42 protein-coding genes (1 of these 42 running past the window's edge) are annotated in these 57671 nt (G+C 58.6%); 19 read left to right on the forward strand and 23 right to left on the reverse strand.

Annotated features, from left to right (window positions below; genetic code table 11):
• A partial coding sequence (locus HMPREF9452_RS07555; protein ID WP_009141546.1) for a YgiQ family radical SAM protein occupies positions 1–2079 on the reverse strand: 2079 nt, incomplete at its 3' end.
• A 203-nt stretch (positions 2080–2282) separates the two neighbouring features.
• Positions 2283–2936: an HAD family hydrolase gene (locus tag HMPREF9452_RS07560; RefSeq protein ID WP_009141547.1), complete on the reverse strand. Its 654-nt coding sequence runs from the start codon at positions 2934–2936 to the stop codon at positions 2283–2285.
• A gap of 539 nt (positions 2937–3475) precedes the next feature.
• Between HMPREF9452_RS07560 and HMPREF9452_RS07565 the strand changes: the two genes are divergently transcribed.
• Positions 3476–4534: a hypothetical protein gene (locus HMPREF9452_RS07565; RefSeq protein ID WP_040362637.1), complete on the forward strand. Its 1059-nt coding sequence runs from the start codon at positions 3476–3478 to the stop codon at positions 4532–4534.
• 377 nt (positions 4535–4911) lie between these two features.
• On the opposite strand, the gene mgtA is transcribed toward HMPREF9452_RS07565, so the two are convergent.
• On the reverse strand, positions 4912–7665 hold the full coding sequence (gene mgtA / locus HMPREF9452_RS07570; RefSeq protein ID WP_009141549.1) for a magnesium-translocating P-type ATPase: 2754 nt from the start codon (positions 7663–7665) through the stop codon (positions 4912–4914).
• 988 nt (positions 7666–8653) lie between these two features.
• Here mgtA and HMPREF9452_RS07575 point away from each other — a divergent pair.
• Both HMPREF9452_RS07575 and fucO read left to right on the forward strand, forming a co-directional pair.
• A complete protein-coding gene (locus HMPREF9452_RS07575; RefSeq protein WP_009141550.1) occupies positions 8654–9361 on the forward strand; it encodes a YoaK family protein in 708 nt (235 codons plus the stop codon).
• Positions 9362–9599: 238 nt separating this feature from the next.
• Positions 9600–10760, forward strand: a complete 1161-nt coding sequence (fucO, locus tag HMPREF9452_RS07580; protein ID WP_009141551.1) for a lactaldehyde reductase — start codon at positions 9600–9602, stop codon at positions 10758–10760.
• A 146-nt stretch (positions 10761–10906) separates the two neighbouring features.
• On the opposite strand, the gene mnmA is transcribed toward fucO, so the two are convergent.
• Positions 10907–12160, reverse strand: coding sequence for a tRNA 2-thiouridine(34) synthase MnmA (mnmA, locus tag HMPREF9452_RS07585; RefSeq protein WP_009141552.1), 1254 nt, complete (start codon positions 12158–12160; stop codon positions 10907–10909).
• A gap of 53 nt (positions 12161–12213) precedes the next feature.
• A complete protein-coding gene (gene cysK / locus HMPREF9452_RS07590; RefSeq protein ID WP_009141553.1) occupies positions 12214–13152 on the reverse strand; it encodes a cysteine synthase A in 939 nt (312 codons plus the stop codon).
• Between the two features lie 369 nt (positions 13153–13521).
• Here cysK and HMPREF9452_RS07595 point away from each other — a divergent pair, with 369 nt between their 5' ends.
• Positions 13522–13950 (forward strand): RrF2 family transcriptional regulator, encoded by a 429-nt coding sequence (locus HMPREF9452_RS07595; protein ID WP_009141554.1) that lies wholly within the window; start codon positions 13522–13524, stop codon positions 13948–13950.
• A gap of 512 nt (positions 13951–14462) precedes the next feature.
• On the forward strand, positions 14463–16148 hold the full coding sequence (locus HMPREF9452_RS07600; protein WP_009141555.1) for an aminotransferase class I/II-fold pyridoxal phosphate-dependent enzyme: 1686 nt from the start codon (positions 14463–14465) through the stop codon (positions 16146–16148).
• Positions 16149–16470: 322 nt separating this feature from the next.
• Here the strand turns inward: HMPREF9452_RS07600 and HMPREF9452_RS07610 are convergent, their stop codons facing one another.
• The 6 genes from HMPREF9452_RS07610 to HMPREF9452_RS07635 all read right to left on the reverse strand — a co-directional run bounded on the left by HMPREF9452_RS07610 (position 16471) and on the right by HMPREF9452_RS07635 (position 21666).
• The gene (locus HMPREF9452_RS07610) at positions 16471–17301 is read right to left on the reverse strand and encodes a MurR/RpiR family transcriptional regulator (protein WP_009141556.1); all 831 of its coding nucleotides are present in this window, start codon (positions 17299–17301) and stop codon (positions 16471–16473) included.
• Between the two features lie 69 nt (positions 17302–17370).
• Positions 17371–18585, reverse strand: a complete 1215-nt coding sequence (locus tag HMPREF9452_RS07615; RefSeq protein ID WP_009141557.1) for a mannitol dehydrogenase family protein — start codon at positions 18583–18585, stop codon at positions 17371–17373.
• Entirely contained in the window at positions 18582–19529 is a 948-nt protein-coding gene (locus HMPREF9452_RS07620; RefSeq protein ID WP_009141558.1) for a class I mannose-6-phosphate isomerase, read from the reverse strand. Before HMPREF9452_RS07620 ends, HMPREF9452_RS07615 begins: the two co-directional genes overlap by 4 nt.
• A gap of 12 nt (positions 19530–19541) precedes the next feature.
• Entirely contained in the window at positions 19542–20375 is an 834-nt protein-coding gene (locus HMPREF9452_RS07625) for a PTS system mannose/fructose/sorbose family transporter subunit IID (protein ID WP_009141559.1), read from the reverse strand.
• 3 nt (positions 20376–20378) lie between these two features.
• Positions 20379–21176: a PTS sugar transporter subunit IIC gene (locus tag HMPREF9452_RS07630; protein ID WP_009141560.1), complete on the reverse strand. Its 798-nt coding sequence runs from the start codon at positions 21174–21176 to the stop codon at positions 20379–20381.
• Position 21177: 1 nt separating this feature from the next.
• Positions 21178–21666 carry a PTS sugar transporter subunit IIB gene (locus HMPREF9452_RS07635; protein ID WP_009141561.1) on the reverse strand — a complete coding sequence of 163 codons (489 nt, stop codon included), beginning with the start codon at positions 21664–21666 and terminating at the stop codon, positions 21178–21180.
• Positions 21667–22194: 528 nt separating this feature from the next.
• Between HMPREF9452_RS07635 and HMPREF9452_RS11840 the strand changes: the two genes are divergently transcribed.
• The gene (locus tag HMPREF9452_RS11840; RefSeq protein WP_156786183.1) at positions 22195–22341 is read left to right on the forward strand and encodes a hypothetical protein; all 147 of its coding nucleotides are present in this window, start codon (positions 22195–22197) and stop codon (positions 22339–22341) included.
• 375 nt (positions 22342–22716) lie between these two features.
• On the opposite strand, the gene HMPREF9452_RS07640 is transcribed toward HMPREF9452_RS11840, so the two are convergent.
• The gene (locus tag HMPREF9452_RS07640; RefSeq protein ID WP_040362641.1) at positions 22717–22899 is read right to left on the reverse strand and encodes a hypothetical protein; all 183 of its coding nucleotides are present in this window, start codon (positions 22897–22899) and stop codon (positions 22717–22719) included.
• A 664-nt stretch (positions 22900–23563) separates the two neighbouring features.
• Here HMPREF9452_RS07640 and HMPREF9452_RS07645 point away from each other — a divergent pair.
• The gene (locus tag HMPREF9452_RS07645; RefSeq protein ID WP_040362710.1) at positions 23564–24565 is read left to right on the forward strand and encodes a hypothetical protein; all 1002 of its coding nucleotides are present in this window, start codon (positions 23564–23566) and stop codon (positions 24563–24565) included.
• Between the two features lie 175 nt (positions 24566–24740).
• Here the strand turns inward: HMPREF9452_RS07645 and HMPREF9452_RS07650 are convergent, their stop codons facing one another.
• The gene (locus tag HMPREF9452_RS07650; protein WP_009141563.1) at positions 24741–25328 is read right to left on the reverse strand and encodes a hypothetical protein; all 588 of its coding nucleotides are present in this window, start codon (positions 25326–25328) and stop codon (positions 24741–24743) included.
• A complete protein-coding gene (locus HMPREF9452_RS07655; RefSeq protein WP_187116508.1) occupies positions 25321–26484 on the reverse strand; it encodes an AAA family ATPase in 1164 nt (387 codons plus the stop codon). The genes HMPREF9452_RS07650 and HMPREF9452_RS07655 overlap by 8 nt, the downstream gene beginning before the upstream one ends.
• Positions 26485–26813: 329 nt before the next feature.
• Between HMPREF9452_RS07655 and HMPREF9452_RS11995 the strand changes: the two genes are divergently transcribed.
• A complete protein-coding gene (locus HMPREF9452_RS11995) occupies positions 26814–29492 on the forward strand; it encodes a Sau3AI family type II restriction endonuclease (protein ID WP_009141565.1) in 2679 nt (892 codons plus the stop codon).
• A complete protein-coding gene (locus HMPREF9452_RS12000; protein ID WP_232205038.1) occupies positions 29444–29584 on the forward strand; it encodes a hypothetical protein in 141 nt (46 codons plus the stop codon). The genes HMPREF9452_RS11995 and HMPREF9452_RS12000 overlap by 49 nt, the downstream gene beginning before the upstream one ends.
• A gap of 52 nt (positions 29585–29636) precedes the next feature.
• Here HMPREF9452_RS12000 and HMPREF9452_RS07665 read toward each other — a convergent pair whose 3' ends face one another.
• The 4 genes from HMPREF9452_RS07665 to HMPREF9452_RS07680 all read right to left on the reverse strand — a co-directional run bounded on the left by HMPREF9452_RS07665 (position 29637) and on the right by HMPREF9452_RS07680 (position 35660).
• A complete protein-coding gene (locus HMPREF9452_RS07665) occupies positions 29637–30515 on the reverse strand; it encodes a hypothetical protein (protein ID WP_040362643.1) in 879 nt (292 codons plus the stop codon).
• A 168-nt stretch (positions 30516–30683) separates the two neighbouring features.
• Positions 30684–32543 carry a DUF262 domain-containing protein gene (locus HMPREF9452_RS07670; protein ID WP_009141567.1) on the reverse strand — a complete coding sequence of 620 codons (1860 nt, stop codon included), beginning with the start codon at positions 32541–32543 and terminating at the stop codon, positions 30684–30686.
• Positions 32544–32661: 118 nt separating this feature from the next.
• Positions 32662–33438 carry an HNH endonuclease gene (locus tag HMPREF9452_RS07675; protein ID WP_009141568.1) on the reverse strand — a complete coding sequence of 259 codons (777 nt, stop codon included), beginning with the start codon at positions 33436–33438 and terminating at the stop codon, positions 32662–32664.
• Between the two features lie 287 nt (positions 33439–33725).
• A complete protein-coding gene (locus tag HMPREF9452_RS07680; RefSeq protein WP_009141569.1) occupies positions 33726–35660 on the reverse strand; it encodes a BglG family transcription antiterminator in 1935 nt (644 codons plus the stop codon).
• 176 nt (positions 35661–35836) lie between these two features.
• Here HMPREF9452_RS07680 and HMPREF9452_RS07685 point away from each other — a divergent pair, with 176 nt between their 5' ends.
• From HMPREF9452_RS07685 to HMPREF9452_RS07710, 6 genes are all read left to right on the forward strand, one after another.
• Positions 35837–36160, forward strand: a complete 324-nt coding sequence (locus tag HMPREF9452_RS07685) for a PTS lactose/cellobiose transporter subunit IIA (protein ID WP_009141570.1) — start codon at positions 35837–35839, stop codon at positions 36158–36160.
• Positions 36150–37544, forward strand: coding sequence for a glycoside hydrolase family 1 protein (locus HMPREF9452_RS07690; protein WP_009141571.1), 1395 nt, complete (start codon positions 36150–36152; stop codon positions 37542–37544). The genes HMPREF9452_RS07685 and HMPREF9452_RS07690 overlap by 11 nt, the downstream gene beginning before the upstream one ends.
• 3 nt (positions 37545–37547) lie before the next feature.
• Complete coding sequence (locus tag HMPREF9452_RS07695) at positions 37548–38867, forward strand: PTS sugar transporter subunit IIC (protein WP_009141572.1); 1320 nt, start codon at positions 37548–37550, stop codon at positions 38865–38867.
• A 20-nt stretch (positions 38868–38887) separates the two neighbouring features.
• Positions 38888–39184 (forward strand): PTS sugar transporter subunit IIB, encoded by a 297-nt coding sequence (locus HMPREF9452_RS07700; protein WP_009141573.1) that lies wholly within the window; start codon positions 38888–38890, stop codon positions 39182–39184.
• 173 nt (positions 39185–39357) lie between these two features.
• Positions 39358–39963 (forward strand): metallophosphoesterase, encoded by a 606-nt coding sequence (locus tag HMPREF9452_RS07705; RefSeq protein WP_009141574.1) that lies wholly within the window; start codon positions 39358–39360, stop codon positions 39961–39963.
• 361 nt (positions 39964–40324) lie between these two features.
• The gene (locus HMPREF9452_RS07710; protein ID WP_009141575.1) at positions 40325–42136 is read left to right on the forward strand and encodes a DUF2130 domain-containing protein; all 1812 of its coding nucleotides are present in this window, start codon (positions 40325–40327) and stop codon (positions 42134–42136) included.
• Positions 42137–42413: 277 nt separating this feature from the next.
• On the opposite strand, the gene HMPREF9452_RS07715 is transcribed toward HMPREF9452_RS07710, so the two are convergent.
• A complete protein-coding gene (locus tag HMPREF9452_RS07715; protein WP_009141576.1) occupies positions 42414–42974 on the reverse strand; it encodes a ferritin family protein in 561 nt (186 codons plus the stop codon).
• Positions 42975–43319: 345 nt separating this feature from the next.
• On the opposite strand from HMPREF9452_RS07715, the gene thpR reads away from it, so the two are divergent.
• Complete coding sequence (thpR, locus tag HMPREF9452_RS07720; RefSeq protein WP_009141577.1) at positions 43320–43847, forward strand: RNA 2',3'-cyclic phosphodiesterase; 528 nt, start codon at positions 43320–43322, stop codon at positions 43845–43847.
• 159 nt (positions 43848–44006) lie between these two features.
• Positions 44007–44990: a glutamine-hydrolyzing GMP synthase gene (guaA, locus tag HMPREF9452_RS07725; RefSeq protein ID WP_009141578.1), complete on the forward strand. Its 984-nt coding sequence runs from the start codon at positions 44007–44009 to the stop codon at positions 44988–44990.
• A gap of 446 nt (positions 44991–45436) precedes the next feature.
• Here the strand turns inward: guaA and HMPREF9452_RS07730 are convergent, their stop codons facing one another.
• The 3 genes from HMPREF9452_RS07730 to HMPREF9452_RS07745 form a co-directional block, all read right to left on the reverse strand.
• Complete coding sequence (locus HMPREF9452_RS07730) at positions 45437–46825, reverse strand: helix-turn-helix domain-containing protein (RefSeq protein WP_009141579.1); 1389 nt, start codon at positions 46823–46825, stop codon at positions 45437–45439.
• A gap of 143 nt (positions 46826–46968) precedes the next feature.
• Complete coding sequence (locus HMPREF9452_RS07735) at positions 46969–47829, reverse strand: hypothetical protein (RefSeq protein WP_009141580.1); 861 nt, start codon at positions 47827–47829, stop codon at positions 46969–46971.
• A 250-nt stretch (positions 47830–48079) separates the two neighbouring features.
• Complete coding sequence (locus HMPREF9452_RS07745) at positions 48080–53365, reverse strand: discoidin domain-containing protein (RefSeq protein WP_009141581.1); 5286 nt, start codon at positions 53363–53365, stop codon at positions 48080–48082.
• 459 nt (positions 53366–53824) lie between these two features.
• On the opposite strand from HMPREF9452_RS07745, the gene HMPREF9452_RS11590 reads away from it, so the two are divergent.
• Positions 53825–54400 carry a Na+/H+ antiporter NhaC family protein gene (locus tag HMPREF9452_RS11590; RefSeq protein ID WP_187116509.1) on the forward strand — a complete coding sequence of 192 codons (576 nt, stop codon included), beginning with the start codon at positions 53825–53827 and terminating at the stop codon, positions 54398–54400.
• 45 nt (positions 54401–54445) lie between these two features.
• Positions 54446–55132, forward strand: a complete 687-nt coding sequence (locus HMPREF9452_RS11595) for a Na+/H+ antiporter NhaC family protein (protein WP_009141583.1) — start codon at positions 54446–54448, stop codon at positions 55130–55132.
• Between the two features lie 490 nt (positions 55133–55622).
• On the opposite strand, the gene HMPREF9452_RS07755 is transcribed toward HMPREF9452_RS11595, so the two are convergent.
• Positions 55623–57671, reverse strand: the 3' portion of a protein-coding gene (locus tag HMPREF9452_RS07755; RefSeq protein WP_009141584.1) for a DEAD/DEAH box helicase. It continues 789 nt past the right edge of the window; 2049 of the gene's 2838 nt are visible here — the last part of the coding sequence; its start codon lies beyond the right edge, outside the window; it ends in the stop codon at positions 55623–55625.

The following is a 57671-nucleotide window of genomic DNA, read 5'->3' on the forward strand; positions in this document are numbered from 1 at the left end:
GCCCCTGCCGCGCGAAGTGCCGCCGTTGTCGCTGCGGCCGCCGGCGCCGCGCGAGGCGCCCTTGTCTCCTGTAAGCTCGCTCGCCTTGGGCGGATACGGCTTGATTAGGCACTTCTTGTCAAAGCCAATGAGGTCCTGGCGGCCGGCCTTTTCAAGCGCCTCGCGGACCAGCTTGTAGTTCTCGGGCTTGCGGTATTGGATCAGCGCGCGCTGCATGGCTTTCTCGTGCGGGTCGTGCGCCACGTAGATGGGCTTCATGGTGCGTGGGTCGACGCCGGTGTAGTACATGCAGGTGGACATGGTCGACGGGGTGGGGTAGAAGTCCTGCACCTGCTCGGGCATGTATCCCATGTCTCGCACCGCGCAGGCAAGCTCCACGGCTTCCTTCATGGTCGAGCCGGGATGGCTGCTGATCAGGTACGGCACCACGTATTGCTCCAGCCCGTACTCGCGGTTGAGTGCGTCAAAGCGTCGACAAAACGCGTCGTAAACCGACCTCGACGGCTTGCCCATGACCGAGAGCACCGCATCGCTCACGTGCTCGGGTGCCAGGCGCAGCTGGCCGCTCACGTGGTGCTGCAGCAGCTCGCGCAAAAACTCGTCGCTGGCGTCGGCCATGGTGTAGTCAAAGCGGATGCCGCTCCGCACAAAGACCTTCTTCACGCCGGGCAGATGGCGAAGATCGCGAAGCAGCGCCGTATAGCCGCTTTCGTCCACCACCATGTTGCGGCACACCGTGGGCCAAAGGCAGCGACGGTTTTGGCATACGCCGTGCCTGAGCTGCTTGTCGCAAGCGGTGCGGAAGAAGTTCGCCGTGGGGCCGCCCACGTCGTTGATGTAGCCCTTGAACTCGGGGTCGCGCGTCAGCTCGCGCGCCTCGCGAACGATGCTGTCGTGGCTGCGGGTCTGCAGCACGCGCCCCTGGTGAAACGTGAGCGCGCAGAACGAGCACTCGCCAAAGCACCCGCGATTGGACGATATGGAGAACTTTACCTCGGAAAACGCGGGCACGCCGCCCGCCGCGTCGTAGTCCGGATGCCAGTCGCGCGCGTAGGGCAGCTCGTAGACCTCGTCCATCTCTGCGTCCGTGAGGATGGCAGAAGGCGGGTTTTGCACCACGTACACCCCGTTGGGATAGGGCTCCACCAGGCGCTTTGCCGTGATGGGGTCCATGTTGCGGTATTGCACGTTGAAGCTGCGGGCATATGCCAGGCGGTCGGCTTCGAGCTCGTCCCAAGAGGGAAGCAGCTCGTAATCAAAGACCTGGTCGAGCGCTCCCTCGCCGGAGGTGCGGTAGACCGTGCCGTCCACGTAGGTGATCTGGTCCACGGGCAAGCCGGCGTCCAGGGCGTCGGCGATCTGCACCACCGCATGTTCGCCCATGCCGTAGATCAAAAGGTCCGCGCCGGAGTCGAGAAGGATGGAGCGCTTGAGTTTATCCGACCAGTAATCGTAGTGGGCCAGGCGGCGCAGGCTCGCCTCGATGCCTCCGATGATGAGGGGCGTGTTCTTGTAGACGCGGCGAATCAGGTTGCCGTAGACCGCGACCGCGTGGTTGGGACGCGCGCCAGCGACGCCGCCGGGGGTGTAGGCGTCCGTGTGCCGGCGGTGCTTGGTGACCGAGTAGTGGTTGACCATGGAGTCCATGTTGCCGGCGGACGCGAGAAAGCCCAGGCGCGGCTCGCCCAGGACTTGGATGCTTGCGGGGTCGCGCCAGTCGGGCTGGCAGATGATGCCCACGCGGTAACCGTGCGCCTCGAGCACTCGGGTGATGATGGCCATGCCAAAGCTGGGGTGGTCCACATAGGCATCTCCGCAGATGTAGACAAAGTCGCACTGATCCCAGCCGTGGACTTCCATGTCCGCGCGGGTCACGGGTAGAAACTTCTCGCGGCCCGGGCGCCACGGGCGTGCGGCGCCGACGGTGCTTGTGTTGTTGGCGCCTGCGTTGACGTTTGCCTTCTTGGGCACGGGGCTCTTCGCGCGAGCCGCCTTCTTGGAGGACGAGGCCTTGCGGGGACGGCTTGCGCCTTCGCCATGCGATGGCTTGTGGGATGGGTTCTTGGTCTGCTTTGGCATGGAGCTCGCTTTCCTTGCAGGTTGAATGCTACAAGGATACGACAGCCGCGGCGCCGCTTGCGCCGCATGGGCGTCTCGCGCAAAACGGATACAGGCGGCGAGGGTTGGGGCATGATGGGTCGCCCGGCTCCCGCGGCCCTGAAGATAGGGCTGCCAGCGCTTGGCGGGGTTGCTTGCTTTTTGGTAGGGCGCTCGCGATGCGGTTAGTCCGTGAGCTGAAGATCGATCGCGCCGGGAAGCTCTGTCAACGACGGAAGCACCGCGGTGCAGAGGCTTTCGATCTCCGGCGTGGGGGCGTTGTAGTCCGGGACCATGAAAACGGCCATGCCCGCCGCCGTTGCAGCGTGGATGCCATTGAAGGAGTCTTCCACGGCGCCGCATTCGTGCGCGGGGACATCCAGGCGCTCTGCAGCGGTGAGGTAGACGTCTGGGGCTGGCTTGGGATGTGCGATGTCCTCGTGGAAAACGGTCGCATCGAATGCCTCCGCGAGGCCGAAGTGCTCAAGGCAGAACAGCGCGCGGTCGCGTTCACTGGAGGTTGCCAGGGCGCACTTGAGTCCGCGCTGGTGCACGGCATCGATGGCCTCTCGCGCTCCGGGCTTGAGTTCCAGCTGGTCAATCCAGGTGTCGCTGTAAATCTTGTTGCGTCGCGCGAAGAGGTGGTCGGTAAGCGCGGGATCGCCAAACTCATCGTCGATCATGGTGTGGGCGGTTTTCATAGAGAGGCCCACGAATGCGTGCAAGATGCGCTCGGGAATCTCGATGCCCAGGTCCGCCGCGGCGGCGCGCCAGGAGGCCTGGCTTACGCGCTCGGTATCGATGAGGGTTCCGTCCATGTCGAAGATGATGGCCTGCATGTCCGTCCTTTCGGGATGGCGCGCGTTGTGTGCTATGTGCTTTCTGCAGCATAGTAGCAGGCTGAGCTACCGCGGGCCCACTAAGCACGGCGGCCCTCCGCGCGAGTTGCGCGGGTTTTTGCCGATCGGGGCGATTTTGAAAGGCAAGGTTCTTACGGATAATCGCATCTATTTTGAAAACTGAATTGTATACAAGAAACATATCAATTTATAACCAGCTGTTTTACGTTCGTAATTGCTGGGCTACTCGAGGAAAACCGAAATCGATGCGATTATCCGCGAGAACCGTGTTGACGTGAATTCTCGAGTTTTTCGTTTTCGGTTTGCATGGTCCCAAAGGGGTGACTCTCAGTAGCCGTTGTTCACAAGTATCTCTTGGGATATGCGCCCTTTCTTACAAATTGCTTGCTCCAATCTATCGATGGATATGTGGATAGCAGCAGGTAGATACCGTTAAACGATGGACAATGCCCGCTTGCCGTCCGTATGGTCCTGCCCGTTTAATACGGATTAGGGTTTTGGATATGGGGGTGTTGGGAATGGAGAAGATACTTTGTGACATATCGGCGTTGAAGCTCTATCGCGTCCCACCGCGATACCTTTACATGATGCCGAACCTACCCGACTTCGATACACCGTTTGGTCGCAGCGAGCTGCGCGGAAGCCCAACGGTGTCGGAGATTTTTGGCCTGCCGATCCATGCGCTAGACACCAGGAGAAGCCTTTTGCACTCTACGTTGGTCAAGCCGCACCGATGGGACGGGCCGCTGCCCACGGGCTCGATTCTCGAGAGCCCGCATGATGTTTCCGTGACCTCGCCACTGCTTACGCTGCTCATGCTGGCATATCGCTTCTCGCCAATCCAGCTTGCAATGCTGCTCTATGAGTTCGTAGGGAAGTTTACGTTCTTTACCCCCACGCAGGTGCTTGAGGAAGCGTGCAGGGGTCTGCCGCCCGCGCCCGAGTGGGAGTTTGATGGTGGATGGAAGATGGTTCGTGATGCCAAGGGAAATCCAAGCGGGCTTTGGCAGAGGCCGCCTTTGCTGACCATGGATCAAGTGCATGAGTTTATCGATAGGGGGAAGGGTGTTCGCGGGAGAAAGAAGCTCGCTCAAGCGATGCGCTACGTGACGGGAGTGACTCGAAGCCCGTTTGAAGCCTGTGCCTCTATGCTGCTTTGCGCGCCGCGCCGCCTTGGCGGACGCGGCTTCAGTGGCGTGCAAAACAACTTCAGGATCGATTTAAGCGAGGACGCACGCACGATATGCGGCCTTTCGTATGCGGAGGGTGACCTCACTTGGCTTGTGACTGCTCGTCATCCTACGACGATAGTCGAGTGTCAGGGAGGAATGACCCATAGCGGAGCGGAGGTTTCTGAGAGCGATGATGACCGGGCTCTAGCATTGGAGAATATGGGGAACGACGTGCTGCGAATCACCTATAAGCAGATAAGCGACGAGGAGAAGTTTGATCTGTTTGCATCGCATTTGGGATCAAAGCTTGGCGTTCGCCAGAATCCGCCTAGTAGCAGGATGGCGGATGCTGAAAAGGTGCTAAGACAGACAATATTGACCGATTGGTCGGTGCTGGACGGTTGACGAGGCGCGCGATCCGCTTCGGAGGTGCGTTTTTGCGCGGCCGCCGCTGCTTTCAGGGTGTCTGGACTTTTTGGAGACTCGTGACTGAATGATTGTCGGATTCGCATATGGTTCTTACGGATAATTGCATCCAATTTGAAAAGCGCTTTCTATACAAGAAGTGTAGCAATTCAATACCAGCGGTTTTAAGCTCGGAATTGCTGGGCTACTCGAAGGAAATCGAAATTGATGCGATTATCCGTGAGAATTGCTCTCGCATGGTTGGACGAGCGGCTGCTAAACGGTTGAATCCACGCAAGAAAGGCCCCTTTCAAGGGGAAAGGGGCCTGATGGATGGGATATGCGGACGTCGAATGCGGGGTCTGGCTGTCCGGCGGCTACAGCAGCGTTCCGTAACGGCGTACGTACAGGGCCTTGACCGCGCCGCAGAGCAGCAGGTAGAGCGCCATGCACGCAAAGAGCAGCCCAAAGAAGGGCAGCGGCAGCGGGCTCAGGCCAAGTGCCGCTCCCAGGCCGGGCACGTAGGGAAGCGCGGTCACCACGGCGACGCCGGCGAGCGTGAGCACGGTGAGCGAGGCCGCGGGGCGGCTGCCCGCAAGGGGGACGTGCTCGGTGCGCAGCATGTGAAGAACAAAGGTCTGGGTCCACATGGACTCGACAAACCAACCGCTCTGGAACACCGCGGCGAACAGGGCGATCTGCGCGGGGTCGGCTAGCTGCGCGAAGGGCGCTCCCACCACCATGGGGCAGATGATGAAGAACATCGCGGCGTAGGTGAGGATATCGAAGACGGAGCTGGTGGGGCCCAGCCAAAGCATGAACGAGACAATGGACTTGGCGTCCCAGGTCTTGGGCTCGCGCAGGAACTCCTCGTCAACGTTGTCCCAGGGGATCGCGGTGCAGGAGACGGTGTAGGCTACTCCCAAAAGCAGCAGTTGCAGGGCGGTCATGGGCAAAAACGGCAGGAAGGCGCTGGCGACCAGCACGGAGAATACGTTGCCAAAGTTGGAGCTCGCGGTGGTCTTGATGTACTTGATGGTGTTGCCGTAGGTGCGGCGTCCCTCCATGATGCCGCGCCCCAGGACCATGAGGTCCTTCTTCAGCAGGATGATGTCGGCGGACTCCTTGGCGATGTCCACGGCGGTGTCCACGGAGATGCCGCAGTCGCTGGCGCGCATGGCCGCGGCGTCGTTGATGCCGTCCCCCATAAAGCCCACGGTATGCCCGCCCTGCTCGCGCAGCACGCTTACCACACGCTGCTTCTGCAGGGGAGAGAGCTTGGCGAACAGCTGGCATCCCTCGGCGCGGGCGGCGAGCTCCTCATCGGTGAGGCCGTCTACCTCGCTGCCCAGCAGCATGCCGGAGGGGTCGATGCCCACCTTACGGCACACCGCCGCCGCGACGCCCTCGTTGTCGCCGGTAAGGACCTTGACGCCTACGCCGTATTCGGCCAGGCGCGCGACGGCTGCAGCGGCGCTCTCCTTGGGCGGATCGAGAAACGCAAGGTAGCCTATGAGCACCATGTCGCTTTCATCAGCGGTCGAGAAGGAACCGACGGGGCGGGGGTTGGTCTTCTGCGCCACGGCGACCACGCGCATGCCGTCGTCGTTGAAGCCGCGGACGCGCTCGAGCACGCGATCGCGCAGATTGTCGGTGAGCGGCAGCACCTGCCCGTCGTATTCCACGCAGGTGCAGATGCCCAGCACCTCTTCTACGGCGCCCTTGGTTATCAGCTGGGTCTTGCCGCTGCGGTCGGCGACGACAACGCTCATCAGGCGACGCTCGAAGTCGAAGGGGATCTCGTCCACCTTGGTGTAGCGCTCGCTCATGCCCGCTTGCGCAGGATCGGCCGCTGCCAGCTCATCCATCTTCTCGATCACGGCGACGTCGATAAGGTTCTTCAGTCCCGTCTGGAAGAAGCTGTTGAGGTAGGCGTGGCGCAGTACGCGGTCGTCATCGCGACCGTGGACGTCCATGTGGCGCTCCAGGATAACCTTGTCCTGGGTGAGGGTGCCGGTCTTGTCGGTGCACAGCACGTCCATGGCGCCCAGGTTCTGGATGGCGTTGATGTTCTTAACGATCACGTCCTGGCGCGACATGTTGGTGGCGCCGCGGGCCAGGCAGGTGGTCACTATGACGGGCAGCATCTGCGGGGTGATGCCCACCGCGATGGAGATGGAGAACAGCAGCGCATCCAGCCAGTCACCCTTGGTAATGCCGTTCACCACAAAGACGATGGGGCACATGATCAGCATGAACGCCACCAGTACGCGCGACACCGCCGCCACGCCAACGTCGAAGCTGGTGCGCGTGGGCTTGACCTCCAGGGCGCGGGCGACCTTGCCCAGATAAGTGTGCTTGCCGGTGCACAGCACCACGGCGGTAGCCGATCCGCTCTGCACGGTGGTGCCGGAGAATGCGATGTTGGTGCAGTCGTCGATGGCAATCGAGGTCCCGCGACCGTGGTATTCGATCTCGACGGGCTCGGCCGTCTTCTCAACGGGCTCGCTCTCGCCGGTGAGCGCCGCTTGGGTCACAAACAGGTCCTTGGCGGTGATGATGCGCACATCGGCCGGGATCATGTCGCCGGCGGAGAGCTTCACGATGTCGCCGGGCACCACGTCTTCCATGGGGATCTCGCGCCCCGCGTCCCCGCCGCGGATCACGCAGCAGGTGGTGGTCACCATGTTCTTGAGGGCGCTGGCGGCGCTCTCGCTCTTGGACTCCTGCGTGTAGCGAAGAGCGCCGGAGATCAGCACCATGATGCCGATGATGATGGCGGTGGAGGGATCGGCCTCGCCGGGCGCCGCCATGACCACGTTGGTGTAGACGGAGACCGCCGCCAGCGCTGCCAGGATCAGCGTGAACGGGCTCACAAAAGCAGCGGCGACGCGCTTGAACTTGGGCTCGTGGCGCTCTTCCTCCACCACGTTCTTTCCGTAGACGCCGGTGAGGTCGCGGGCAAGCTCGGGGTCCAGGCCGGCCTCGCCGGTATCGAGCTGGCCAAAGACATCGCCGGGTCGGTGGGTCGCCGCATAGACCACCAGACGGTCGAGTTCGCTAGTCTGAACGTTCTTCTGCTGGCGGCGCAGCTGGTGGAGCTGATGAATCGTGCGGGTTAACTTGGACATATCGCACCTCCTAATCCTCGCGCCAACGTCGGTTCGCCCCCGTGTCGAGCGGGGCGGCGCATTGGCGCACGTGATGGTCGCAGCGCTGGGGCTGCCTGGTAGTTGGGCTTGGCTCCGTAGCCGGCCGACACCGTGCCACAAACGGCGTACGGGCGGCGTAACGGATGCTCGATGCGCCGCATCTCGCAGACGCACGCGTACCCTACGGATTTAGTTGGTGGATGCTATCAGCACATCGATTACGTTACAGTGTCTCGAATTCGGCGCGCTTCAATTAAGGCGTTTTTGGACGAGGAGCCTTCGAACAGGAATTATTAGCTTGGCGGTCCTTTGGGCAAAGCTTCTTTGGACGAGGAATCCTTATTGCGGCCTCGCTTTAACGCGGCCTCACCTTAAGCGCACGCGTTGGAGGCATGCCATGCGCGCAATCGATAGCCGGCATCGCCGGATCTACTACTGGGAACGTCCATGGCTGCACCTCCTTGTGCTTGGGCCGAGGCCTCTTGAATAACCTACTGGCAGTATAGGTATGAACCTGTACTTGTCAACGGTATTATCTCTAACATCCGTCGCTTTTCTTTGACAACACGGTTTCGACACGCCATATACAGGTCGTCGACACGCTTTGCCCAAACTCTCTTTACCGGGGCCTTACAAATGGGCCTTTCGATGGGTCGCCGGAATCGCGCATGCACCTTGTCTAGACGCTAGCGGGCTAAAGCTGCGCGTGCGAAGGATGAGCCGGGGCATGCCGTGGGCGTCGCTGGGGGACATATCTGGCTATGCGTTGGGCGTGCGCCGGGCATGTGCGCCATTTTAAGGAAACGGACGTTAACAAATATTGTCCCTCTCTTAGACGCGTGCGCATGGGGTAGTATGGTGCGGTACAACAACGGCGGCGCCGTCCCGCACGACGCCACAACGGCGGCGCCCCGCACGACGCCACAACGGCGGCGCCCCGCGCGGCGTCACAAAGGAAGCGAAGGTAATGGAGCGAGCACGGCAGATATCCGAGTCAATCGAGCTCGGCATCATCCTCTCCCTGGTGGGCGGCTTCATGGACGTGTACTCCTACATGGGCCGCGACCAGGTCTTCGCCAACGCGCAAACCGGCAACATCCTGCTGTTCGGCGTGCATCTGTCGCAGGGCAACCTCGACCTCTCCGTTCGCTACCTGCTGCCCGTGATTTCGTTCGCGCTGGGCATCATGCTGGCGGACATGATTCACGCCCGTCTGGGCAGCGTGCTGCACTGGCGCCAGGTCTCCATCTTCATCGAGGCTCTGATTCTTTTGGGTGTGGCGTTCATGGGGCCAGGCCTCAACCTGCTGGCCAACAGCCTCACCTCGTTCGCGTGCGGCATGCAGGTGGAATCGTTCCGCAAAATACATGGACGAGGAATCGCCACCACCATGTGCATAGGCAACCTGCGCAGCGCTCTTCAAAATGTGGACGATTATATCCTCAACCATGAGCGTGGCTTCCTTATCAACGCGCTGCTCTACGCCGGCGTCATCGCGTGCTTTGTGCTGGGTGCGGTGCTGGGCAACTGGTCGCTCGAGCGCTGGGGCCTGCAGTCCATCGCCATCTGCACGCTGCTGTTGTTTGTGGCGTTTGGCATAATGTTCATCGATCGCGAGCACCCCGGCGATCGCGGCCACGGCCACCATGGCCACCACGGTCACGGCAAGCGTTAACCGGTGCCAATGGCACTTCAGCGCCCAGCAGGCTACGTTCACGGGATTCACGCCTCGTGAACTAATTTAAGGTGCCGCAGAGATATAGAATGCAAAACGTTGGCGGGACCACCGCGCGCCCAGTCAGTCGCAAGCCCACAGCTGCGCCAAGCAGCGGCAAACCCAAAAGGCAGCGCACCCAAACGGCTGCACCAAACGGCGCTGTGCTCCCTATATATCTATGCACGGAGGCAACATCATGGCTAATCGCATCGTTCTCAACACCATCTCCTATCATGGCGCCGGCGCCATCCAGGAGATCCCCGGCGAGCTCACCCGTCGCGGCTACAAGAAGGTCTTTGTCTGCACCGACCCCGACCTGGTGAAGTTCGGCGTCGCCGCCAAGGTCACCGACCTGCTCGATGAGGCCGGCATCGCCTACAGCGTCTACTCCGACATCAAGCCCAATCCCACCATCCAGAACGTTACCGACGGCGTCGAGGCCTTCAAGGCTGCCGAGGCCGATTCCATCGTCACCATCGGCGGCGGCTCCGCCATGGACACCGCCAAGGCCATCGGCGTCATCATCACCAACCCCGAGTTCGCCGACGTGCGCTCGCTGGAGGGCGTCGCCCCCACCAAGAACCACGCCGTGTTCACCATCGCCGTGCCCACCACCGCCGGCACCGCCGCGGAGGTCACCATCAACTACGTCATCACCGACGTCGAGAAGGTCCGCAAGTTCGTCTGCGTCGACACCAACGACGCTCCCGAGGTCGCTGTGGTCGATCCCGAGATGATGGCAACCATGCCCGCCGGCCTCACCGCCAGCACCGGTATGGACGCCCTCACCCACGCCATCGAGGGCTACACCACCAAGGGCGCTTGGGAGATGAGCGACATGTTCCATCTCAAGGCCATCGAGCTCATCTCCAAGAACCTGCGCGACGCCGTGGCAGAGGCCAAGAGCGGCGTTCCCGGCTCCGGCCGCGAGGGCATGGCGCTCGCCCAGTACATCGCCGGCATGGGCTTCTCCAACGTCGGCCTGGGCGTCGACCACTCCATGGCCCACACCCTCTCCGCGCACTTCGACACCCCGCACGGCGTCGCCTGCGCCATGCTGCTGCCCATCGCCATGGAGTTCAACAAGCCCGTCGTGATCGAGCGCCTGGCTAAGGTAGCCGTCGCCATGGGCGTCGACACCACCGGCATGAGCACCGACGAGGCCGCCGACGCCGCCATCGCCGCCGTCAAGCAGCTCTCCGTCGACGTCAACATCCCCACCGTCTGCGAGGCCATCACCGAGGACGAGCTGGACACCCTCACCAAGGACGCCATGGCCGACGCCTGCTTCCCGGGCAACCCCCGCGAGGCCACCTATGACGACGTCATGGGCATGTTCCGCCAGATCATGAAGTAGACCGCCTAGAGCAGTCTGTTCATCCTTCTGCTTCGACAGTCCGTCTTGTAGCAACGGCAAAGGCGCCGCGAGCACATCTTCGCTCGCGGCGCCTTTTTGCGTTTTTGGACGAGGAGGAGCGCCTCGCGTCTTTGTCCTGCCCGCAGCTACTTCTCAGCTGCAACAGCGGTACCGCCGCCCAGGACAACGTCGCCATGGTAGACAACCACGGCCTGCCCCGGGGCGATCGCGCGCTGCGGTTGATCAAACACCACGCGGTAGCTGCCCGGATCATCGCCGCGCATTAGGCGGGCCGGCTGGTCTTGCTGGTGGTAGCGCACCTTGGCGGTCACGGGTACGCCGGCATCGCCCGCGCGATCAAGCGCCGCCTCCATACGGCTGGCAGGTGCGCTCCAAACCCAATCGTCCGCAACCAGCGCGCGCGACATCAAGTCCTCGCTTTCGCCCAAGACGACGCGGTTTGCCTGAGGGTCCACAGACGTTACAAACACCGGGTGCGCCAGCGCCACGCCCAGGCCCTTGCGCTGGCCTATGGTGTAGCGGATGGCGCCGTGGTGGCGGCCCAGCACCTCGCCTGCGGCATTGACGATGTCGCCCTCGGGTAGCGCCTGCCCGCGGCGCAGCTCTATGAACGTGGCGAAGTCGTTGTCCGGCACAAAGCAGATGCCCTGGCTGTCGCGTTTTTGCGCGTTGGCAAAGCCCTGCTCCTGCGCAATACGGCGCACGTCGCGCTCTTTGACAAGGCCGCCCAGTGGAAACAACGTGCGGGCGAGGCACTCCTGCGTGAGCGAATACAGCACATAGCTCTGCTCCTTGGAGGTATCCACGCCTTTTTTGAGCAGGTAGATGCCCTTGCCTGCGGCGTCGTCGCTTGCGAGGGTCTCGCCGTCCTCGTCCACGTGAACAACCTGCGCGTAGTGGCCGGTCGCAATGTAGTCGCATCCCATCTGGTCGGCGAAGTCCAGCAGCGCGCCAAACTTCATCACGCGGTTGCACAGCACGCAGGGGTTGGGGGTGAGGCCGTGCTCATAGGCGGTGACAAAGCGCTCGATCACGTCGCGGTCAAAGGCTTCGCGGCAGTCGATCACGCGGTGCTCAAAGCCCAGTCGCTGGGCGATGGCGCGCGCGTCCTCAATGTCCGCCACGTTGTTGCAGGCTCTGCCCTCGCCGCGCCCCGCGCAGCCCGCGTCGTACAGGCGCATGGTGGCGCCAACGCATTCGTACCCCTGCTGAAGCAGCAGGTAGGCGGTCACGCTGGAGTCGACGCCGCCGCTCATGGCGACCAGCACGCGCTTCTTGCGGCCGGTTCCGTTCGTTGCGGCTGCTGCGGCGGCTGCGTTGGTCGCGGCAGGCGCGTCGTTTGCGGTGCTGTTTGCGGACAAGGTGGGGGAGAGGGTCATACGGGCCTTTCTCATAAAACGTGCGGGATGCCTGTTAAGGGTACCAGTTGAGTCTACTCGCTGAACAGCGGGGTGGACAGGTAGCGCTCGCCGGTGTCGGGCATGACGGCGACAATGGTCTTGCCGGCGTTCTCCGGCTTGCGGGCAAGCTCAAGGGCGGCGTGCAGGGCGGCGCCGGAGGAGATGCCAACCAGCACGCCCTCCTCATGTCCCAGTCGACGGCCCGCGGCGAACGCGTCCTCTGCGGCCACGGGCATGATCTTGTCGTAGATAGACGTGTCGAGCGCCTCCGGCACAAAGCCGGCGCCGATGCCCTGGATCTTGTGGGGGCCGGGCTTGCCGCCGGACAGCACGGGCGAGTCTGCGGGCTCAACGGCAACAACCTCTACCTGCGGGTTTTGCTTCTTGAGGTAGCGGCCGGTGCCGGTGATGGTGCCGCCGGTGCCCACGCCGGCAACCAGGATATCGACCTGGCCGTCGGTGTCCTCCCAAATCTCCGGACCCGTGGTCACCTCATGGATGGCGGGGTTGGCGGGGTTCACAAACTGGCCGGCGATCATGCTCTTGGGGGTCTCGCGCGCCAGCTCCTCGGCCTTGGCGATAGCGCCCTTCATGCCCAGCGGGCCCTCGGTCAGCACCAGCTCGGCACCGTAGCCGCGCATAAGCTGGCGGCGCTCCACGCTCATGGTCTCGGGCATGGTGATGATCAGGCGGTAGCCGCGGGCGGCGGCGACGCTGGACAGGCCGACGCCGGTGTTGCCGCTGGTGGGTTCGATGATGGTGTAGCCGTCGTTGCGACGGATCTTGCCCGTGCGCTCCGCCTCGTCCAACATCGCCTTGGCGATGCGGTCCTTGGCGGAACCCGCGGGGTTGAAGTACTCAAGCTTTACCAGCACGCGCGCGGCCAGGTTGTCCGCCGCCTCGATGTTGGTGACCTCCAGCAGCGGGGTGTGTCCGATAAGCTGGTCGATCGAAGTGTATACCTTGCTCATGAGAGCCTCCTTCTTGCAGTAGCTGCGCGCACGGATCGTGCGACTTGGCTGTAAATCCTATAACCCACATGAATAGTATGTAATAGTCGACATCGATAGTTAACTTTATACATATATCCCTGTCAAGCATCCGAAAGCGCTCGCCGGCAAATGAGACCGCATGTTAACAAAAATACCTTGTCAGAGGTACTTTTTTAGCCGTGGGCGGCGCGTGGGCAATCTGTGTACTTCGCTCTATCCATTCATCTGGAATAAAACCCCTCTTGTCCGGGTTTTTGCAACGTCCACCGCGCCGCCGACGGATAGAGGCGCCACTTTCGCAGCGGTCTGCTAGGATAAGGCTACCAATCACGTCGGAAGGTGGAAGTAATGCTGGTATCCACAAAGGGACGCTACGCGCTGCGCGTTATGGTCGATCTTGCGGAGCATCAGGGCGAGGGGCGTATCCCCTTGAAGCAGATCGCGGAGCGCCAGGGCGTCTCCGAGAAGTATCTGGAAAACATCTTGGCGACCTTGGTCCGCAACGGCATGTTGTCCGGTATGCGCGGCAAAGGTGGCGGCTATCGTCTTACGCGCAACCCGTCTGATTACAGCGCGGGGGAGATCCTGCGTCTTACCGAGGGCAGCTTAGCCCCGGTTTCCTGCCTGGATGGTACGTGCAGCGGTTGCGAGCGCGCGGCAGATTGCCCTACGGTGGGGATGTGGTCCAAGCTGGACAGCATGATTACCGGCTACCTGGATAGCGTCACCATCGAGGATTTGCGCTGCTCGCCGCGCGGCATCGACTACGTGATCTAGCGTCTGACAGCGCAGGCGGGTGCGTGCTTGCTACCGCCGGCTTCGCTTTAACAACTGAACGCATGGGGGCGGGCCCATGGGGGTCCGCTTTTCTGTGCCCGGCTAACGATCGGTGCGTCTTTCGACACGTACCCTTGCGCACTTGTTGAGGATAATTGCATCGATTTTCGTTACCCCCAATGTATATACCTTGCGCCCCCAAGCCGCTCTACCTTAGGCGAAGCGCGGTGTATGTGGCGTCTACTGGGCAAAACCTGAAATCGATGCGATTATCCTTAAGAACTGCACGGGTAAATCGTGCCGGTCCTTCGCGGGTGACCGAATCGCCTTCTTGCGCGGGGTGTCTCGCGCGCCGTTCGCATTTGTGGAAAGCAAATTGAACCAAATTCTCAAGGAGTTCAATTCTGCACCGTGCTATGCTCCCAACTAAATTGAACTTTGCCTCTAAATTGAACCAAGTAAAGAGATCCAATAACTAGAGCGCCGTTCAAATTGAACTATTGGAGGTCAACGTGGCCAATACCATATTCAGCGATCGCTTAGTACAGGCTTTGGAGCAGCGCAACATGCGACAGTCGGACCTTATCCGTATCGCGGCGCAGCAGGGCATCAAGCTTGGAAAAAGCCAGGTTAGCCAGTATGTAAGCGGTAAGACGATGCCCCGGGCGGACGTGGTGCGCGATATCGCGTCAGTGTTGGGTGTGGACCAGGAATGGCTTGCAGGCCAAGAAGGGCGGGCGGTCGATCCTTCGGCGTCTACGGCACAGGCCCCCGCGGCATCGCCGCCGGCAGGCGCATCGGCAAGCGGTGCCATGTCCGTCGCCGTTGCCTCAGCAGCCGCAGCTCCAGAACCCGGAGCCCCCGCAGCCGGCCCCGCCATCGCAGAGCAGGCCGCAATAAGCGAGGCGGCTGCAGGCGATGCCGTGCCACCCGCCACCCCTACGCAATCCACCCAGCAGCAACCCACAAGGAGCACCCCCATGCGCGAGTTCAAAAAGTCCTCCAAGCTCGATAACGTCCTGTACGATGTCCGCGGTCCCGTGGTCGACGAGGCCAGCCGCATGGAGGCGGAGGGCCTTCGCATCCTCAAGCTCAACATCGGCAACCCCGCGCCCTTCGGCTTCCGCACCCCGGACGAGGTGGTGCAGGACATGCGCCACCAGCTGCCGGACTGCGAGGGCTATTCCGACTCCAAGGGCCTGTTCTCCGCGCGCAAGGCCATCATGCAGTACGCGCAGCTCAAGCACATCCCCAACGTGGACATGGACAGCATCTACACCGGCAACGGCGTGTCCGAGCTCATCAACCTGTGCATGCAGGCGCTGCTCGACACGGGTGACGAGATCTTGATCCCCAGCCCGGATTACCCGCTGTGGACCGCGTGCGCAACGCTCTCCGGCGGCACGCCCGTGCACTACATTTGCGACGAGGAGGCTGAGTGGTACCCGGACCTCAAGGACATCGAGTCCAAGATCACCCCGCGCACCAAGGCCATCGTCATCATCAACCCCAACAACCCCACGGGCGCCCTGTACCCGCGCGAGGTGCTGGAGGGCATCGTCGAGATCGCCCGCAAGCACCAACTCATGATCTTCTCCGATGAGATCTACGACCGCCTGGTGATGGACGACCTGGAGCACGTCTCCATCGCCTCGCTCGCGCCCGACCTGTTCTGCATCACGTTCTCCGGCCTGTCCAAGAGCCACATGATCGCCGGTTACCGCATCGGCTGGATGGTGCTCTCCGGCAACAAGCGCTGCGCGCGCGACCTCATCATGGGTATCAACATGCTCTCCAACATGCGCCTGTGCTCCAACGTGCCGGCGCAGTCCATTGTCCAAACGGCGCTGGGCGGGCACCAGTCAGTCAAGAGCTACGTGGTGCCGGGCGGCCGCATCTACGACCAGCGCGAGTACGTCTACAAGGCGCTCAACGAGATCCCGGGCATCACCGCGGTCAAGCCCAAGGCGGCCTTCTACATCTTCCCCAAGATTGACGTCAAGAAGTTCAACATCACCAACGACGAGCAGTTCGCGCTCGACCTGCTGCACGAGAAACGCGTCCTCATCGTGCCCGGCAAGGGTTTCAACTGGCACAAGCCCGACCACTTCCGCGTGGTCTACCTGCCCCGCATGGACGTGCTACAGGAGTGCATGGAGGACCTTTCCGACTTCATGGCGCACTACCGCCAGGCGTAAAGCCCGTGCCCGCCATCAAGGCGGCATCGCCTCGAAGGCGGGTTCTTCCGCGTGCCGCCGCGTCCCGGCACGCCCCGATCGCGTACGTACAGGAGGGGGCAGGCACCGGCGCCACCTCTCTCGTACAGAGCCGCGTCCGGCTTTACGGCTGGGCGCGGCTTTCTTGTTATTGGACGAGGAAGGGTTTTTTGGACGAGGAATTGCTGCTCTTGGTGGGGATGAGGTTTAAAGCTGTGATAGCTCGCGATGCTGAGAGGGGTAAAACGTGGCAAATGATCAGCTGAATCGACCGACCAGCAAGAGGAGCGAGTTGTAATCGAAGTTATCTTCTTGCGGAGAAGGCAGCGACGAGGCTTTCGCCGTAGCTCTTTTGATACCTTTTTCTATCGAGTTGGAATATGCACATTGTTAGCGCGTCGAGAGCGAATAAAACGCCAGCAAATGTGCCCATTGCGGGAGCGGGGGTGGAACGGTTGTCATCTTCAAGTATTTTGAGATGGATATCGGATTTTTTAGACAGCGAATTGCCCGCAGCATCGGAAATCGATATAACGGGAATATGAAGAGACTGAGCGTATTCGGCAATGCCGACAGGCTCGGCTTTCTCGCCTGATTTCGAAATCACAATAACCACGTCGCGTGTGGGGTCCAGCATAAGAATCCTGCGCTTCGCCTGCACAAAATCATCGACACTTATTGCCTGGACCCCGAGTTCGACAAGTGAGTCTCCAAGGTATTCGGCAAGGATGTGGCTATTGAGATATCCGTAGCAAACGACGGTTGATGCCCTATTGATATAGCGGGCGGCGGCATCAAAGTTGTCCCCTGCGTTGCTTTTGACAACCGCGTCGATAAACCCATGGTATTGCTCTCCGAGTTTGGAGAGAACCTCGAAGGGGGCGTCTTCCGGTTCGATTTCCGATTCAACGCTTCCTTTGGCGTGTTGGACGTCTTCTATGAGCTCACCAAACATGCGATAGCCCATTTTCTTAGAGAACCTAATGACGGTAGATTGTCCGACGCCTAAACGCTCCGCAAGCTCATAGGAGGTCATATCCGCAAGCTCGCCCCTGTTTACAAGTAGGTAATCGGCAATCTTTTTTTCAGCCATGGAGAATTTTGGATACATGCTTTTGACCGTGGCGGAAAACATGGGGGCCTCGTTTACTACAGGGGCGTCGTTTGGTTAACGGCGCCCGGTCTTTTCATCTCTTTTATTGTATTATCCAACTCGCATAAGCGGTTTGGAATCTCCTGCGGTTATCTCGCGTATGGCCGCAGTAATCATATCCCTTGCAAAGCGAGACTTCTCTTCGTTTTCGTTAATGCCGCATATTGTTGATACTGCAGCGCTAAGCTCCTTTTCTTTCAAGACCTCAGCGATTTGCACTGATTGCGGCTCAGTTTCATCGGTGTAGCAAAAACCGTATGCCGCTGCGTGAAAGATGAAGTAGGGGACGATGCCGTGCTTCATGCACAGGAACGCTGGGCCAAGGAATCTATCGTTTGCCTGCAGTTTTCTTATTGGTTGACGAACAATACGGCTGATCTGATCGGAAAAGAATGGGCTGGTGAATTTCTCGAATGTCTCGCGAACCTCCTTATCGGATGGCATGGGCATGCCATATTCAAGTTCCAGAGCGCGCCTTCCTTCAAACCATGCGTACTTTGCCAGCTCCCATGCTCGCTTATCCGAAGCGATCTGGTTAATCGTCTCGCATCCTGCATAGGCTCCCATAAAGCCGAGGGAGCAGTGAAGCAGATTCTCGTTCCAGATTTTTTTAATCATTCCAAGCTCGCACGAATCGATAGGCTCGAAGAATGAGGGCATATTCCAATCTGGACCAAAGCGGAACGCATTATCGACCTGGAGGACGGGCTTATCATCGCCGGTAAGTGCCAACGCGTCTTCTTGAAGAACATCTGGATAGACAACCTTGCGATTGGCTTTCGAAGTGATCAGCGTGACGTACTTGTTGTAGTGGTCTTTCTCCGGTTCGCTCAACAGGGCTGTCATGGCGGTATCGAAGCGCGGTTTAAGCCCAACATAGTTTCCGCCAAGAATAACCGCGACAGGGGCTACGATATGACGATTATTCCGAAGACTGACCATCTCCGCTAAATCGGCTGCAACGGCATCGAACGATTCCGGAAAAACTGCCGTTGCGACTATTTCAGATTCTGCCAGGAAATCGATGTATGCTGCATGATCGCGTTTTACGTCGACGGCGTGGAAGTTATCCACTCGCGTTTTGCGGATCGTTCCCGTTAGAAGGTTCTTTTGCTCAACGGTGTAGTATCCCTGTTCACGGAGCGTGTCGACCAGCTTTGAATCGATATCGGCAAAAACTAGGTCGAAGTTCTTTTCAGAATAGAACAATTCGCCGAGCATGCCTCGACCAGTGCGGCCGGAGCCGATGATGGTGACACGCCTCATGCCTTATCGCCGTTCTTCTCGTTATAGGAGATGGCAATAAGCTCCATAGAACCCTTGAGTTCAAATGTGCCGTAGTTGCAGGGGATGAGGATGGTCTCGCCCTTCGCAATGGGTTCATTGGCGATGGCTCCCGATCCATCAGCGCACGTCACGATGAGGAAGCCGTCGTAGCTATACGAGCCCGATCCATTCACTTTGAACTTCTTGGCAACATATTCGCCATCGACGTCGTAATAGTCGTAGCGCAGAATGTCATCCATTTTTACCGGCTCAACGTGTTTCGAGCAAAATGGCAGCTCTGGGAAGCTGGCGCAATCGCAGACCTTTTCGATTTCCAGCGGACGGTTCGGGTCGTTGCGATCGTTATCATAGAAACGATAGGTCAAATCTCCGTTCGTTCCAAACGTGGCGCTTACAATTCCGCTGCCCCATCCACCATGGATTACACCCGCCGGCGTGTGCACAAAGTCTCCATCTTTAACTTCGAGAACACTGAACAAATTGTCCCAGTCCTTGGCATCGATAAGCGCTCGAAACTCTTCGCGACTGCTTGCCTTATGACCAAATAGCCATGTGCCAACATGATCGCTTTCGCGAAGCGCAACGGCTCCCGACACCTTTCCGCGGCATCCATCGTGTTCGAGGGCATAGGCGTCGTCGGGATGTGACTGATACGATTGGAAACCTTCGTTGCAGGTGATCGTCATGCGAACTGGGAACTCCGGCTCGTTGCAACCAAAGACTTCTGGATGATTTGCATAGAACTGAGAAAGAGGCTCATTTGTCTCGCGTACTACCGAATCCAGGTCTCCTGGGATGGCGATTGCGCAGTAAATCGTTCCGATTTTATCCAAACTTTGATCAAGTCCGAATTCGTCGATTAGCTTTCTGCCCGCCCAAACAAAAGACTTATAGATCGGTTCAAGATGAAATAGTTCTCGCATTGCAGTTATCTCCTACAGTATTCCTATAAGGCCAAGCACTACAACCGCTGTCATGAGTCCAAAAATGGCCTTGGTAACGGACAGACCCTTCTTGGCGAGCAGCCACCAGCATCCAATTACAAGCAGAAGGCCCAACAGGTTGGGGAATACCCCATCGATGATCTCCTGAATTACAACGGGGTCTGCATCTGCCGACGCCGCGAATTGAAGGGGCGTTGCCAGCTTGACATAGCTTGCGGAGAGCGCGCCGATTACGATAATGCCGAACAGCTGAACGGCGACCTTGATCTTTTCCATGGCCTTGCCCATGAGCATCGATACCGCTTCCTTGCCAAGTTCGTAGCCCTTGTCAAAAAGGAAGCGGGCATATACCCACAGCAAAATGGGGGTGACCACGATGAAAAGCGCTGGGCCGAGGGGGCTATAGGGGCCCGTTCCGGCCAAAGAGATGGCGATCGTTGTCAAGAGAGGGAGCGCCGTTGCTTGGATCAAGCTGTCTCCGATGCCGGCGAGCGGACCCATGAGCGAGGACTTTACGGTGCGGATCATTTCATCGTCCACGTCTGCTCCCAGGGCCTTCTGCTCTTCCATGCCAACGAGAATGCCCCACAGCACGCTTGCTGTCGTCTGTTCGGTATTCAGGAAGTCCATCATGCGCATCATGCCCGCGCGCTGACCCTCTTTGTCGTAGTACTTGCGATACAACGGGGCCATGTCGTACGCGTAGCAATTGCCGTGCCAGTTTTCCAAGTTGCAGCAGTACAGATATTGCAGCTGATAACGCCAGAAGAGTTTGTTCAGCTCCGCCTTTGTCAGCGGCTCGCGAGTAGCGATGTTCTTTTCCATGGCTTAAAGCTCCTCGTCATCGTTGAAGTTGGCTGCCTGGGCCAATACGGGCTCTTCTCGTTGTTCAATTCGGTAATACAGGTAAGCAATGGCAGCCGCCGCAATTGCGATGGCTATGAAGCTCATCTTCATAACAGAGAACATCATGAATCCCAGCACGAAGAAGATGAACATCCAATTGCCGCTCACATTGAATTTGAGAAGCATAGCCATTCCCACCGCAGGCAGGGTTCCTCCAAGCAAGCTGAGGGCGTGGAGTACGTTTTGGGGAACAACGGCAAGGAAGCTTTCGATAGCTCCGCTTCCCAGGTACAGCAAGACGAAGACTACCGCAAAGTTCATTACTGCAAGGAACAGCTGAGGGAGCACCACGTTACCGAGGAACATTTTGCGATAATCGACTTCCTCGATTGCCTTGCGCACAATTCCGGTGCATACGGTGTTGAAGGCTCGCATAACGTGAGTGAGATTTGCGGTAAGCACCGAGACGGGCGCAGCGAGTGCGAGTGCGGTGCCCGTATCCAAGCCGCTGCTGATCGCAAGGGCCATGATGGGATAGGAGACCACTCCCACATCGACGGTGACCGCTCCACCTACGGCAAAAGCGCCCATATACGCCAGCTGGAACGCAATTCCCAGCTCCAGTCCCTTCTGCACATCTCCAAGCAAAAGCCCGACCAGAAGTCCGCCCACGAGCGGTCGTTGGCAAGTGTACCTACCAAATACCATGCCGCCCGTTGAAGCGAACGTGTTGGTCAGGTGGTACATGCATGCCACAAGCAGAATTTGAATAAACGACATGTTAACGTGCTCCCATCTCGTTTTTCGCGGTGCTCCAGGAAAGATTGGGTGTGGTGAAAGCTGGGTTAACGATCATGTTCGTGCCTACGCTTTCCAAGTAATTCAAATCTGCAATCTGCTCACTGGTAAGGTAGAACATCTTTTCAACCAGCTGCGCACCCTCGCAATTCGGCTGCGGGCCCAGGTTCAATGTGCCTTTAAACCGGTAACCGGTTTCGACAAGTCGCCTTGCGCTTTCAGTGGTCTTAAAAATGATTAGGTAGCTCTTTTTAGATGCTTCTGTTTCAGGCAGCTTGCGGGCGGCTTTGTCCACGGTAAAGCACAGCATTCGGATAGACCCCAGTGCACTGGCGTATATCTTCTGGATAAACCCATCGCCAGCAATGTCATCGTCAACAATTATGACTCCGTCAACTGGGTGTTCCTTAACGACGCGTGTCGTTGTTTGTCCGTGTACCACGCGACTGTCTATTCGATAATGCGCAATCAACTGAACCTCCTGACCTCTGATGGTGATTACTTGCTAAGGCCTTGACACAGGATGATGACATAAAACTATAAAAGACGGAACTAGATAATTCATAAATAACTATGAACGGTCGAATTATTAGGATTATAGGTATTAAACGAGCTATTTGGTAAGGCGCCGCCCTCTTTTTAATCGGAGATACCTGGCGGGAGGAATCTCCCGTCCGCATTCAAGATCTAGTGAGAATTCACGTGGCTAAGATTTGAGGGCAAGATAAAGGGTTCCATCCAGTTTCTCGAAGAACATAATGTCTGCCTTTTATGAGGGGTTGCGAGATTGGACCGCTGTGGTGTCATTGGGGAGGCTGATGAATCGGACTGGATTGTGAAAGGTAAAGACGCTCGTGGTCAGACCGTGTTGGCTTACCGCTTTCGACTTCATGGATAACTGTGCGAGCGATCTGTGTGGCCGCTGTGCTCATCCTCGTAACGTGTGAAGATTCGCAATCAAACATCGTCGTCATGAATGCTCGCGATTGCGAGAGCGTTCATGGAAAACCTGCACATCTTCTCCAGCAAGACTCCTTCGCGCAAGATCGAGCGCAGGATGACGCAGACTCGAGAAGGTAGGCTGCAGGCTCATGAACTTGTAGAGGACGAGAACGACTGGCGGGCACTCTGGTTGTGGGGTCACTAACTGCGAGGCTACTGGTTGCGGGACAAACAAAATTAAATCAACGCCGTGTGTCAACCAAGGTCCTGCTGTGTATGGACGAGGAATTCTTGAAGTGATCCATCTTAGATGACAGGGCATCCGTGCCGGCCAGGTTAAGTAAGTCAAATAACTAGAATAATCAGAATAATTAGAGTAAGTGCGATATATTGCAGGATATTGACCTCTTATCGGTTTTTCAGGAGGTTGCTATGAGGCAGGCGAATCCATTTACGCCGTCCGCCGGGGTCGAGCCGCCGGCGCTTATTGGACGCGAAGATGTTCTTTATGACTTTGAGGAGTCTCTCCTGGCGGGCGTTGGAGCCCCCGGCAGACTTATGCGCATAACTGGCCCGCGCTTCAATCAAGAAAAAAGACAATTTCGAGGAGTTCGATATTCGCGAAGCGCTCGATGCTCAGGCAACCCCTCTCACTAAAAAGGGAAAAGGCCCGCTGGTAACCGTCGATGAAGTGCAAAACGCCGAGCGGGAGGATATCACGCGAGTCGCCATCGCCGTCCAGCTTTGAAGAGCTCTCGTCCATTCCCATCGATGCCGTAGCAGATTCACTTGGCAAAACAATGCGCAAGGGCGGCCTTGAGATAGGGGATGAGGAACTCGAGCGCGCCGCTGAGGCCACAGCGGGCTACGCATACCTGGTTCAGCTCGTTGGCTATAACATCTGGCGCACCGTGGCTATGAAGCGTGGCGAGCTTATTGCGACCAGCGAGGATGTCCGGGCAGGTATTGACCGTGCTATGGGCGAGTACGAGCGCGCGGCTGTAGAGACGGCGATTGCCGGCATTGGCAAAAACGCGCTTTGGTACCTTCTCGCCATGGCGCAGGATACCGCCGTGGCCTCTGCGACGGCGGATATAGCCGCCCGCATGGGTGCGCCGACCTCGTCGCTATCTTCAGCGCGTCCGCCGCGCGTTCCTGTATACGCTGTGGAGCCACAGGTTCTTCACCGGAATGTCCCGCGCGGCGCATACACTAATGAACGGCCGAAAGGCCCAAGCTGGCGCGGCGAGGAGAATGCCGTGCCCGTTCATTCAATAGCGGCCAATCAGAGTACATCAGAGCAACGTATGAGAGCAGCCCGGGTAAACGCGCCGGGGCCAATCGCAGCCCGCATGACGCGCGGGTGCAACGTATTTTTGAACGCAATGGGAAGGCCGCCCAACACGCGCGGAAGCGCAGGAGGAAACATGTCTGAGATCAACGAGACTGTAGAGACCATGGACGAGAACGTAGAGACCATCGAGACCGTTGAGACCGCTGTCGAGGCAGTGGAGGAGTCCGCCGGCGAGCAGGTTGCCGCCGAGAACGAGAACGAGACCGAGACCGTCGTCGAGGACGAGGCCGCCGAGGTTGTCGAGGAGACCGCCGAGGTCGAGGATGACAACTCCGACGACGAGCTGTTTGATAAGACCAACCGCGCCGCCCGCCTGCTGCGCGCCCGTCGCGCCGTGATGGGTCGCGAGGCTGAGGCCCGCGCCGCCCGCATGGAGGACCTCAAGCGCGCCCTCAAGCTCCTGGAGCTCAAGCCCAAGATGGAGCAGAAGGAGATGGCCGACCTGCTGGGCATGCGCCTGCGCGAGCTGGACGCCCTGCTGGCCGAGGCCGAGGCTGCCGACATCGTGGCCCGCGTCGAGCCCGCTGACGAGCCCGATATGCGCAAGGTTGTTGTCTACACCGGTGAGGACGCCGTCGCCCGCGTCGGCGTGCTCGCCAAGAAGCAGGACAAGCTGGTTCCCAGCCTTGACGACGAGGAGACCGAGCAGCTGCTCGCCCTGCTGAGCAAGGTCATCGACCCCCTGACCGCTATGGGTCTGGACAATGATGACGATCGCGGCGGCCGCGGCGGCTTTGGCGGCCGCGGTGGCGACCGTGGTGGCCGCGGCGGCTTTGGCGGCCGTGATGACCGTGGTCCCCGTCGCGATGACCGTGGCCCGCGTCGCGACTTCGACCGCGGTGGCGACCGTGGCGGTCGCGGTGGCTTCGGTGGCCGCGATGACCGTGGTCCGCGTCGTGACGATCGCGGTCCCCGTCGTGATTTCGATCGTGGTGGCCGTGGCGGCTTTGGCGGCCGTGACGATCGCGGTCCGCGCCGCGACTTCGACCGTGGTCCCCGTCGCGATGACCGTGGCTTTGGTGGACGCGGCAACGACCGTGGCAACCGCGGCGGCTTTGGCGGCAAGCGCTACTAAGCCTTCCGCCCACGCGCCTGCGCCTGCAAGTCTGGCTCGCGTCGCTTGCATATAGCGCTTTCAGCTACATGAAAACGGATCCGGAGCATTAACGCTTCGGATCCGTTTTTTCATGCGTTTTTGGACGAGGACGAGGGCGAGGACGAGGACGAGGACAATGCGTTGAGAGGAATATCTATTTGAGCAAGTCTACGAGCATGAGTTCATCGCGATCTCGATGTGCCGTTTCGGAGTAAACCTTGATTGCATGTATGAGCTTGCCACAGTCGCTCCAATAATCTGATAGGAATCTGTCCTCCTTTACATCTTTAATCCCTAGCGTGCTTTTGCAGAACACGTTTGGCCTTAGCGAGCGGTCTTTCCTACTTGCCCGTTCCCATTCGCGAAATGCGCCTTCTCGGTGAATGACGAGCATCTCGATTTCTGGTTTCGTGTAGAAGCTCAGTACCTCTGCCTCGTCCTTCAGGCTTTTTGGTAGAACGAATTTGCCAGAAGAAGTATCCACTATTCTTGCAATGGCAAGTCCATTGGCTGTGGCAGACCGGTAGTTCACATTGAAGTACCGGTCGACTATGTCTTTAGCTTTTCTGGTCCTGGTGTAGTAACGCGTTGCGTCGGTGTAGTCGGAAACCAGATGGTCATGAGGGACAATGAGCGCATCGTTCTCAATCAGGGAATTGATAATTGCGGCCTCAGCGGTTCCCTCCACAGAGAAAAGGACAAAGTGGTCTTTCAGTATGTCGCGACACCGGTCTCTATCCATTCAGCTGCTCCCTTACATAGAGTCGCATTGCCTGAACATCGGGATAGTTAGGCAGGGAGCCGCGAACGGCGTTTCTTAGAATGGCTGCGGACTTCTTGTTTTCTATCCTCTTGATTTCGGCAGAGTATTTTACCGCCTCCGTGTTGTAATTCTCATCCCTGCGCAGCACATATACCGCATCTTTTCGGTGCAGCTCATCAAGTATTTCTGGAACGTGCGTGGTAAAGACTAGCTGCGCGCCGCGCGGATTGGTGACGGGCGATGTGAAGAGCCCTATTACCACTCCCACAAGGGATCGGTTCAAACTCGTGTCAATCTCGTCGATAATCATATAGCCGCCATCGCGAAGCCTCTGCAGCGCAAACTGCACCATCTCGGCTCCTATGATTGTTCCCTGCGATAGGAAAGAGGGGATTGCGTCGGGGCCCACCACGCGCTCCTTCTCGCCGTGAAAAGTAAGATGGTAGACCTGCAACTCTGGATCGTAAGACAAAGACTCTATGCTTGGATCAAACGCGCGCAAAACGGGGGAGGGAAGGCTTTCTCGTGGTAGAATGCGCTCCGGCCTAGATACGGTACCGCCACGTTTGCCGGTAACGCGGAAGACAATGCTCTCGTGATCTCCAAGGAATGCCCGCTCCTCGTCAGTGAGCACGGTGGCGTCGAGCTTGTGATCGCCGTTTCTACGGATGAGCACGGCTGCGTTGTCTTTAAATGCCGCCAGGTCATTCAAAGTATCACGCTTCAAGCTTGCGGAGTTGTATTTCCAAAGGGTCTCGTCAGCAAATACAAGGTCGTCGGTGCGGACGCATCCAGATCGGCTCAGATCATCTTTCTCGCATTGTAGCGCCGATTCCAACAGGTAAAACGCCCCGTCATTCCAGAAGATCACGGAGAGCTCTAGGCGCTCGTCAACCCTGCCTATACGGTTGATTTCTCGTGCTAAGTGCCTCGATACGCTTAGGTCCGTGAGATATGAAACAATGAAATCGATTAGATTCAGGGTGGTTGTTTTTCCGGATGCGTTAACGCCAACAATACCCGTAGCATTCTGCGAATAGATAGCGCCGGAGTTTCCTAGGCGAGTGACGTCGGGGGTTAAGCCGTCTTCGTTTTTCGAAACGCGGTCGGTAGCGTAAAAATCAAGCTCTAGCATGCCGTTCTGGTATAGGGGCAAGCCCTTGGCAACAATCTTTAAAATCCGCATATCTAATCCTCGCTTCGTCTCTTGTTCTCGATGTACGCCTGTTTGCTTAAAAGCGGGTAGCGTGAGTAATCATAGCACTATAAACATAATAACTGTTTATAAGTTTTACAGTCGCAGCGGCAATATCTGTGAAGCGCTCTCTAGATTGGCGATGGTCGGCCGACCCATTGCGTTCATGAGATCGGATCCTTCCCGTAATACCTCCAATCGCAAGATCGTACACACGTTCGATCGATACAATGACATGATCGAACACGCGTTCTTTCATGGGAGGGGATATGGACGGGTCCCAGGACTACTACGATGCCAGCTCCCTAGACTCCATCTACAGCTACGCCAAAAAGCTCGAGGGCAAGACGCTGCGCACCGCGTGCCATCTAGCCGCCATCGATGACCCGCATCGCCGCAAGGGCTCGTTTGGCAACGCAATCGAAGAGCATTACTTCCACTATGACATCAACAGCTCTGCGGATCCGGATTTCGCCCAGGTAGAAACGGAGCTTAAGACCACGCCGCTTCGTCGTAAAAAGAACGGCGAGCTCTCCGCCAAGGAGCGCTTGGTCATCAGCATGATCAACTATATGAGCGTGGTGGACGAGACCTGGGAGACAAGCTCGGTCCAAAAGAAGCTCAGTAAGATCCTGCTCATCGCCTATGAATACGATAAAGACCTCAACCCCGTGGACTTCTTTGTCGACCTGGTAGAGCTTTGGGGCATTCCGCCAGAGGACGTGCCCGTGTTCCGCCGCGACTGGAATACCGTGGTCGAAAAGATCCGTCAGGGCAAGGCGCATGAGCTTTCCGGCTCGGATACGTTCTATCTAGAGGCGGCGACAAAGGCCGCGTCCAGTAAGGTCCGCAGGCCGCAGCCGTTCTCGTCCATTCCCGCCAAGCCGCGCGCGTGGGCCATCAAACCTGCGTACATGACGGCGATCTTCAACAGTATGTTGGACGCAAAGGCGATCGAGCGGCGAGAGGGGGAGGGCGACCTCGACCTTGAGCATCTTGTCCGCTCTCGCTTTGAGCCCTACTTTGGCCTTACGGAAGAGGAGCTGGGCGAGCACTGCGGCTACCTCCATAATGGGCGCCGCAAACCCAAGAACCTGTGCGCGCTCATCACCAAGCATATTCTGGGCGTGGACCAGAACGCCAAGATCGCTGAGTTCGAGAAGGCTGGCATCAAGACCAAGACTATCCGCCTAAAGCGCGACGGGGTACCCAAAGAGTCGATCTCCTTCCCAACGTTTGATTACTTCGACCTGGTGGCTCGCCCGTTTGAGGAGAGCGACTTTAGGGAGTACCTGCGTAGCAAGTACCTCTTTGTTATCTATAAAGAGGACGAGGAAACTCGCGGCCGCTACCTGCTTTCGGAAGTCCTCTTTTGGCAGATGTCCGATAAAGACTTACTAGAAGCGCAGCGTTGTTATGAGGAGATGCGCCGTCGCGTCGCCATGGGTCGCGCGGACTGGTCGGTCAAATCCAGCGAGAACCGCTGCTGCCACGTCCGTCCCCACGGGCGCAACAAGGCAGACGTTCTACCCACGCCGGCGGGCAAGCCAGAAACAAAAAAGTGTTTTTGGATCAATGCTCGATATATAGGCGAAGAGATCGATAGAGTAAGGCGGGAAACGATCTCAGGGGCGTCCGGCACCCTTACGGCCAACGGCACCCGCGCGGTCCACGGCTCCACCGTGGCCCAAGGCGTCGCTACCGCGCACGGCGCCGGCGCATGCAACCCGCCCACGCAGCCAAGCGCCTCTGTAGTTGATAGGAGTTATGTGACAAAGAACGTCATTCGAGTGGCCGAGCTTTTCGCCGGCGTTGGAGGCTTCCGCCTGGGTCTGGAGGGCTATAGCGACCCCGCGCATCCGCAGTTCGCCATGCCGTCCGCAGGTCCCTTCAAAACCATCTGGGCCAACCAATGGGAGCCACCGGGAACCCCAACGCGCCAGTTCGCCGCCAAGTGCTATCGCGAGCGCTTTGGCGAGGATTCCCTCATCAATGAGGACATCAACAAGGTGCTAGACGCCTACGAGGCGGGCACCATAGACATCCCGGACGTCGACATGGTGGTCGGCGGCTTCCCCTGCCAGGACTACTCGGTGGCAAAGCCGCTGTCTCAGGCAAGCGGCATCGTTGGCAAGAAGGGTGTGCTCTGGTGGGACATCTACCGGTTCTTGCGCCTTAAGAACACGCCGCGTTACGTGCTGCTCGAAAACGTCGACCGCCTGCTTAAAAGCCCCGCGTCGCAGCGCGGTAGGGACTTCGCCATCATCCTTTCCTGCTTCGCCTCCCTGGGCTACGCGGTCGAGTGGCGCGTTGTGAACGCCGCGGACTACGGTTTCCCCCAAAAGCGTCGCCGCGTCTACATCTACGCGGAAAAGACGGATGAGGCGTGGGACCTCGCCGACCGTATGACGCGCGGCGTGATGGCCCAAGCGCTGCCCGTAAAGCCAGAGGTCGATCCCGTGGGCTTCACCATTCCCGCCGACCCCTATGAGTGCTCGGAGTCTTTTGGTATGGGCGCCAAGCGCTCCCGCTTTGAGACGGCGGGCGTTATGCAGGGCTGCAAGGTCATGACGGGCAGGCTAAACGTCGAGTACAACGGGACGTACAAAACCCTTGGCGACGTGCTGGTCGATGATGCGGAAGTGGACGAGTCTTTCTTTATTACGGACGAGGATAAGCTGGAGCGTTGGCGCTACTTCAAGGGCGGCAAAAGCGAGCCCCGCGTGGACAAGAAGACCGGCTTTACCTATCAGTACACGGAAGGATCGATGGCGTTTCCGGACCCGGTTGACTGTCCGGCGCGTACCATCCTCACAAGTGAGGGGGGGGGTCGGCCTCACGGAGCAAACATATTGTGCAAGCGGGGGACGGCCGCTGCCGCAGGTTGGTTCCGGACGAGTTGGACCAGCTGCAAGGGTTCCCCAAGGGCTGGACGGACGTGGGCATGACAGATATCCAGCGCGCCTTCTGTATGGGCAACGCACTGGTAGTAGGCATTCCGCATATGATTGGACGAGTAATCGCCGAGCGCATGGAGTAGACGCCAAAGAAGATGGGGCCAACCGCATTCTTGTAGCAGTTGGCCCCACGTGTTAGCAGTTCAGCTGCATAAACGAGCTGTGATGGGCTTCGAGTCTGGCTTTGGATGGCCAGAGCTGCTCGTTGCTGGGAAGAGAAATCCGTCGCCTGTCAAAGTGGTTGTAGGCGGTGTTTCGCAGCGCGCCGCCCACCATGACCTCATAGGTATCAGGTCTAATCGAAATGAGCGACTGTTGGTACAGTGTGCCCAGGTCCGTCCTAAGCAGGATTCCAGCAGACGGCGTATTGCTTGCTGCGCCCAGATAGGAACTGAGATATGTCGCGTTGAGTGCGGGCAGTGCATCGTAGCCAGAAATCGCGCATTGGCCGTTATACGCCTCGATAAGATCCGTTTTAAACGTTTCGCCGTGGGCATTTTTAAGGTCCCTCTTGAGCGAGGTGAAGTCGCGCTTCCCCTCATGGGAAGAACCAAGGTAGTCAAGGTCAAGCGTTTTGCTGTTAAACAGCACGTCGGCGCGCAGCTTGGCTGCGTTTTCAAGGGCATCTTCTATCTCTTTTGCGGAGATGGGGGAGAGGGCACCGCTATCGAGTTTGTGAACGGGTCCATGAAGGGTGAAGATGCCCGCCATGTTGTTGTAGCTTTCAAGAAACGCAAGGCCAAGGCACTGGTACTCGTTGCCGGTCTTGTAGAAAACGCCTACGGGCACGCCGTCCTCAAGGCAATTGATAAGAGCTTGGTTGTACCTTGGCGAGCCGGGCTTTCGTCCCGTATTGTGATGGTGCTCGCAATATTGGATCATCCATGTGCCGTCATCAAGAAGGTGGACGGAATCCGCTCCGTATATCGTAGGGTTCGCGATGGTGATCGAAATCGCGTAGTCCTGCCCGCCCGGTTTGTGTATCCCTCGTTGCGCAACAAGGGTGATGGGCATATCTTTGGGGGCATGGTCTTTCCACGGACGAGGTCCAACTTCTCCCTCGTGGCTCAGAAACCATTGATACGCCGGCAAGTAAGAGTCGGGCACAAGTGAAGTGGCTCGCTCATACGATAGCGTTAGGCCTTGATACGTTTCTATAGACATGCTCGCTCGCCTCCCGGGTTAATCTTTGGCGAGGATTTCAACGAGTTTATCCAGCATGATTTGCGCGCGTTCATGCAAGAACTTTTTAGCGGCTGCGGGATTGCCGTTCTTAAGGTCGAGGTCGGCATCACGCAGGTCTTGGCCGTTGTAAACAAACTCCCTTTCTCCGTTGAAGGTAAAGAGTTCTCCCTTGGATGCGGGGAGCGTGGTTGATCCCTTTGCCCTGTTCTCGGCGCTAGAAAGGTAAGCGATGTTGCCGAGGTTGCCGCCAGGGAGCTTGTACGTTTTGTACGCGTACTGTCCGCTCGTCTTATTTCGGAGCGTCTCGCGTGAGATTAGATGCTCAATGTCGTAGGCGCTCTCGGAATATGCCTGAGGATTGCAGCTTGCAAGGACGGTCAGCAGGGTCTTTGCGATGGGGTCAACATTGATCGACTCGTTGTTTTCGATTGAATCCAGATAAGACTGGGTTGCAATTTCGAGTTTTGCCCTGGAGAAGGCAGCGCTCGTCGCATACGACAGCGTCCCGTCTATATAGTTGCCAAGCCTGGAGTCGCCCGAGCCCTTCCATTGATTGGTGAGCATATCCAAGATAAAGCACCTAAAGAGGTTGCGGGTTGTTTCGTTGTAGCCCTTCTTCTTATAATCCGGCAGCGATTCAAAATCCGTTGAGCGAATCGCTCCATATCGCGCGAACCAAAGAGCTGCAAAAAACGAGAGAAATTGCAGCTGGCCGCTAGATTTAGAGGTTTCGTACGCCTCTTTGCTGCCTGGCTTTTTCAGGAACTTGGCAAAGCGTCCGTTGATCTCATCGTATTCGGCAAGCATGCACTTTACCAGGTGCTCCGTGGCAGTGGGGCTATCCTCAAAGCCTGCATTTGCGAAGACGTCGGGAAGTCCTTGGGGACCTTCCTTCTTTCCGGCGATTTCCTGCGGGCGGAGTCCAAATACAATCGCAAGCGTGTTGTAGCCAATGGTGTCTACGGTGTCGTCTTGCTCGGCGGCCTTATCCGGCCAGCATGCTCGGCATCGCGAGATAACGAGCTCTCCCAATGCGTGGCAGAATTCCGGAAGGGTGACAATGCGCTCGCGTCTCATTTCCTCAGCGCTAAAGTCTTCGATCTCAAGGCCGTCGCGATCTTCTGTGAGCGCTTCATAGCGTGAAATAGTGCGCTCAAGAATGTCATCGGAATAAGGTTCCGGTGACAGCTGGACTTGATAGCGGTTCCATTGGGCAGCGAAAACCTGGTATTTCGTCAGCTTTCTTCCGCCAAGGTTGACGTTGGCGAATACCTCGGGCAGCTCCGATTTGTCGCCCGTGAAGAACACACAGGGGATTTGGAGGGTCGACAGGTTGACATACTTATCGAGAGCGGTGATGAGCTCGACTTGGATATCAACAATCTCCAGCATATGGCCATCGCTGCATGCCGGGTAGATTTCCTTGATTTGTTGAGCTAGATATGAACCGGGCAGATTCCTCTTGGTGGCATGCAGGTGCAGCATCTCTTTGATTGCGGAGATGAATTGATTCCTTAATTTGGTTCTTGCGTCTTCCGATTGCTGCGCTGCGCCGGAGAGCGCCATCAAGGAGTCAATCTGCTTCGCTGAGTTTGATTCAATGGGAAAGTACTCCTCTGGATGACGTTGATATTCTCGCAGTGTAGAAAAGCGCTGTTGTCCATCAATGAGAGAGTACTGCTCGGCATTATCGTATTTATATAAAAGCAGTGATCCAAAAGGAAAGCCCCTGCTTATGTTGTCGATGAAAGCAGCCTTTTGAGATTTGGACCATACCAACGGACGTTGATACGTTGGTATGGTCATCTGGTTTTCAAGATCTTCGAAGTTGATGGTTTCTATTCTGTAGTTCGACATGCTACCTCCCTGCTCTCGCTTTGATCATTAGATCACGTTGAAGTGTTCTAGATCAAGCATTCGCTTGCTGGGAGGTATTTCCAGCAGGGCTAGCTGTCGTATGTGGATGAAAGGGGTCCTACTTTAGAAAAATGACATCGTTGTGATATTCGATGAACTCCTTCTTTGGTTTCTTAACCGAAGGTAGGTCGATTTCTGCCCCGTCGAAGCTCCATAGCCAATCGAGCGGATCTTGCTTGTGCTTTACGGTATGGGAAACGCGAATCTTATACTGTTGGTCGATCGTAATCAGCCCTTGGTCGAACGCGCGATCATGGAATGCGTTTAAGAGCAAGCCGTTGTCGGTGGCAAGGCGTTCTGTTTTTGGATTGCAGATATTCCAAGGCTTGATGTGGCTAGCCACCAATAGTCTTGGTATAGAAATGCCTGTTATGCAGCATTTATTGTGATACGCGCTAAGAAGGGAATTGCGGAAATACCGCTGGTTGACTCGCTGCCTTACAGCGGCGATACGCTCTTGTCCCTCTGGAATCGATTCTAGGTTGCGCTCGATGGGTCGGAAGGAATCAAGCTTCTTGTCGGGATCAGCGGTTGCCTGGTTGAGGAGGTCGAGTGATTCGCTAACCAGCTCATCTCCTTTGCTGTCGTACTCAATCCAGATTTCCTTGTCGAGTTTGCTACCATGCGACATGCCCACGCGGCCAGATTCAACGCGGTTGGCATCGTTGGCGGCAATGTTCCAGAGCTTAAGAGCCACAGCGGAGGGGGTTCTGTCTAGAGCTTTGGCTAGCGCTATGATATCCGAGTTACGTTTATCAATCTGGGAGGGTTCAAGAAGCAGGTAGAGCGCAAACGCCGCCCGCGTCTCTTGGATAGTCCAGTTTCTGCGTGTCATGAATTGCCTCCTCAAGGTGAGTCATTTATTGCAGCGTCTGTTTGGATCGAGAATATATCTTTTGTCTGGCAAAGGGTAGCGGAGCGTGACCGGTGTTCATCTATCCGGGCATGGATTGTGCTTCAATTAAAGAGCGGGATTCGTTGTTCTTTTGAGCCTTAGCTTTGTCTTGTGTGCTATCTGCTAGCCAACGCCATCCTGATGCTGAGTGTTTGGTTCAGGATTCACTTGGTATAGCGTGCGGTGGGGCTCAATCGTTCGGGCGCAGGTCGAACTTGCCTTCGGCATTAGAATATGTTGTTGGGTGCCGTCCAACTAAAGGGCTGCTCGACGGATGTAGGGCCGTTGACTAGTATGTCCAAGAATTCCTGGAGCGAAGTCGATTTAGACAATCTGTCACTTCGTTCCCGATCGGAGCAGGCTTTTACGATTGTGTCGAACACTTCAAGGAATCGACGGCGGTCATCATGGCAAACAGCTATCATCAGCGCCAACTTGATTGTAGGACCGTTCCATGCGACTCCTTTATGGCAAAGTGCCACGCACACCATGGTTCTCTTGGCGTTCATTTCGACTGAATGGGGGATGGCGAACAGGTCGAACATGCATGTTGAAGAAAGCTCTTCGCGCTTCAAAACGAGGTCAATGAACTCATCGTCTACTACGCCTTCTTGTTGGAGCAGGGTTCCCATTTTGCGGATGAGGTTGTCTCGTTCCATCGGTTCGTCGGTTGATAAGAACAGTCCGTCTGTGAAAAACGGCTCAAGAAGAGCCCGTTGGCGGGAGTTTTTTCTGTTCTGAACCGCAGCGTCAATGATGCGCTCAACGCGGACCTGGTCGTCTGCGGTAAAGAATGGGGAAATCAATACAGAGCCGCTGGATTTGCAAAGGGATTTCCTCGTTGTGATGATTACGTCTGCTTCCGAATCGATAGAACGGAGCCCTTCTATGTCGATTTCGGCTAGAAGCGCTACGTCTTGATATCGACGATCAAGCGCTTCGCGAATTCGTTGTGATATCCCTTGATAATGATCGCATGCGAGGAGAATGCGGACTTTATCATTTTCAAGGGTGGACAGCAGGAGCATGCCAACGTGGATGCAGATGAACCCTACTTCACCATCGGAGACTATCACGCCAAACATCTCGCTTATTCGCCAGGCGATAAGTACGGAAAGCTCGTAGATAAACGGGCAGTTGAGCTTAATGTTCTCTAGGGCATCGGTGTCTTTGATTTGGGCTTCCTCGCGCCTTTCGATAAGCGCTTGCACGTGGACCGAGAAGTTGCGCAGCGCTTGCTCTGAATCAATTTCAAGCTGATACGAGCCAAACACGTCTTCAACAATCGAGCGGACGCCTTCTAGAACCTGTAGGGATTTTCCTTGAGAGGGGGCGTCGTCATGGGGCTTTCGCGATTCAACCTGACCGATAAGAAGGGTCGCCAGATAGTCTATATCTCCTTGTGTTGGGGCGACGTCATGGTGGCGCGCGTACATGCTGCATAGCTCGCTGGCGATACTTCTCTCGGCCTCACGATCGGATAGCTCGCATGCCGGGTCTGGCACGTGCAGACCGTGTCGCATGCGGTAAAGGGCAACGGCGATCGAGGTAATGAGGTTTTGGGCATAGCCTTGCTTAATCTGGTGGCCTTGGTTTTCAATTACCGACAGCGTGCAGGTGCGTACGCGGCTAATATCCATGTCGTCAAAGTACTCCGAAAGGCCGCCGTATCTCGACATGGAGTTAACGGCTTCTTGGGAGACGAGGGATCCAATAAGAGAACGCTTGTCATGCTCGTTGCCTTCGATGCTCAGGGATCCCTGTTTGCGCACTAGCTTTAGGCTGTGTGCCTCGACTATTCTTCGCACATTTTTGATTTCGCGCTCTACCGACGAAGAGCTCATGTAGAGTTTTTCGGCTATATCATCGACGCCGAGGGTGCCGTCGTTCTTTGAGATGAGTTTCAAAATTAGCCATTCTGTTGAAGCGCTCTCCTCATTGGGTGCATCGAGAAGCTTGGAGACCGCGTCTCGAGAGGGAGCGATGTAGCCGCGGTTGGTGCTTTGGATAACTTTTTCATTGATATTGATCCGAGCAACTTCGGATTGAATGGTACGAACCGAGCAATCCAGCGTGGCTGCGAGCGATTTGCCGGTGACGGGATAATCGGATGCGGCGATATGTTGCAGCAAAGTTGCCTGTCGACGGGTTAATCGCTGCATATGCCCCTCCATGTTTAAAGGCTAAACGAATAGACGTATACAAATATGCTGCTAAATATTAAATCAATCTTCAAATCTAATATTGCGGCGCATGCCGCAACTCCAAAGTGGAAACGGCCGCAACTGGTTTCTATTCTTGGGCCATGCAGGGTTCGTTGCGCTTTGGAAGGAGTGGTATGAACAAGGAAGAACTTCAGTCGATGTCGTTTCAGCTTGTCGCGCATGCGGGTGAAGCCTCAGCCCATTTCTATGAGGCCATCGCTTGTGCGAAAAGCGGGTCTTACGAGGAGGCGAACGAGAAGCTTGGACTTGGCGATAAGGCGATCATCGAAGCGCATGAAGCGCAGACCGCTTTACTTCGAGCTGAGGTGACGGGGGAGGACATCGCCTTCAGTATTCTTCTCATGCACGCTCAAGACCATTTGATGACGACCGCCCTTCTTGGGCGTATGGCACGTGAATTCATCAGCGTCTATAAGGAGATGCGCCATGAAGACTGATTTCATGTGGGGAAGCGCCACCGCCGCCTACCAATGCGAGGGCGCGTGGCAGGAAGGCGGGAAGGGGCTTTCAAATTGGGATGCCTTTTGCCATAGCGAGAAGAATGTGGTTAATCCCGTGACTGCGGATGTCTCCTGCGATCATTATCATCGCTACGAAGAAGATATAGAAATGCTGGCTGCTGGCGGCCAGAACGCATACCGCTTCTCAATTGCCTGGTCGCGCGTCATTCCCGATGGCATCGGCGCAGTTAGCGAGGAGGGCGTTGCGTTCTACAACCGTGTGATCGACTGCTGCCTGGCTCATGGCGTGACCCCGCTCGTTACCCTGTACCACTACGATCTGCCTCAAACGCTGTTTGAGCGGGGCGGTTGGGAGAACCGCGAAACCTGCAAGGCATTTGAGGCATATGCGAAAGTCTGCTTCGATCGCTTTGGCGACCGTGTCCGCTATTGGGCGACGGTAAACGAACCCAATTACGAGACCCAATGTTGCTACGCCGTGGGCAACTATCCTCCTAACGTCCAAGACCTCGGTCGTCGTTGGTGCGCCATGTATCACATCTTGCTTGGTAGCGCGATGGTGGTCCGCGCATTTCGCGAAGGAGGTTATCAGGGGAGCATCGGCCTTGTAAGCGATTCCTATTCTATCGAGACGCTCGTCGACAACGATGAATACAGGGAAGCCGCTGTTAACGCCGAGCTTTTCTACAATCGCTGCGTCAATGACACGTGCGTACTGGGGAAGATGCCGCAAGAGTTTGTGGATAAGATCGTGGCAGATGGGTGCAACCGTGATTACGCGTTGCCCGGGGACGATGATATCTTCCGCGCCGGCACGGTTGACTACCTTGGCGTGAATGCATATGCGCGTTATCTTGTTAAGCCCTATACAACTGGTGAGACCTGCCTTAAGGCGAGCAATACCGGCAAAAAGAGCGACCGCCAGGAGGCCGTTGTCAAGAATTGGTTCGAAATTGACCGCGATGATTCGATGCCAACCAACGATTGGGATATGGAACTATATCCAAAGTCCCTGTACAACCTTCTCATTCGTTTGCGCGAGCTTTACCCGGAAACGTTTTTCATCATTACGGAAAACGGTATTGGTTACAAAGACGTTCTCGAGGAAGACGGCACGGTGCATGACCCGTATCGCATCGAGTTCCAAAAGGGCTTTGCCGAGTGGATGCTGGAGGCTATGAAGGAAGGGGTTGATGTACGCGGTTACTTTGTCTGGTCAACGATGGATCTCTACAGCTGGATCAACGGCTACGCGAAGCGCTATGGGCTTGTGTACATCGATTACGAGAACGGAAATAAGCGCATTCCCAAGGACAGCTACTACTGGTACCGCGATTTTATCGAGTCTCAGGAGGTATAGGACATGGAAAAGTTTACCGAGTTTATCGAGCGCCACGTTGCTCCTGTTGCTGGCCGGCTCGGCGCAAACCGCTATATCCAGGCGATTCAGAATACGTTCCTGACGCTTATTCCGTTTATGACGATAGGGTCCATGGCGTTGGTTATCGTTACGCCGCCCATGGACTACACGACCATGGATCCGGGCATCGCGCAATCCTTCATGCAGGGATGGCAGACGATTGCCGATTTTCTGGCGTTTCCCTTTACTATCATCAACACCATCACAACCGGATGCCTCGCGCTTTGGGTTTCTGTGGGACTGGCGTTTTTCCTGTCCCGTCACTACAAGATGAACTCGTACCTTCCCGTTGCGCTTAGCGCCGCCTCCTTCATTGCCACGGGATTTATCAGTACTGAGGGCGCCCTCATGACGGACTTTATCGGCGGCGCTGGATTGTTCTGCGCCATCGTTATGTCTGTTGCCACGGTCGAGCTTTTCAAATTCCTTTCGGAACGGAACGTTGGCCGCATCAATCTGCCCGGCGCCGTACCTCCCGCTCTTGGCGAGTCTATGGCTCATCTTGTACCCGCTGCGCTATGCCTTCTCGCTGTTTCCCTTATCAGCACCGCCGCTATTAAGTTGACTGCGGCGCCGTTCGCCAATCTCATCGCGACGATTGTTTCTCCTCTGGTTGGTGCGGTCGACAGCCCCGCTGGCATCATGCTCATTGCTTTCCTGATGCCTTTGTTCTTCTGGTTCGGAATCCACGATTCCGTTCTTACAAGTCCTCTCGATCCGTTCCTTTATGCCAACCTTGATGCGAATATGGCGGCTTATGCCGCGGGTGCCGCCGCTACGGCCCTGCCTTGCACGGTCACCCCTCCCTTTGTGTGGTATTTCATTACCATCGGCGGCAACGGGGCAACCCTTGCCCTGGCGTTGCTCACCTTGAGGAGCCGTTCTAAGCAGATCAGCACCATCGGCAAGCTCGGTATCATCCCCACGCTCTTTGGAGTTAACGAGCCCATTATTTTCGGCCTGCCCGTTATGTATAACCCGCTGATGTTCGTTCCCTCTATTCTCAATATGGTTCTCAATGCGGGCCTTACGTTCTTGGTAATGGATCTTGGCATCATCAACCATACGTTTGCTTATCCTGGCTGGAACGTTCCCGCGCCTATCGGAGCGTTGCTGTCGACCATGGATGTCAAGGCGCTCATCTTTATAATTGGACTCATAATTCTTAACGGCCTCGTCTACTACCCATTCTTCAAGGCATATGAAAAGAAGAAGGTAGAAGAAGAGCAGGCCGAGGCTCCCGCACAGGCGGAAGTCGCGTAACTCAGAAGGGGTTGGTCAATATGAAATGGATGCTATGCTGTTTTGCAGGCATGACGACAAGTATTCTGGGTGCGAAGCTTGAGGAAGAGGCCCGTGGACGTGGCCTGGACGTTGAAGTAAAGGTGTTTCCCATTGCTGAGGCCGAGTCGGCAATGGACGGCATGCAGGCGATTCTACTTGGTCCGCATGTTAAGTATATGGCCGAAGAACTTGCGAAAACTGCTGGGGATATTCCCATCTACATCATTCCTCCCCAGGACTTTGGAATGATGAATACTAAGAAGATTGTCGATGCGGTTCTTGAGGCTATAGGATAGAGTTCCTGGCTTTGTTGCTTGGTGAGGGCGGGCGTTCTGGTTGGGACGCCCGCTTGTTTTGCTTTAATGCCGATAATTGAAATTGGACACCAATAGTTGATGAAGCTGCTTTACATCTTGGTAGAGAATGGGGCTGGCTAGATTGCTATGGGAATATGGGGGATAGCTTTCTTATGATCTGGTTTACCGCTGATACGCACTTTGGGCATGCCAACATCATTCCGGCTGCCGACCGCCCGTTCTCGTCCATAGGCCGCATGAACTCGCAGCTTATCGCCAGCATCAACGACCGCGTGAGCATGACGGACACGCTCTACGTGCTGGGCGACTTCTCGTACCGCATCACGGTTGAGCAGGCGTATGCGCTGCGGCGCCGCATCAACTGCCGCAAGGTGATCCTGGTGCGCGGCAACCATGACAAGGGGTGGGGCGAGCCCGGTCATCCGCCGGCGTTTAGCGAGGTGCTGGATTACGCGGAGCTCAAGCCCGGTATGTGCCACGGCCAGCGCATGTGCATGCTGCATTACCCCATGCTCAGCTGGAACGGTAAGTGGCGCCATGCTATCCACCTGCACGGGCACATCCATGCCAAGCCGGAGTACAACCTGCGCAACCGCGATTTGGGCATTTTGCGCTACGACGTGGGGGTGGATGCCAACAACTACTGCCCCGTGAGCCGCGACGAGATCCTTGCGTTCTTTAAGGGCGTGGACCCCGTGCCGGATTCCGACCGCGAGCGTCGGCTGTTGGAGCGCGGCGATCAGGCGCGGGACGAGTAGGCGCGGGCGGACAATCCGTACGATTCGCAGGTTATCGCCATCAAAGACGCGGCGAGATGCTTGGCTCCGTGACCGGCGCTCGCGGCGTTCCCTTTCGCTTCGTTTCCGGCTTATGTATCGGAAGTGAATGCGCTTTCACTTCCGTTAGCACTACCTATTGGGAAGTGAACTAGGCGTAGACGCCGATAGGAATCCCCGATGGGAATCCCGCAGCGCCGCGGCGCATCCCTGTTCGGTACAAATTAAGTCCGCACGAGCGGGTATAGTTGAAAGAGTTTAAAGGCCCATCGGTTTGAAGGCTCCGGCAACCCAGCTGACAGCATTTTTGACCGGTCGCCAGGCGGTAAAGGCGGGAGCGCGTATGAATGAGATCAAGTGCCCAAAGTGCGGAACGGTTTTTCAGGTTGATGAGACCGGGTACGCTGACATTATGAAGCAGGTTCGCGACCAGGAGTTTGCGGACGAGCTTTCCGAGCGTATGCAGATGCTCACCCGCGAGAAGGAGCAGGCGCTGCAGCTTGCCCGCGCGGACGCGGAGGCCACGCTGCAGCAGAGCATGGCGCAGCGCGATGCGGAGCTGGCGCAGCTCAAGGCCAAGCGCGATGCCGACCTTGCCGACCTTACGGCTCGCCGCGACGCAGAGCTGGCGCAGGTGACCGCCCAGCGCGATGCCCAAGTGGCCGAGCTCACCGCCAAGCTTGAGGCGGCGGTGGGGGAGCGCGCGCTTGCCAGCGAGCAGGCTGCGGCGCAGGCCCGCGCGGAATCGCAGAAGACGGCGGCGGAGCTGCAGCATCAGGTGGACGAGCTCAAGGCGCAGCTTGCCCAGCGCGACAACCAGGCACAGATTGAGCAGGCCCGCCTGCGCGAGGAGTCCCGCGAGCAGGCGGCGGCGGAGGCCGAGCGCCTACGCACCCAGGCAGAGCAGGAGCGCCGTACGCTGCAGGAACAGCTGCAGCAGGCGACCTCCCAGGCAGTCCAGCTCAAGGTGCAGCTGGATGCGGCGGCAAGCCAGCGCGACCTTGCCGTGGAGGCGGCTCGCTCCCAGGCGCAGCAGGCCATGCAAGAGCAGATATCCTCGTCCAAACAAGAAGTGGCGGACCTTAAATCCAAGCTGGAGTCCCAAAAGGGTGCGGCGGAGATAGCCCGCATGCAAGCCGTCGCCGCGGTCGAGCGCGAGCGCGACGACGCACGGGCGGCCCTTGCTCGCGAGCAGGCCGTGCGCGATTCCGAGCGCCAGCAGGTGCAGGCCGCCCATGAGCTTGAGTTGGAGCAGACCCGCAAGGCCAACGCGGAAATCGTCCGCTTTAAGGACGAGGAGATCGAGCGCCTGCGCGACATGAAGGCGCGCCTCTCTACCAAGATGGTGGGCGAGACCCTGGAGCAGCACTGCGAGACCGAGTTCAACCGCCTGCGCATGACGGCGTTTCCCAACGCGTACTTTGAGAAGGACAACGACGCGTCCGAGGGCACCAAGGGCGACTTCATCTTCCGCGAGTGCGATGAGGACGGCAACGAGATCATCTCGATCATGTTCGAGATGAAAAACGAGAACGACACCACGGCCACCAAGCACAAGAACGAGGACTTCTTTAAGAAGCTCGACCACGACCGCACGCAGAAGGGCTGCGAGTACGCGGTGCTGGTGACGCTGCTTGAGCCGGAAAGCGAGCTGTACAACGCGGGCATTGTGGACGTGAGCTACCGCTATCCCAAGATGTACGTGATTCGTCCGCAGTTCTTCATTCCCATGATCACGCTGCTGCGCAACGCCGCCATGAACTCGCTTACCTACAAGCAGGAGCTTGAGCTGGCGCGCCGCCAGAACATCGACGTGACCAACTTTGAGGCCAAGATGGAGGAGTTCAAGACCGGCTTTGCTCGCAACTACGACCTGGCGAGCAGGAAGTTCCAGACAGCGATCGATGAGATCGACAAGACCATCTCGCACCTGCAAAAGACCAAGGAGGCTCTGCTTTCTTCTGAGAACAACCTGCGCCTGGCCAACAACAAGGCAGAGGAGCTGACCATTCGCAAACTCACTTGGCACAACAAGACCATGAAGGCGAAGTTTGACGAAGCACGTACCGCGGCGGAAGAAGCTGCCCGCGACGGCGTGTCGATTGAGGCGGCGGACGGCGCGGAGCCGGATCCCGCGGACAGCTACGAGGTGTAGCGCTTCGCGGTGCATGTCCGGCGCGTGCGACTCTGGTGTGCGCACCGCGGATTGAGATAAATGCCCTATAGGACCACGACAGCTTGCATAGAAAACGCGGCCGCCTGCAAAGGATAATCCTGCAGGCGGCCGCGTTGGTTTTGCCGGGTATTGGGGGACAGGCCCTGAACGTCCATCTAAATAAAATACGGGACGACCCGCATATGCGAGCCGTCCCGTATGTCTAGCAGCTAGAATGCGTGCTACGGAGCCGGATGACCGGTGTGTCCGTTGTGGCTTAGCCGAAGTAGCGCTTGAGCAGGCCAGCGAAAGCCTTGCCGTGGCGAGCCTCGTCACGAGCCATCTCGTGAACGGTGTCGTGGATGGCGTCCAGGCCGGCAGCCTTGGCGCGCTTGGCCAGGTCGGTCTTGCCAGCGGTAGCGCCGTTCTCGGCCTCAACGCGCATCTCGAGGTTCTTCTTGGTGGAGTCGGTTACGACCTCGCCCAGGAGCTCAGCGAACTTGGAAGCGTGCTCGGCCTCCTCGTAAGCTGCCTTCTCCCAGTACAGGCCGATCTCGGGATAGCCCTCGCGATGAGCAACGCGAGCCATGGCCAGGTACATACCAACCTCGGTGCACTCGCCCTCAAAGTTGGCGCGCAGGTCGTTAACGATGTCCTCGGAGACCTCGGGGAGCTTGCCAACGCCGATGACGTGCTCGGCGGCCCAGGTCATCTCGGTGTCGCTCTGCTTGATGAAGCGGTCGCCGGAAACGCCGCACTGGGGGCACTTGAAATCGGCGGGCAGCTCCTCGCCGTCGAACTCCTCAACGTAACCGCAAACGGGGCATACAAACTTCATGACCTTCTCCATTCGGTCGCAGGCGATAGTGCGGGCGCCCAGTCCCTGTGGGCCCTCTCCGGGCAACCGCACTTGGTACGATTTTCATTATGCGGAGAATGGGGCTTGCTTAGACTCATATTGATACTCATTCTCAAAAACATCGCAATAAGTTAAATGTGGCTTACTATGAACAAATGATATCCCGATGGGCGCGCGGCTGCGCATGGCGACGTTGGCGGAATGCCGCCGTGCGCTTGCGGGCGCGTCGCGCCATGTTGCGCACAACGGGTACAACCTGGTGGAATGCAACGCCGATATCGCATGATTGGCTTGCGATCGCTCCGTTGCGGTGGGGGAGTAAGCATGAGAACTTTTATAGCCCTGGATCTGCCCAATGAACTAATCGAACAGGTTGCCGATTTATCTCGACAGCTTTCTTCTATGGTGCGCGGACGGTTTGTTGCGCGTTCCACCTACCATGTGACGCTTGCGTTTTTGGGCGAGATTAGCGAGGCGGAGGCGCGCCGTGTTATGGACGTTTTGGACACCGCGTGCGCTCATGCCGCCGCGATCCGGTTGGTGCCGGACGGCCTGGGGATCTACGGCAAGCCGGTCGACGCGACTTTGTTGCTTAAGCTGGCGCACGGGCGCGACCTTATGAATCTCGCCATGGCGGTTCGCGAGGAGCTGCGAGCACAGGGGGTTTCATATGACGAGAAAGCGTTCGATCCGCACGTGACGCTGGCTCGACGAGCACGCGTGCTTCCGCAGGCGCTGTCCGATCTAGTCTTTCCAGCAGAAAGCTCTTCCAACAGCGTGACGCTCTATAAAAGCGAGCTCTCGCAAGAAGGGGCGACCTACAAGCCGCTCTATACCGCGCATCTGGGATAGCCGCTAATCTGTGCCGCTGATTTGGGGCTACTGATCCGGGGCTGCTAATCAAGCGTTGCTAATCCGGTGCCTGATAGCCCCTGCTTGTTGCGCCTAAGCTGCTGCGAATCCTATATACTTTTAGATTGGTATATGCACTTACACATGGGAGGAGTCCAGATGGATCCCAACAAGCGTCCTGACGACATGGTTCGCATCACCACCCCGGAGCTTGCTCGCACGTTTATCGACGAGCAGGTTGCCGCTTGCCGTGAGCAGATCGGCGACAAGAACGTGCTGCTCGCCCTTTCCGGCGGTGTGGACAGCTCCGTTGTCGCGGCCCTGCTGATCAAGGCGGTTGGCAAGCAGCTGATCTGCGTGCACGTCAACCACGGCCTTATGCGCAAGGGCGAGAGCGAGCAGGTTGTCGACGTCTTCAAGAACCAGCTGGACGCCAACCTAGTCTACGTCGACGCCACCGACCGCTTCTTGGATCTTCTGGACGGCGTTGCCGAGCCCGAGACCAAGCGCAAGATCATCGGCGCCGAGTTCATCCGCGTCTTTGAGGAAGAGGCCCGCAAGGTGGGCGACCAGGTGAGCTTCCTGGCACAGGGCACCATCTACCCCGACATCCTCGAGTCCGACGGCGTCAAGGCGCACCACAACGTTGGCGGTCTGCCCGACGACCTGCAGTTCGAGCTGTGCGAGCCCGTTCGCCTGCTGTATAAGGACGAGGTCCGCATGGTGGGTCGCGAGCTGGGCCTGCCCGAGAACATGGTCGAGCGCCAGCCGTTCCCCGGCCCCGGCCTGGGCGTGCGCTGCTTGGGCGCCATCACCCGCGACCGCCTGGAGGCCCTGCGCGAGGCCGACGCCATCCTGCGCGAGGAGTTCGCCGCAGCCGGTCTCGAGGGCAAGGTTTGGCAGTACTTTGTCTCCGTGCCCGACTTCCGCGTCACCGGCGTGAAGGACGGCAAGCGCCTCTACGAGTGGCCGGCGTTCATCCGCGCCGTCAACACCGTCGACGCCATGACCGCCGAGGTCCCCGAGCTCGACTGGGCGCTGCTCAAGAAGATCGGCGACCGCATCGCCTCCGAGGTTCCGGGCATTTGCCGCGTCCTGTACGACCTCACGCCCAAGCCTTGCGGAACGATTGAGTTCGAGTAAACGGAGCCACCGCTCGTTTCGTGAAGTCGCATAGTAATCTGCACCATAATTGCAGGTAGAAGAAGGGTTTCGCTCTGGTTGGGCGAAACTCTTCTTTCTTAGAGCGGTGGGGGATGTCAAAAAACGCCTTAGTGCGGAAAGGGCGGAGTGTCAAAAAGTGCCTTAGTGCGGGGGTTTGGTCAAATAGTGCGTTAGTACGGATTGGAGTCGCCCTGACGGGCTCGCCTTATACATCGAGCGGTGGTGCCCGAGCTTTCTAACTCGAACGACGCGAACGCTCTATTCATAAGGTACCATTACTATCTATCGCCCATTCCGCACTAACTCAATATTTGGTCCAAAATCTTCCGCACTAAGCGACTATTTGACCTAAGTTCCGCGCTAACTCGAAATTTGTCCTACCTGGAGCCTGCGTCCTTCTTCTGGTCGATAATTCAGATTAGAAGCTATCGCCAGCCGCGGTGGGCAAACTGCAGCGCCTCCATCGCCGCGGATACCTGGTCCACACGCTTTTGAAGCCCGCGCGCAATGTAGTCAAGCCGTCCGTTTGCGGCTGCGTGCTTGCTGTGCGAGAGAATCTCGACCGCCTCGTCCACAAAACCGGATAAAGCAGCGTGATCAAAAGCGGTGGGGTCATACCATGAAAGGTCGTTGGCAAGCGCCAGCTGGTGCGCGGGATTGGGTTCAAACGGCCTGCTTTGAAACGTCCAGTCGTTTCGCTCTACCTGCTGCGGCGTCTTGTTGTACCACAGCGAGTTGCCGGAGTCGAAAAGAGGCGCGGGGCGCATCTGCAGCGTGTCGACCGAGCGGATAAAGCCAAAGTTGCACCAATGCCGGTCCGTGTTCGCAAGGATTGCGTCGCATACGATCATCTGCGACAGCGCACAGTGCATGTTAGCGGCATCGCATGCGTGGCGCTCCGCAAAGCGGACCAGGCGATCGTACGTTGTGGCCCCGCGCATGGAAGAAAGGTCGCCGCGAACAAGCGCCGCCGGAACGTACTCCTCGCGCTCGCCCAAGAAATTGGGGCATAGGCACAAGGGGCCGTCTTGGATGTGCGCAAGGGTGTAGGGAACGTATTCGTCCGGCTGCAGCAGGCGGCAGTACAGGGCGGTCGCTACGACCTCGTTAAACGGTCGCTGGTCATCGCCCGTGCAGCCTTTGGCAAGGCAACGCACGCCATCGCGGATAACCCAGCGCTTTGGCAGCTCGCCCTCAGACGTGTTGTCGGGCGAATCGAGCCCCACCGCACTGAGCCAGTTATCCCACGCCATAAGGTTTGACTGGACAAAGTCGTTCTCAAAATAGTTGACGTCGCTCCACTGTAGGGTCTCATTGGTGGCGGGCCGCAGCCAATAACAGTCCGAGAGCGAGAGCGCCATGTTATTGAGGGGCAGCAAGGAGAAGTCGGCAATCTCGATTTGGCCAAGGCGGGCGAGCAGCCCTGGACGAGAGGCAGGAACGGACCTGTGTCCCCACCAGTCCGTGACGTTTCGGGGTTTCGTCTTGCCGCCGGAGGTGACGGTGCCAAGGGGCATGCGCGGCGCATCCAGGATCTCGCGAACAACCAGGGGGTTATCTTTCCGCGGGTCATGGCGCACCACTGCAACCTCATGGTCGGCAGACATAAGGACAAAGGTTCGCGATGCGTCGAACTCGACTGCGGCAGCCTTTCCCGCAAGGTAGCGTTCGGTCGAATCGCCATCGATCATCCGCCTGCCGCCAACAAGCGACCCCGTTAGCTCGCCTGATGAAAGCAATTGCGAGATTCGCGGCTTGGTCACGCCCAGCGCTCGTGCCGCATCTCCCATGGGAATATAGGTATCGCCACCCATTGCCGCACCACCAATCACTACCACGTTAAATAAGCGTTGACAATTACATATACGTCTACAATGATAGCAATTAATTATGTGGACGATGAAGCGTGACCGTGTTTGGATTGGCGACGTCTCCGGCTGCGGCGGCACGGCGCCCGTTACAGGGAGCACGCCAGAAGGTCCGGGCGCTGCAGGACTCGTCGCAGCGAGTTGGACAGATGCGCCAGGCGATTATCGAGCATCGCCAGCGCGCCAAAGGCGTAGTGGCTGCGCCCTTCCTCGTCCTCGATAATCAGCGTCCATGTGCCGCTATTCGATTCGTACACGTTGCAGCAATGGCATCCCATCCAGTCAGACGCTTCATCGAGCAAGCGGGCGGCTTCGTCCTTCGATATGGAGATGTAGGAGTCGGATGAGATGCAGCTGCGCCCGTATTCGTCCAAATAATGATCGACCAGGCGGCAGTCGCCGTTTTGATGGAGCTCCAGCCGCTGGTGCACAAGGGGGCTTCGCGAGGGCTGCCGGCTGTGATCGTGCGTGCTCGATATAAGGTAGAGCGCGGTGGGCTGGCAGGTCAGCGGCGCGGACGAGTTCTCGCCCGCGAGCTGCGCCAATCGTTCGAGCGCTAGGATGAACCACAGGCGCACCTCGTGCCCCGCGGCTTTGCAGCGGGCCTTGTCCGTCGCCCAGAAATGATGGCTCACCAGGTGCGAAACCTGATCCCATTTTGACATGACGGCCGATCCCAGAAGCGAGGCGTCCGTGACGGCGGGCAGATGCCAGTCCAGCTCCTCGAGGTTGTCGAAGGCGCCGGGATACGTGGCGTCGAAGGCCTCGCCCGCATCGTCCATATATCCAAGCGCGGCGCAGCCGGCGCGAAACTCGCCTGTGTCCAGCAGCTGGTGCAGGTTTTGGCGGCTGTCCCTAAAGCGCGGCAGCCATTTGCGGGTGAAGTCTCGCAGGGCGTTGGCAGCGGCTGCGGCGGGGGCCGCGTCGGCGGCTGCGGTAGTGGACGTCATGGGCTCCTCCTTTGTATCGATGGCTCGAATATAGGGAGGGGCTCGCTGCCGCGCTGTACCTTTTGTTAGCCGATGCGCCTTGGGTTGGCGGCTCCGCTCCGCCGCCCGCCCGCCATGGCCACTCCCCGTTTGCCGCCTGCAAATAAAGTGGGCGCCCCGCCTGCGAACGTGCAAGCGGGGCGCCCTGTCGTACGGGGTTGCTAAGTGGGTTGTGGAGTCGCTGGCTTTGGGGCCGCGATTCCTGGGGTTGCTACTGCGCTTGTTCCTGCGCCTCGAAGTAGCGCATCAATATGGTTGCGACTTCAGCGCGGGAAGCCACGTCGCCGGGCTTGAGCTCACCGGAGTCCAGGCCCTTGATAAAGCCCTCCTCAACAGCCCATTTCATGGCGTTGCCGGCGAAATCGGACACCTTGCCGGCATCGGGGAACTTGGACAGGTCGCCACGGCCCGAGGTATCGACGCCGTTCTTCTGGGCAAAGCGCATCAAGAACACCGCCACCTGCTCGCGCGTGACCGCGTGGTCGGGGCCAAAGTCATTGGTGCCGTCGTAACCGCTGACAATGCCGTTCTCGGCGCCCCAGGCGACCACGCCCGCAAACCAGTCGTCGGCGTCGACATCGCCAAATGTACCGCCTTTGCCGTCCAGCTTGCCGTTGTCGGCGCCGGCGGCGCGCGCCAGCATGGCGACAAATTGCGCGCGGCTGGTGGTGTCGCTTGGGCCCATCAAGTTGGTACCTTCGTAGCCCCGCAGGTAGCCCTTCTCAAGTGCCCAGTCGATGGGGTCGTGGTACCACTGGCTCGCGTCGATGTCGGCAAACTTGTGGGTTTCGCATAGATCGCCGCCGTCGCAGCCAAAGACCACGTTCACCTCGACGTCGCCCTGGGGCATGGTGAACTCAAACTCACCTTTCTCGTTCTTGCGGACCTCGACCTTGTTGCCGTCCTTATCCGTGACGGAGATGCTGCGGACCTCCTTGCCCGCCTGCGGCTTGGGGTAAACGGTGACTTTATCGCCCGCATCCGGGTTCTTAGGGCTCACCTCCACCTTGCCGCCGGGGTGCGCGGGGATCTCGATATCGTCCTTGGCGGGCGGCTGCGGGGTCACGGGCGGCTGGGGTTCGGGATCGGGCGTGGGCGCCGGCGCTCCCTCAAGGCGAAGGTTGAGGATTGCCTCCATGAGCGACAACCTCATGGCGTTGGCGTCGTTGATGGTGGGGGAGCCCTGGGCAAGTGCCTTGGCCTCGGCGATCTTCGAGGTCAGCGCGTCATAGGTTTGGGACGAGAACGCCGCGGCGCCTTCTCCCTGCTTGACGGCCTCCGCCGCGGCGATTTGCGCTTTCAGTGCTGCGGTGTCCGCAACGGCGTTGGCGTCGTGCAGGCGAAGCTCCGCTGCTGACGCAAAGCCGCCCTCGCCCTCAATGTAGACCAGCTTGACGGCGCGGACGTTGTCCTGGCGCTCGAAGCTGATGAGGTAGGGGTCGCGGGTGAGGTTCTTGATGGTTCCGTCCGCGACCTTCTTGAAGGTCTTGCCGTCGGCGGAGACGTGGACCTCGTACTTCTTAAGCTCGCCGTTGGTGCCGGTTTGGCGCGGGGTGTAGACAATGCCGTCCACGCCCAGCGGCTGCTCCGAGCTTAGGGTGATGTGGTGCTGTCCCGTGCACTTGTCTGGGCTGTAGCGAGAATGCCAGATGCTGCCGGTGTTGCCGTCCAGAGCGCTTGCCGCCTTGCCGTCGCCGTTCTCGCAGTCCGCGGTCGCCTTCAGCAGGGCGGGGTCCACCACGCTCAGGTCGGCGACGGGCTTGAGCTTGAGTTCGTCCAGGGCGCTGACCAGGGATTTCTCATAGTTGTCCACAACATCCTGCTGCGAGGCGCTCATGTTGCGAACGATGCTGTCGCGGGCAATCGTGACGGCGCGCGCACCGGCGTCCTCGTACTCGGAGAGGTCGGCGGGGATGATGGCGAGGTAGGCGTCGATCCGGCCGTAGTCGGCCTTCTTGTAGCCTGCGGCGTCCAGCTTGGCCTCGATCTTGGCGGCGAGATCGGCGATGGCGTCTGCCGACGGGTCGTACTGGCGGAAGACCTCTGCAGCCTGGGACAGCATGCCCTGCAGCTCCGCGTCACCCTTGATGGCGGGGTTCTTGGAGGCCAGCAGGTTCGCCTTCACCACGGCGTGGTCCAGGGGCATGGTGGAGTTGAAGTCTTTAGCGGTGCCCAGACGGATATCGTCCACATAACCCGCGAACGCGTTGCCGGATTCGCTGCCAACGGTGCCTACGGGCAGCATGCAGGTGGCCTTGATCTGGGCGCGCGCATTGGTGCCGATGGTGTCGACCAGCTTGCCGTCCACATACAGATGGGTCTTCTCGAACTCGTTTTTGAACTCGAGTTCAACCCACTGGTTGGCGGGCAGGGCGTAGTTGAAGGAATACGCGCGGTTCTCGCGGGTGATGCCCACTTTGCCGGTTTTCTCCTGGACGGCCATGATCTTGCCGTAGGGGGACTCGAACAGCACCTGCGCGTCCTTGGAATTGTCCGTGCGCTTGACCTTGACGCGCAGGCTGTTGCCCAGACCGGCGGTCTCGATGCCATCTAGCTTGGCAAAGGACTTGCCGCCGTTGAGATGCAGTGCCTGGCGCCCGTCGACGCTCTCAAGCTCGGCGTTCTCCATCTTGCCCAGGGCGTGCTTCTGGCCGGATGCATCGTCCAAAGAATCCATGGTGAGATGGGCGATCGAGCCTTGCTGGCTGGCCTTTTGCTCGTAGCCAAAGTTGGTGGAGGGGGCGTCGCCCAGCTGCTTCACGCGCTCTTGCGCGGCGGCGAGGTCGACGGCGCCGGTCTTGCCCCAGGTGTTGGCGGCGAACAGGCCCAGCGCGCCGTCGATGCGGCGGTAGATGTCGTACTCGCTCATGCCGTTTTCTTGGAAGTCGCACATGTCGTTCCATACGGCGAAGGCGCCGCCGGAGATCTGCGGGTCGCCCGCGGGGATCTCGAAGCCGCTGATCTCGTTGACCTTGTCGTTGTAGCAGGAGTTCTGGTTGAGGTAGTCATAGTAGTAGCCGGCGTTGGGGACGATGTAGAACGCGCCGTCCTGGCAGTCGATCAGCTCGAAGCCAAGGTCGTACATTGATTTCATGTCCGCCCAGCCGGGGTTCCACAGGTTCATCTGGCGGCGCTTGCCGGTATCGGAGACGCCCTTGACCGCCACGTCGCCTTTGATCTCCGAGAGCGAGCCCCATACGCGGGCGGTCTTGCCGTTGTCCTCCGCGTACGTGAACATGTCGTTCACAAAGCGGCGGTAGGCGTTGCCGTCTGCGTTGTACTCGTCCGCGCCGATGTGGATCACGTCCGCGTCCGCGAAGACGGCCGCATCGCCGCCCTGCACGTACTCGTCAAAGATACCCTGGACAAACGACAGGCTCTCGTCGTACTGGTTCTTGAGGTCCAGATGGTCGGTTGCGCGACCGGCGGTGCCGTGGCGCAGGTCCGGGCGCACCTTGGTGAGGGCGAGCGAGTGGGCGGGGGTATCGATCTCTGGGATGATGTTCACGCCCAGCGCGCGCGAGTGCTCGATGTAGGCCTTGAAGTCCTTCTTGGTGTACCACACGTCCTTAGCGGTAAGGTCCGCCTGGTTCTTGCCCTCGCCGGCCTTGACGTCCGATTCCAGGCGGAAGGCGGAGTAGGCCTGCATGGGGTCTTTGAGCTGCTCGAGCGGGATGAGGTTGTCGTTGAGGTGGATCTGCAGGTCGTTCATCTTGTACCAGGACATCTGGTCGGTGAGCTGGCGCAGCCACTCGATGGTGAACGTCTTGCGGCCCACGTCTAGGATGAAGCCGCGGACTTTGTGCAGCGGGTAGTCGCGTGCGGTGCCGCAGGGGAAGTCGCCGGTCTGCTTGACGCTTTGCAGGATGGTTTTGGAGCCCCAGTTGGCGCCCGCCACGGCCTCTGCGCTGACGGTGATCTTGTCCGCGGTGGCCTCGATGAGGTAGCCCTCCTCCTTAAGGCCGCGCTTCTTGTCCGCGCCCAGGGTGAAGAAGACGTCTCCGGCCTGGGCGGCGTCCGCCTTGGCGACCTCTATGCCGCGGCCGGTGAGCGCTTGGTAGTCCGAGGCGAACTGCTCGGCCATCTCTTTAAGGGAGGCGTCCTTGTAGGTGACGCGGGCAAAGGCGGTGAATCGACCCGTGCCGCCCTTCCATTCACGCAGCTCGGGAAGGATGACCGGAGCGGCCTCGCCCTGCTCGCTGCCCTTCATGGAGCCGGGCACGGTGACCTCGACCTCGCGGAAGGAGTACGCCTTGGTCTTCTCGTCCACCACCTTGAAGGACGCCTTGACCTTGGTGTCCACGATGGGCTGGTAGATGGTGCCGTCCGCATCGATGACCTGCTCGTAGTCCGTGCCGTTGTAGGTGATCTGGTAGCCCTCGTGCTTGGGCAGGGTGATCTGGTCGGTGAAGTTCTTGGCGGGGTCGATTTCTGCGTTGACGGTGATGCCCGAGAGCATGTCGCCCATGCTTGTGGCCGGCTCGCCTCCGTAGACCTCCATCTCGTAGAGCGAGACGGTGCCCCAGGCGGTGCCGCCATCCGGGTCGCTATAGGTGCTGCCGTTGATGTAGAGGCGCACGTAGCGGGCCTGCTTCGCGGTGTCGCCCAGGGTGATGGTCTCCATCTTTGCGGCGGGATGGTCGTTGTTGGTGTAGGCGTCTACCCAGCTGCTCTCCTGGTTGAGGTCCGCGCCGTCTTGCGCCAGCTGGATCTTGTAGCCCTTGGCCTTGCGCTGCTCCCAGAACAGGCGGATGGTCTTGACGTCGCGGGTCTGGCCCAAGTCGACGTAGACCCAGTGAGGGGTGGTGGGGCAGGCGCTCTCGCTGGCGGAAGCGCTTGACCAGCGGGATTCGCGCTTATCGACCTTGCCGTCAAAGAGATTGTTTGGCCCTAGGGTGTCCGCCTCCTCGCTGTCTGAGACGCCGGTCATTTTGAGGGCGACGTTGGCTGCAGGGTCCTGTGTTTGCTGCGAGCCGTCATCGTCCGCGGAGTTCATGATGGTAAAATCGCAGGCGCTGACATTGGGGTACTTGGAAACCTTGGTGACCAGCAGCTTTACGTAGCGGCCTGTGACGGGCTTTTCGAGCTTGATGGTCGAGACGGCGTCTTTGTTGCCGGTGACGGCCCTCTTCGCTTCGCCCCAGCCGTCTTCCTTGCTGGAATCTGATACAAAGATTTGGAAGTCGACCGCGTGCTCGGTGGCGCTTTCCCAGGTGATCTCGAACGTGTCGAAGGTCTTTGACTCTTCGAGGTCTAAGATCGCCCACTGGGGGACGTTTTGCTCTGCGGACCAACGCGAACCCTTGGTCTTGTCGTCATCGGTAAGCTTGGTGGTGGTGTTCTTGCCGCTGGCGTCTCTGCTTACGGTGACCGGCTTGCCCTGTGCCAGGTTCGTCGGCGCGGCGAAGACGACTGCGGGTGCGGTGAGGGACGCGGCGAGCGCCCAGGTGCATGCGCCGATCGCGACGGCCGACCCCTTCACGTAGCGGTGGTTCATAGTGCTCCTCTCGATGCGTTGCTTCACGTGGGATTCTCGAACGTGCGAGATTTTCCTATTTTCGGGAGCGCGTTTTTTGCCGTGGGCGGCGAGTCGGCGTGCGGTTCTAGGCGGCGCGTGGTTGCTCATGTTCGTTCGAACAGATTCTGAGAACGTGTACACATGTCGTATAAACAATATCTGCAGCTACAGGGAAGGCGCCTTGTTCGTTTTTCTGGACGATCTGCAATTATGGGAATAATCCCAGAGGCTTTCTTGCCAATCGGTGAACGGTATTAAAAATATTTGCTGGTAAATGCTGATTTTTACTAATAAATACCAACTGGTTTCTACAAAAAGTAACAAATGTATCCAATTGCTGGACGCTGGTTGCGCTTCTTTGCCTATGGGCATACCCGTAGCCAAACCCCTTGCCCGCGCGTATCCTAAATGGTGCGAGGGGAGCTGTTTACGGAACTTGTGACTCTAGGGATATTCTGCGCAGCCTTGGTGGGCGCGATCTTTACCGGAGTGCCGACCGTGTGCGCGCTGTTTGTTGGATTGGCGGCGTTTTGCATCTATGCGTGGCGATGGAGCGGTTCGGCGCGGCGGGTTGCCCGCATGTGTTGGGAGGGAATCGCCCCTATCGCTAAGATCCTGGGCATGCTGGCGCTGATAGGCGTGCTCACGGGGCTATGGCGCGCCGCCGGCGTGATCCCCGCCATCGTGTACTACGCCGTGCCGCTCATCAGCCCTGGCGTGTTTTTGTTGGCGACTTTTCTGCTCAACTGCCTTGTTTCCGTTTTGACGGGGACCTCGTTTGGCACGGCCGCGACGGTGGGATCCATCTGCATCTCGATGGCGGGTGCCATGGGCGTACCACTTTTCGCGGCGGGCGGGGCGGCGCTTTCCGGGGCGTTTTTTGGAGACCGTTGCTCGCCCATCTCTACCAGCGCTCTTTTGGTGGCAGATCTTATCGGCACGGATTTCTACAACAACCTGAAGCGCATGGTCAAGAGCGCGGCGGTTCCCTTTGTGTTGACGTGCGCCGTGTAATTCGCGCTGGGGCCGCTTATCCCCGCAAGCGGCGAGGCGGGTGATATGGCCGCTTCGCTGGCGAGCGCATTTGCCGTGGGGCCCGTGGTTCTGCTGCCGCCGATGATCGTGTTCGCCCTGGCCTTGATGCGCGTTGATATCCTGGCGGTCATAGGGGCGGGCATCGCCTCTTCGATTCCATTGTGTCTGATGGTTCAGGACATGACCATGGCGGACGTAGCTCGCACGGCAATCTTGGGATACGCGGCTTCGCTGCCGCAGGTACGGGCGCTTTCCGGCGGCGGGCTGGCTTCAATGCTCGATGCGGTGCAGATCGTCTGCATCACCTCCGCGTATGCGGGCATTTTTAAGGAGACGCCGCTGTTGGCGGGCATCGACCGCGTGGTGCGGAGGATGTCGCGGCGGCTTTCTCCTTACGGGGTTACGCTAATGACGTCTGTGCTTACGGCGATCATTTCTTGCAACCAGACGTTGGCGATCATGCTGGCGCACCAGCTGTGCGGCGATCTCGATCAGTCTGCGAACGACCATGCCCTTGACCTGGAAGATTCCGTGGTGCTGGTGGCGGGATTGTTGCCGTGGTCCATCGCTGGGGCGGTGCCGCTGGCGTCCATGGGCGCGCCCATCACGTCGAGCATGGCGCTGGCGATCTATCTCTACGCCGTTCCCGCCTGGCGGCTGCTGTCGGGATGGTTCGCGGCGCGAGGGCGGGCGCGCTGCGCTGTGCGTTGAGCAGGGGATTGCGATTCAGGTTTGCCTGGAAGGCCTCGGGGAGCATGTTATGCATGAATGAGCGTGAAATGTGGATGTTTATGCAGGCGAAAACGGCGCTAAAAAATCGTACCCATTCGGCGTGGTCAATGAGTGCCACGAGGCGGGTAAGCAGGGGCCACCCATGCCTTTGACAAGGTCGTGCTTGTCCGCTTTGAACGTTAAAGGGTCCTTGCGGAAGTCTATTTGTTCCGCTTTACACGTACTTAATTGGAGACATGTATTAGCTATATTGCGCATACGCTTGATTTGTTTTCAACTGGCTGTGCGTATTCGCGGTGCTTCTTCCCTGCCTGGTTGGTCGCAGGGTGGGATCCGGCGGGTTTTCGCAATGTATAAAGCGAGGCTTGCCCGCCTCGTGGCGCTCATTGACCACACCGAACGGGGGCGCCATGCGTCGAGCTGATCACATGGCGCCCCCGTTCTCTTTTGCTGTCTTATTAGAGCGTTTTTAGCCCGCGGTGTCCTCGATTACGCCCGCGCGGTAGTTGGCGAACACAATGCCGTCGCCGTCCTGCGTCGCGTCCAGGTCTACATCCGCCATGATGCCGAAGTCACGGTCGCCGTCTGAATCGCTGAACACCTGGTGAACGTGCCAAACGTGGTCGGTTTTCTCGTCCGAGTCGTCAATGGAGAGGAACGCCATGGAGCGGGCGTCCGCATCGGTGAGCAGCTCTTCATGTGCTTCGAAGAACGCTTCGAGCACGCGGCGCCAGCGCAGCTCTCCCATGCCCCAATCCTCGTCCAGCGCTCCCAGCTGGTCGGCTCGGCCGCGGGCGGCGAGGCGAACGCGCTGGAACAGCGAGTTGCGCACCAGCACGGTGAGGCCGCGTCGGTCGATGACGACGGCGTCCGCGGGACGCGGGGGCGCGGCATCCAAGGTAGAGCCGGCGTTCTCCCATTCGTCCACCAGGCTGGAGTCGACCGAACGGACCACCAGGCCAAGCCAGGCCACAACGTCGTTGAGCTCTTCGTTGCGCTTGTCGTGCGGGATGGTGCGGTCCAGCGTGCGGTAGGCCTCGGTGAGGTAGCGCAGCAGGATGCCCTCGCAGCGGGCGACGTTGTAGCGGGCGATGTAGCCCTTGAAGTCGCTGCCGCTCTCCAACATGTCGCGCAGGACGCTTTTGGGCGAGAGCTCGTAGTCGCCGGCCCACGGCACCTTGGAGCAGTACTGTTCAAAGGCCGCGGCAAGCATGTCTTCCAGGGGTTTGGGATAGGTGATGTCCTGCAGCTTCTCCACGCGCTCCTCGAAGTCGATGCCCTCGGCCTTCATCTCGTTCATGGCGCGGTCGCGCGCCTGGCGCTCTTGCGCACGCAGGATCTGCTTGGGGTCTTCAAGCGTGGCTTCCGCCATGGAGATGACGTCCAGGGCGTAGGTCTCGCTTTCCGGGTCGAGCAGTTCCAGCGCGGCGAGCATGAAGGGGGAGAGCGGCTGGTCCAGCGCGAAATCTTCCGGCAGGTCGACGGTGAGGTAGTAGGAGGCATCGCCGTCCAGGAAGGCAGCGACCTCGGCATCGTTCGCGGCGCCGGATTCTGGCTCCGCCTCGGTGTCCGCATCGGGATCCGCATCGGTGTCCGCATCGGAATCCTGCTCGGGCGCGCCGGCGGGTGCGGTGGCTGCTTCCGTTTGATCGGAGAGATTCGAGGCGGCGACGGGCTTGCCGTTCTCGTCCAGCTCCTCGCGAACCACCACGCCGGCATCGATCAGCGTCGCGAAAATCTGGGCGGCGCGGGCGCGCAGGCGCTCCTTCTCCTCATCCGTCTGCAGGGAGTCTTCGATCAGGGTGAGGACGCGGCGCCAGGCGTTGCCGCCCTGCTCAACCTCTGCCAGCACCATGGAGTTGGTGATGCGCATGCGGGGCTTGAGGGTTTCCGGCGCGCTCTCGATCAGGCGGTCGAAGGTGCCCTGGTTCCAGGTGACAAAGCCCTCCGGCGGCTTCTTCTTTTTGAGCTTCTTCATCTTTTTGGGGTCACCCATGGCCTTGAGCTCGGCCTTGTGGTTCTCGATCTCGTACTCGGGCGCCTCGGCGATGACCACGCCTTCGGTATCGAAGCCGGAGCGTCCCGCGCGGCCGGCGATCTGATGGAACTCGCGCGACCGCAGGCGGCGCTGCTTGTAGCCGTCGAACTTGGTGAGGCCGGTGAGCAGCACGGTGTGGATGGGAACGTTGATGCCCACGCCCAGGGTGTCGGTACCGCAGATGACGGGCAGCAGGCCCTGTTGGGCGAGCTTCTCGACCAGCAGGCGGTAGCGCGGCAGCAACCCTGCATGGTGAAGGCCCACGCCGCAGGAGATAAGGTGCTTGAGCGTCTTGCCAAACGCCGTGGTGAAGCGCCCGCCCTTGATGGCTTCCTTGATGGCCTCGCGCTGCTCCTTGGTGGCCACGCCGTAGCTCGCCAGCGCCCGCGCGCTCGCCAGTGCGGCGTCTTGCGAGAAGTGGACGATATACAGCGGCGAGTCGCCCTGGCGTAGCGCGAGCTCGACCGTGCCCTCGAGACC

It is taken from the genome of Collinsella tanakaei YIT 12063, assembly GCF_000225705.1.
Taxonomy (GTDB): Bacteria; Actinomycetota; Coriobacteriia; order Coriobacteriales; family Coriobacteriaceae; genus Collinsella; species Collinsella tanakaei.

What these genes read in the sequence shown, in the direction of transcription:
- HMPREF9452_RS07560 (WP_009141547.1), bottom strand. Translation starts at nt 2,936, where the DNA reads ATGCAGGCCATCATCTTCGACATGGACGGAACCCTCATCGATACCGAG.
- HMPREF9452_RS07565 (WP_040362637.1), top strand. Translation starts at nt 3,476, where the DNA reads ATGGAGAAGATACTTTGTGACATATCGGCGTTGAAGCTCTATCGCGTC.
- mgtA (WP_009141549.1), bottom strand. Translation starts at nt 7,665, where the DNA reads ATGTCCAAGTTAACCCGCACGATTCATCAGCTCCACCAGCTGCGCCGC.
- HMPREF9452_RS07575 (WP_009141550.1), top strand. Translation starts at nt 8,654, where the DNA reads ATGGAGCGAGCACGGCAGATATCCGAGTCAATCGAGCTCGGCATCATC.
- fucO (WP_009141551.1), top strand. Translation starts at nt 9,600, where the DNA reads ATGGCTAATCGCATCGTTCTCAACACCATCTCCTATCATGGCGCCGGC.
- mnmA (WP_009141552.1), bottom strand. Translation starts at nt 12,160, where the DNA reads ATGACCCTCTCCCCCACCTTGTCCGCAAACAGCACCGCAAACGACGCG.
- cysK (WP_009141553.1), bottom strand. Translation starts at nt 13,152, where the DNA reads ATGAGCAAGGTATACACTTCGATCGACCAGCTTATCGGACACACCCCG.
- HMPREF9452_RS07595 (WP_009141554.1), top strand. Translation starts at nt 13,522, where the DNA reads ATGCTGGTATCCACAAAGGGACGCTACGCGCTGCGCGTTATGGTCGAT.
- HMPREF9452_RS07610 (WP_009141556.1), bottom strand. Translation starts at nt 17,301, where the DNA reads ATGTTTTCCGCCACGGTCAAAAGCATGTATCCAAAATTCTCCATGGCT.
- HMPREF9452_RS07615 (WP_009141557.1), bottom strand. Translation starts at nt 18,585, where the DNA reads ATGAGGCGTGTCACCATCATCGGCTCCGGCCGCACTGGTCGAGGCATG.
- HMPREF9452_RS07620 (WP_009141558.1), bottom strand. Translation starts at nt 19,529, where the DNA reads ATGCGAGAACTATTTCATCTTGAACCGATCTATAAGTCTTTTGTTTGG.
- HMPREF9452_RS07625 (WP_009141559.1), bottom strand. Translation starts at nt 20,375, where the DNA reads ATGGAAAAGAACATCGCTACTCGCGAGCCGCTGACAAAGGCGGAGCTG.
- HMPREF9452_RS07630 (WP_009141560.1), bottom strand. Translation starts at nt 21,176, where the DNA reads ATGTCGTTTATTCAAATTCTGCTTGTGGCATGCATGTACCACCTGACC.
- HMPREF9452_RS11840 (WP_156786183.1), top strand. Translation starts at nt 22,195, where the DNA reads ATGGAAAACCTGCACATCTTCTCCAGCAAGACTCCTTCGCGCAAGATC.
- HMPREF9452_RS07640 (WP_040362641.1), bottom strand. Translation starts at nt 22,899, where the DNA reads ATGGACGAGAGCTCTTCAAAGCTGGACGGCGATGGCGACTCGCGTGAT.
- HMPREF9452_RS07645 (WP_040362710.1), top strand. Translation starts at nt 23,564, where the DNA reads ATGTCTGAGATCAACGAGACTGTAGAGACCATGGACGAGAACGTAGAG.
- HMPREF9452_RS07650 (WP_009141563.1), bottom strand. Translation starts at nt 25,328, where the DNA reads ATGGATAGAGACCGGTGTCGCGACATACTGAAAGACCACTTTGTCCTT.
- HMPREF9452_RS07655 (WP_187116508.1), bottom strand. Translation starts at nt 26,484, where the DNA reads ATGCTAGAGCTTGATTTTTACGCTACCGACCGCGTTTCGAAAAACGAA.
- HMPREF9452_RS11995 (WP_009141565.1), top strand. Translation starts at nt 26,814, where the DNA reads ATGGACGGGTCCCAGGACTACTACGATGCCAGCTCCCTAGACTCCATC.
- HMPREF9452_RS07665 (WP_040362643.1), bottom strand. Translation starts at nt 30,515, where the DNA reads ATGCCCATCACCCTTGTTGCGCAACGAGGGATACACAAACCGGGCGGG.
- HMPREF9452_RS07670 (WP_009141567.1), bottom strand. Translation starts at nt 32,543, where the DNA reads ATGTCGAACTACAGAATAGAAACCATCAACTTCGAAGATCTTGAAAAC.
- HMPREF9452_RS07675 (WP_009141568.1), bottom strand. Translation starts at nt 33,438, where the DNA reads ATGACACGCAGAAACTGGACTATCCAAGAGACGCGGGCGGCGTTTGCG.
- HMPREF9452_RS07680 (WP_009141569.1), bottom strand. Translation starts at nt 35,660, where the DNA reads ATGCAGCGATTAACCCGTCGACAGGCAACTTTGCTGCAACATATCGCC.
- HMPREF9452_RS07685 (WP_009141570.1), top strand. Translation starts at nt 35,837, where the DNA reads ATGAACAAGGAAGAACTTCAGTCGATGTCGTTTCAGCTTGTCGCGCAT.
- HMPREF9452_RS07690 (WP_009141571.1), top strand. Translation starts at nt 36,150, where the DNA reads ATGAAGACTGATTTCATGTGGGGAAGCGCCACCGCCGCCTACCAATGC.
- HMPREF9452_RS07695 (WP_009141572.1), top strand. Translation starts at nt 37,548, where the DNA reads ATGGAAAAGTTTACCGAGTTTATCGAGCGCCACGTTGCTCCTGTTGCT.
- HMPREF9452_RS07700 (WP_009141573.1), top strand. Translation starts at nt 38,888, where the DNA reads ATGAAATGGATGCTATGCTGTTTTGCAGGCATGACGACAAGTATTCTG.
- HMPREF9452_RS07705 (WP_009141574.1), top strand. Translation starts at nt 39,358, where the DNA reads ATGATCTGGTTTACCGCTGATACGCACTTTGGGCATGCCAACATCATT.
- HMPREF9452_RS07710 (WP_009141575.1), top strand. Translation starts at nt 40,325, where the DNA reads ATGAATGAGATCAAGTGCCCAAAGTGCGGAACGGTTTTTCAGGTTGAT.
- HMPREF9452_RS07715 (WP_009141576.1), bottom strand. Translation starts at nt 42,974, where the DNA reads ATGAAGTTTGTATGCCCCGTTTGCGGTTACGTTGAGGAGTTCGACGGC.
- thpR (WP_009141577.1), top strand. Translation starts at nt 43,320, where the DNA reads ATGAGAACTTTTATAGCCCTGGATCTGCCCAATGAACTAATCGAACAG.
- guaA (WP_009141578.1), top strand. Translation starts at nt 44,007, where the DNA reads ATGGATCCCAACAAGCGTCCTGACGACATGGTTCGCATCACCACCCCG.
- HMPREF9452_RS07730 (WP_009141579.1), bottom strand. Translation starts at nt 46,825, where the DNA reads ATGGGTGGCGATACCTATATTCCCATGGGAGATGCGGCACGAGCGCTG.
- HMPREF9452_RS07735 (WP_009141580.1), bottom strand. Translation starts at nt 47,829, where the DNA reads ATGACGTCCACTACCGCAGCCGCCGACGCGGCCCCCGCCGCAGCCGCT.
- HMPREF9452_RS07745 (WP_009141581.1), bottom strand. Translation starts at nt 53,365, where the DNA reads ATGAACCACCGCTACGTGAAGGGGTCGGCCGTCGCGATCGGCGCATGC.
- HMPREF9452_RS11595 (WP_009141583.1), top strand. Translation starts at nt 54,446, where the DNA reads ATGGCCGCTTCGCTGGCGAGCGCATTTGCCGTGGGGCCCGTGGTTCTG.